Annotated in this window: 48 protein-coding genes (1 of these 48 running past the window's edge); 29 read left to right on the top strand and 19 right to left on the bottom strand. The window is 73.3% G+C overall.

Annotated elements, in window-relative coordinates; genetic code table 11:
• From M4J07_RS11390 to M4J07_RS11380, 3 genes are all read right to left on the bottom strand, one after another.
• Positions 1–294 carry the 5' portion of a LuxR family transcriptional regulator gene (locus M4J07_RS11390; protein ID WP_255970604.1) on the bottom strand. Its footprint begins 2508 nt before the window's first position, so 294 of the gene's 2802 nt are visible here — the first part of the coding sequence; it begins with the start codon at positions 292–294; its stop codon lies beyond the left edge, outside the window.
• Positions 295–412: 118 nt separating this feature from the next.
• A complete protein-coding gene (locus M4J07_RS11385) occupies positions 413–3148 on the bottom strand; it encodes an AAA family ATPase (protein ID WP_255970602.1) in 2736 nt (911 codons plus the stop codon).
• A 232-nt stretch (positions 3149–3380) separates the two neighbouring features.
• Complete coding sequence (locus M4J07_RS11380) at positions 3381–6152, bottom strand: helix-turn-helix transcriptional regulator (RefSeq protein WP_255970600.1); 2772 nt, start codon at positions 6150–6152, stop codon at positions 3381–3383.
• A gap of 181 nt (positions 6153–6333) precedes the next feature.
• Here M4J07_RS11380 and M4J07_RS11375 point away from each other — a divergent pair, with 181 nt between their 5' ends.
• Positions 6334–6795 carry an SsgA family sporulation/cell division regulator gene (locus M4J07_RS11375; RefSeq protein ID WP_255970598.1) on the top strand — a complete coding sequence of 154 codons (462 nt, stop codon included), beginning with the start codon at positions 6334–6336 and terminating at the stop codon, positions 6793–6795.
• On the opposite strand, the gene M4J07_RS11370 is transcribed toward M4J07_RS11375, so the two are convergent.
• The 4 genes from M4J07_RS11370 to M4J07_RS11355 form a co-directional block, all read right to left on the bottom strand.
• Positions 6767–9736, bottom strand: coding sequence for an ATP-binding protein (locus M4J07_RS11370; protein WP_255970596.1), 2970 nt, complete (start codon positions 9734–9736; stop codon positions 6767–6769). The two genes, M4J07_RS11375 and M4J07_RS11370, sit on opposite strands and share 29 nt — an antisense overlap.
• A 146-nt stretch (positions 9737–9882) precedes the next feature.
• Entirely contained in the window at positions 9883–10422 is a 540-nt protein-coding gene (locus M4J07_RS11365; RefSeq protein ID WP_255970595.1) for a helix-turn-helix domain-containing protein, read from the bottom strand.
• A 3-nt stretch (positions 10423–10425) separates the two neighbouring features.
• Positions 10426–11190, bottom strand: coding sequence for a response regulator transcription factor (locus M4J07_RS11360; RefSeq protein WP_255970594.1), 765 nt, complete (start codon positions 11188–11190; stop codon positions 10426–10428).
• Positions 11187–14036: a helix-turn-helix transcriptional regulator gene (locus M4J07_RS11355; RefSeq protein ID WP_255970593.1), complete on the bottom strand. Its 2850-nt coding sequence runs from the start codon at positions 14034–14036 to the stop codon at positions 11187–11189. Before M4J07_RS11355 ends, M4J07_RS11360 begins: the two co-directional genes overlap by 4 nt.
• A gap of 431 nt (positions 14037–14467) precedes the next feature.
• Here M4J07_RS11355 and M4J07_RS11350 point away from each other — a divergent pair, with 431 nt between their 5' ends.
• The 3 genes from M4J07_RS11350 (at position 14468) to M4J07_RS11340 (ending at position 18392) form a co-directional block, all read left to right on the top strand.
• The gene (locus tag M4J07_RS11350) at positions 14468–17296 is read left to right on the top strand and encodes an AAA family ATPase (RefSeq protein WP_255970592.1); all 2829 of its coding nucleotides are present in this window, start codon (positions 14468–14470) and stop codon (positions 17294–17296) included.
• Positions 17297–17444: 148 nt separating this feature from the next.
• Positions 17445–17993 (top strand): gamma carbonic anhydrase family protein, encoded by a 549-nt coding sequence (locus M4J07_RS11345; RefSeq protein ID WP_255970590.1) that lies wholly within the window; start codon positions 17445–17447, stop codon positions 17991–17993.
• Positions 17994–18119: 126 nt separating this feature from the next.
• On the top strand, positions 18120–18392 hold the full coding sequence (locus tag M4J07_RS11340; RefSeq protein WP_255970588.1) for a WhiB family transcriptional regulator: 273 nt from the start codon (positions 18120–18122) through the stop codon (positions 18390–18392).
• A gap of 70 nt (positions 18393–18462) precedes the next feature.
• On the opposite strand, the gene M4J07_RS11335 is transcribed toward M4J07_RS11340, so the two are convergent.
• The gene (locus M4J07_RS11335; protein WP_255970586.1) at positions 18463–21333 is read right to left on the bottom strand and encodes a helix-turn-helix transcriptional regulator; all 2871 of its coding nucleotides are present in this window, start codon (positions 21331–21333) and stop codon (positions 18463–18465) included.
• Between the two features lie 310 nt (positions 21334–21643).
• Here M4J07_RS11335 and M4J07_RS11330 point away from each other — a divergent pair, with 310 nt between their 5' ends.
• The 9 genes from M4J07_RS11330 (at position 21644) to M4J07_RS11290 (ending at position 31641) form a co-directional block, all read left to right on the top strand.
• On the top strand, positions 21644–23974 hold the full coding sequence (locus M4J07_RS11330; protein ID WP_255970584.1) for an AAA family ATPase: 2331 nt from the start codon (positions 21644–21646) through the stop codon (positions 23972–23974).
• A gap of 113 nt (positions 23975–24087) precedes the next feature.
• Positions 24088–24849: a sigma-70 family RNA polymerase sigma factor gene (locus M4J07_RS11325; protein WP_255970582.1), complete on the top strand. Its 762-nt coding sequence runs from the start codon at positions 24088–24090 to the stop codon at positions 24847–24849.
• Between the two features lie 67 nt (positions 24850–24916).
• Entirely contained in the window at positions 24917–25513 is a 597-nt protein-coding gene (locus tag M4J07_RS11320; RefSeq protein ID WP_255970580.1) for a YceI family protein, read from the top strand.
• An 88-nt stretch (positions 25514–25601) separates the two neighbouring features.
• Positions 25602–26075, top strand: a complete 474-nt coding sequence (locus M4J07_RS11315; RefSeq protein WP_255970610.1) for a carboxymuconolactone decarboxylase family protein — start codon at positions 25602–25604, stop codon at positions 26073–26075.
• A gap of 167 nt (positions 26076–26242) precedes the next feature.
• Entirely contained in the window at positions 26243–27775 is a 1533-nt protein-coding gene (locus tag M4J07_RS11310; protein ID WP_255970578.1) for an MFS transporter, read from the top strand.
• 23 nt (positions 27776–27798) lie between these two features.
• Entirely contained in the window at positions 27799–28572 is a 774-nt protein-coding gene (locus M4J07_RS11305; RefSeq protein WP_255970576.1) for a PIG-L deacetylase family protein, read from the top strand.
• Positions 28573–28622: 50 nt separating this feature from the next.
• Entirely contained in the window at positions 28623–29105 is a 483-nt protein-coding gene (locus M4J07_RS11300; protein ID WP_255970574.1) for a cupin domain-containing protein, read from the top strand.
• Positions 29106–29158: 53 nt separating this feature from the next.
• Complete coding sequence (locus M4J07_RS11295) at positions 29159–30259, top strand: long-chain fatty acid--CoA ligase (protein WP_255970572.1); 1101 nt, start codon at positions 29159–29161, stop codon at positions 30257–30259.
• Complete coding sequence (locus M4J07_RS11290) at positions 30259–31641, top strand: aldehyde dehydrogenase family protein (protein WP_255970570.1); 1383 nt, start codon at positions 30259–30261, stop codon at positions 31639–31641. The genes M4J07_RS11295 and M4J07_RS11290 overlap by 1 nt, the downstream gene beginning before the upstream one ends.
• A 78-nt stretch (positions 31642–31719) precedes the next feature.
• Here the strand turns inward: M4J07_RS11290 and M4J07_RS11285 are convergent, their stop codons facing one another.
• Together M4J07_RS11285 and M4J07_RS11280 are read right to left on the bottom strand one after the other, a co-directional pair.
• Positions 31720–32283 carry a DUF5134 domain-containing protein gene (locus M4J07_RS11285; protein WP_255970568.1) on the bottom strand — a complete coding sequence of 188 codons (564 nt, stop codon included), beginning with the start codon at positions 32281–32283 and terminating at the stop codon, positions 31720–31722.
• Positions 32284–32314: 31 nt separating this feature from the next.
• Entirely contained in the window at positions 32315–32740 is a 426-nt protein-coding gene (locus M4J07_RS11280; RefSeq protein ID WP_255970566.1) for a cupin domain-containing protein, read from the bottom strand.
• A 259-nt stretch (positions 32741–32999) separates the two neighbouring features.
• Between M4J07_RS11280 and M4J07_RS11275 the strand changes: the two genes are divergently transcribed.
• The 3 genes from M4J07_RS11275 to M4J07_RS11265 all read left to right on the top strand — a co-directional run bounded on the left by M4J07_RS11275 (position 33000) and on the right by M4J07_RS11265 (position 35411).
• Positions 33000–33740: an SDR family oxidoreductase gene (locus M4J07_RS11275; protein ID WP_255970564.1), complete on the top strand. Its 741-nt coding sequence runs from the start codon at positions 33000–33002 to the stop codon at positions 33738–33740.
• An 85-nt stretch (positions 33741–33825) separates the two neighbouring features.
• Positions 33826–34722 carry an RNA polymerase sigma-70 factor gene (locus M4J07_RS11270; protein WP_255970562.1) on the top strand — a complete coding sequence of 299 codons (897 nt, stop codon included), beginning with the start codon at positions 33826–33828 and terminating at the stop codon, positions 34720–34722.
• Between the two features lie 191 nt (positions 34723–34913).
• A complete protein-coding gene (locus M4J07_RS11265) occupies positions 34914–35411 on the top strand; it encodes an Ohr family peroxiredoxin (RefSeq protein ID WP_255970560.1) in 498 nt (165 codons plus the stop codon).
• A 58-nt stretch (positions 35412–35469) separates the two neighbouring features.
• On the opposite strand, the gene fdxA is transcribed toward M4J07_RS11265, so the two are convergent.
• Entirely contained in the window at positions 35470–35832 is a 363-nt protein-coding gene (fdxA, locus tag M4J07_RS11260; RefSeq protein ID WP_255970558.1) for a ferredoxin, read from the bottom strand.
• Between the two features lie 159 nt (positions 35833–35991).
• On the opposite strand from fdxA, the gene M4J07_RS11255 reads away from it, so the two are divergent.
• From M4J07_RS11255 to M4J07_RS11245, 3 genes are all read left to right on the top strand, one after another.
• Positions 35992–37224 carry an NAD(P)/FAD-dependent oxidoreductase gene (locus M4J07_RS11255; protein ID WP_255970556.1) on the top strand — a complete coding sequence of 411 codons (1233 nt, stop codon included), beginning with the start codon at positions 35992–35994 and terminating at the stop codon, positions 37222–37224.
• A 225-nt stretch (positions 37225–37449) separates the two neighbouring features.
• Complete coding sequence (locus tag M4J07_RS11250) at positions 37450–38199, top strand: SDR family oxidoreductase (RefSeq protein WP_255970554.1); 750 nt, start codon at positions 37450–37452, stop codon at positions 38197–38199.
• A gap of 137 nt (positions 38200–38336) precedes the next feature.
• Positions 38337–38933, top strand: a complete 597-nt coding sequence (locus M4J07_RS11245; protein WP_255970552.1) for a YceI family protein — start codon at positions 38337–38339, stop codon at positions 38931–38933.
• Between the two features lie 198 nt (positions 38934–39131).
• On the opposite strand, the gene M4J07_RS11240 is transcribed toward M4J07_RS11245, so the two are convergent.
• A complete protein-coding gene (locus tag M4J07_RS11240) occupies positions 39132–39401 on the bottom strand; it encodes a WhiB family transcriptional regulator (RefSeq protein WP_255970550.1) in 270 nt (89 codons plus the stop codon).
• 484 nt (positions 39402–39885) lie between these two features.
• On the opposite strand from M4J07_RS11240, the gene M4J07_RS11235 reads away from it, so the two are divergent.
• From M4J07_RS11235 to M4J07_RS11225, 3 genes are all read left to right on the top strand, one after another.
• Positions 39886–40782 carry an RNA polymerase subunit sigma gene (locus M4J07_RS11235; RefSeq protein WP_255970548.1) on the top strand — a complete coding sequence of 299 codons (897 nt, stop codon included), beginning with the start codon at positions 39886–39888 and terminating at the stop codon, positions 40780–40782.
• 119 nt (positions 40783–40901) lie between these two features.
• Positions 40902–41336, top strand: coding sequence for a cupin domain-containing protein (locus tag M4J07_RS11230; RefSeq protein WP_255970546.1), 435 nt, complete (start codon positions 40902–40904; stop codon positions 41334–41336).
• Between the two features lie 177 nt (positions 41337–41513).
• A complete protein-coding gene (locus M4J07_RS11225) occupies positions 41514–41924 on the top strand; it encodes a hypothetical protein (protein WP_255970544.1) in 411 nt (136 codons plus the stop codon).
• A 99-nt stretch (positions 41925–42023) separates the two neighbouring features.
• Here the strand turns inward: M4J07_RS11225 and M4J07_RS11220 are convergent, their stop codons facing one another.
• Positions 42024–43118 carry a helix-turn-helix transcriptional regulator gene (locus M4J07_RS11220; RefSeq protein ID WP_255970542.1) on the bottom strand — a complete coding sequence of 365 codons (1095 nt, stop codon included), beginning with the start codon at positions 43116–43118 and terminating at the stop codon, positions 42024–42026.
• Positions 43119–43251: 133 nt separating this feature from the next.
• On the opposite strand from M4J07_RS11220, the gene M4J07_RS48495 reads away from it, so the two are divergent.
• Positions 43252–43803: a cupin domain-containing protein gene (locus tag M4J07_RS48495; protein WP_374215023.1), complete on the top strand. Its 552-nt coding sequence runs from the start codon at positions 43252–43254 to the stop codon at positions 43801–43803.
• Here M4J07_RS48495 and M4J07_RS11215 read toward each other — a convergent pair.
• From M4J07_RS11215 to M4J07_RS11205, 3 genes are all read right to left on the bottom strand, one after another.
• A complete protein-coding gene (locus M4J07_RS11215; protein ID WP_255970540.1) occupies positions 43689–44240 on the bottom strand; it encodes a MarR family winged helix-turn-helix transcriptional regulator in 552 nt (183 codons plus the stop codon). The genes M4J07_RS48495 and M4J07_RS11215 overlap by 115 nt on opposite strands.
• The gene (locus M4J07_RS11210) at positions 44237–45586 is read right to left on the bottom strand and encodes an NAD(P)/FAD-dependent oxidoreductase (protein ID WP_255970538.1); all 1350 of its coding nucleotides are present in this window, start codon (positions 45584–45586) and stop codon (positions 44237–44239) included. The genes M4J07_RS11215 and M4J07_RS11210 overlap by 4 nt, the downstream gene beginning before the upstream one ends.
• Positions 45587–45651: 65 nt before the next feature.
• Positions 45652–46389, bottom strand: a complete 738-nt coding sequence (locus tag M4J07_RS11205; protein WP_255970536.1) for an SDR family NAD(P)-dependent oxidoreductase — start codon at positions 46387–46389, stop codon at positions 45652–45654.
• 176 nt (positions 46390–46565) lie between these two features.
• Here M4J07_RS11205 and M4J07_RS11200 point away from each other — a divergent pair, with 176 nt between their 5' ends.
• Positions 46566–47195, top strand: a complete 630-nt coding sequence (locus M4J07_RS11200; protein WP_255970533.1) for a TetR/AcrR family transcriptional regulator — start codon at positions 46566–46568, stop codon at positions 47193–47195.
• Positions 47196–47201: 6 nt separating this feature from the next.
• Here the strand turns inward: M4J07_RS11200 and M4J07_RS11195 are convergent, their stop codons facing one another.
• A complete protein-coding gene (locus tag M4J07_RS11195) occupies positions 47202–47972 on the bottom strand; it encodes a methyltransferase domain-containing protein (protein WP_255970531.1) in 771 nt (256 codons plus the stop codon).
• 28 nt (positions 47973–48000) lie between these two features.
• Here M4J07_RS11195 and M4J07_RS11190 point away from each other — a divergent pair, with 28 nt between their 5' ends.
• Positions 48001–48474 carry a MerR family transcriptional regulator gene (locus tag M4J07_RS11190; protein ID WP_255970529.1) on the top strand — a complete coding sequence of 158 codons (474 nt, stop codon included), beginning with the start codon at positions 48001–48003 and terminating at the stop codon, positions 48472–48474.
• 107 nt (positions 48475–48581) lie between these two features.
• Here the strand turns inward: M4J07_RS11190 and M4J07_RS11185 are convergent, their stop codons facing one another.
• Both M4J07_RS11185 and M4J07_RS11180 read right to left on the bottom strand, forming a co-directional pair.
• Positions 48582–49829 carry a hypothetical protein gene (locus M4J07_RS11185; RefSeq protein ID WP_255970527.1) on the bottom strand — a complete coding sequence of 416 codons (1248 nt, stop codon included), beginning with the start codon at positions 49827–49829 and terminating at the stop codon, positions 48582–48584.
• A gap of 171 nt (positions 49830–50000) precedes the next feature.
• A complete protein-coding gene (locus M4J07_RS11180) occupies positions 50001–50837 on the bottom strand; it encodes an alpha/beta fold hydrolase (protein ID WP_255970525.1) in 837 nt (278 codons plus the stop codon).
• A 200-nt stretch (positions 50838–51037) separates the two neighbouring features.
• Between M4J07_RS11180 and M4J07_RS11175 the strand changes: the two genes are divergently transcribed.
• The 4 genes from M4J07_RS11175 (at position 51038) to M4J07_RS11160 (ending at position 57060) form a co-directional block, all read left to right on the top strand.
• On the top strand, positions 51038–53764 hold the full coding sequence (locus M4J07_RS11175) for a helix-turn-helix transcriptional regulator (protein ID WP_255970523.1): 2727 nt from the start codon (positions 51038–51040) through the stop codon (positions 53762–53764).
• 118 nt (positions 53765–53882) lie between these two features.
• Positions 53883–54596 carry an alpha/beta fold hydrolase gene (locus M4J07_RS11170; protein ID WP_255970521.1) on the top strand — a complete coding sequence of 238 codons (714 nt, stop codon included), beginning with the start codon at positions 53883–53885 and terminating at the stop codon, positions 54594–54596.
• Positions 54597–54656: 60 nt separating this feature from the next.
• Positions 54657–55928 (top strand): ABC transporter substrate-binding protein, encoded by a 1272-nt coding sequence (locus tag M4J07_RS11165; RefSeq protein WP_255970519.1) that lies wholly within the window; start codon positions 54657–54659, stop codon positions 55926–55928.
• Positions 55929–56067: 139 nt separating this feature from the next.
• Positions 56068–57060, top strand: coding sequence for a helix-turn-helix domain-containing protein (locus M4J07_RS11160; RefSeq protein WP_255970517.1), 993 nt, complete (start codon positions 56068–56070; stop codon positions 57058–57060).
• Positions 57061–57215 lie beyond the last annotated feature (155 nt).

Here is a 57215-nt window from a genome sequence, read left to right as displayed (position 1 = left end):
GAGCCGGTCGAGGAACGGTGCGCACAACTGGTGCAGGCCGCCGAAGGCCAGCTCCATCTCGGACTCGATGCCCACCGCCCGGGCGGTCCGGCAGCCGTCCGCGCCGGCGCTCACGTGGTCGAGCAGTGCGGTCTTCCCGATGCCCACCTCGCCGCGCAGCACCAGGACCGCGCTGTGTCCGGCCTGGACCGTCGCCACGAGCCGGTCCAGCGTCTCGCACTCGGTCTGCCGCCCGCGCAGGTGCGCCCCGGTACGTCCGCTCGCCATGGGAACCGCCTCGTCGGTCGAGTCCATCATTCCGTCCATCGGGTGCCGGTGTGCGCACGACAAGCCTCGGCGGTGCCGCTTCGCGCGGCAACGGGCTTCCCGGCCTTGTCCGTTCACGGGTCCTCACGGGTCACAGGTCCTGCGGTCACAGGTCCTTGCGGGACGTGACGCCGAGCTTTCCGAAGATCTTCCGCAGGTGCCATTCGACGGTACGCGGGCTCAGGAAGAGTCGCGCGCCGATCTCGGGGTTGGTGAGCCCGTCACGGGCGAGCCCGACGATCTGGCGTTCTTTTGGGGTCAGGTCACTCCTCGTGCTGTCGGAGCTCTTCGCGACCGTGTCCCCGAGGTCCGCCAGTTCGCGTGCGGCACGCTGCGCGAAGCCCTGCATGTCCATGCTGTCGAACAGGTCGTGGGCGATGCGCAGTTGGCCGCGGGCGGCCTCCTGGCGCCCGGCGGCGCTCAGCCACTCGCCGTACACGAGGTGGGCGCGGGCCGACTCGCCGCGCAGCCGGGTGCGGCTGAGCGCGTCGAGCGCCTGCCGGTAGTGGCACTCGGCCTGCGGTCCCTCGCTGATCAGGGCTCGTGAGCGGGCTTCGATGCCCAGGGCCCAGTCGGAGCCGCTCGCCCGGGTCAGCTCGGTGAGCCGCGCCAGGGCGTCGGCCGCTTCCTCGGGGGCTCCCGTGCGGGCGGTGGCCTCGATGTACTCGGCGAGGGCCCACACCGGGATGCCCATCTCCAGCTGGCTGTACTCACGGGTGGCCAGATCGGCCGCCTGAGCGGCCTCCTTGTACCGTCCGAGACCGTTGTAGAGCAGGGCCCGGGCCCAGCGGCTGACCACCGGGCCGACCCCTTCGCCGCGGAGTTCCAGTCCTTCGTCGGCCCGCTCGCTCAGTTCGAGGCACTCCGGCTCCCGGCCCCGCCACGCGGCGACGAACAGCGCCCCGTAGATCGGGGCCGCCGTGCCGACGGCCTCGGCGACGGTCTGCACCTCCTCCGCCAGCGAGGCGGCCTCGGCGAGTTCGCCGTCGAGGACGTGCACGACGCAGCGCATCGTCAGCGCGAACGGCAGGGCGGTCGCCTGGCCCGCGTCGCGGGCGAGCCTGAGGTGGCGGGCGCCCAGCAGGGACATCGTCTCGTGATCCCACAGTCCCACGGCGGTGACGCAGATCAGCCACAGCCAGCGCAGCCCCTCCTCCGGGGAGAGGCCCGGTTCCGCGAAGGCGCGCAGGGCGCGTCGCAGGCTGGGCACAGCTGCCGCGTGACCGTCGATGATGCGTTCCGCGAGGCCGTCGAGCAGCAGGTCCGCGGGGCGCGGCGGGTGGGGTGCGGGGGTGGCGCGGGCGGCCCTGGCCGCTTCGTACTGGCCGTCGTCGTACGCCTGGGGCCCGGCGAAGATGGCCGCGTTGACGACCTCCAGGTAGGTGTCCCTGGCCAGGGCCACGTCGTGCGCGGCGAGGCGGGCGCCGGCCTTGAGCAGGAGTCCGGGTGCCTCGCTGCCCCGGTCGGAGGTGAAGGCGATCCGGGCGCGGGCCAGGTCCACTTCGCCGCGCCGCCGTTCGTCGAGGGAGCCGGCCTCCACGAGGGACAGCAGCCGCAGGGCGAGCTCGGGGTTGCCGGCCTCGTGGGTCGCGCGGGCGGCGGCCAGCGCCCGGTCCCGGCGGCGGTCGGCGTCGGGGGTCAGCTCCACCGCGCGGGCCAGCAGCGCGGCCGTCGCGGCGACGCCGCCGCGCGCCTCGGCCCGGTCCGCCGAGCGTTCGAGCTCCGCGGCCACGGACTCGTCGGGGCCGGCCGCGCCGTGGGCCGCGTGCCAGGCCCGGCGGTCGGGATCGGCGGCGTGGTCCGTCACGTCGGCCAACGCCCGGTGCGTGGCGCGCCGTTCCTCGGCCGACGCCGCCCAGTAGACGGCGGAGCGGACCATGGGATGGAAGAACCGCACCCGGTCCCCGATCTTGACGAGGCCCGCGGCCACCGCCTCCTTCGCGGCGTCGCCGTCGAGACCGAGGCGGTCCGCGGCGCGCCAGAGCAGGGCCGGGTCACCCGTGGGTTCCACGGCGGCGGCCAGCAGGAACTCCCTGGCCCTGCTGGGCAGTCCGCCGACCCTGCGGACGTAGGCCCGCTCGATGCTGTCCTCCAGGGGCTGGACGCTCGGCAGGCCGAAACCGCCCGCCAGGTCGACCGAGGCCGCCATCTTGGGGAGTTCGAGGAGGGCCAGGGGGTTGCCCCTGGCCTGCGTGAGGAACCGCTTGATCACTCGCTCGTCCCACAGCCCCGGCAGCACGGAGCGCAGCAGGGTCCGGGCGGCCGGCTCGGGCAGTCCCTTGACCAGCAGTTCGGGCAGGCCCAGGGGTTCGGTGCCGACCGGTGGGTCCTCCTCCGGCACGCGGACCGCGAAGACGAGGGCCACCGACTCGGCGTGCAGCCGCCGCGCGGTGAACGCCAGGCTCTGCATCGAGGCGCGGTCCAGCCACTGCGCGTCGTCCACGACGCACAGCAGGGGCTGGTCCCGGGCGGTCTCGGAGAGCAGGCCGAGGGCGCCGAGCGAGACCAGGAAGCCGTTGGGGGTGTGCGTCGAGCCCAGCCCGAGCGCGCCGCTGACGGCGTCGCGCTGCCCGGGCGGGAGCCTGTCGAGCCGGTCCGTCATGGGCGCGCACAGCTGGTGGAGTCCGGCGTACGGGAGCTCCATCTCCGACTGGACGCTCGTGACGCGGGCCACCCGGAACCCCCGGGCCCGGGCCGTCAGGTACTCCAGCAGCCGGGTCTTCCCCACGCCCGGCTCGCCGCGGAGCACCATCGAGCGGCTCTCGCCGCCGCGCACCGCGTCCAGCAGCCCGTCCAGCACCCCGCACTCATGGCTTCGCCCCAGCACCGGCTCCTGCGTCATGAGCTGGCCGACCTTCCCTTCGGTCCCACGGCCCGCCGCATCTGGTCCGACGGGCCGTCGCTCCCCGCGTGCACACGATCCGCGCCCCAGGGCGCTCCGTCCACGCACGGCACCGTCCGGTGCCGTGGTGCAGACACTGCCGTCCCGGCCCGCCGCACGGCGCCCGGGGAAGCCCCGGTGCACCCCCGGGAGTTCCCGGGGTGGTCCGGGGGCGTGGTCGGTGTGCCGGACGTCAGATGCCGGCGAGCGCGGAGCGGAGCTTGTTGCGCGACTTGACGTCGAGCTTGGTGAACACCTTGCCCAGGTGCCATTCGACGGTGCGCGGGCTGATGAACAGCTCGGCGCCGATCTCGGAGTTCGTCAGGCCGTCGGCGGCGAGCCGGGCGACCTGCCCCTCCTGGGCCGTGAGGGCCTCGCGCAGGTCGTCCACGGCGATCTGCCGGGGGCGCACCGTCTCGCCGGTGGCGAGGAGTTCGCGCCGGGCCCGCTCGGCGAAGGAGCTCGCCCCGAAGCCCTGCAGCATCTCGTGGGCGCGGCGCAGGTGTGCGCGGGCGTCGACGCGCCGGTTCTCGCGGCGCAGCCACTCGCCGTACACGAGGTGGGTGCGGGCGAGCTGGACGACGACCCGGCTGCGCCCGAGCCGCTCGACGGACTCGCGATACAGCAGGTCGGCGGCCGGTCCTTCGCTCAGCAGGGCCTTCGACCGGGCCAGCACACCGAGGGCCCAGTCGGTGCCGCTCGCGGCGGCCCGCTCCTCCAGTCCGCGCAGCGCCGCATCGGCCGCTTCGGGGACGCCGCTGCGGACGGCCGCCTCGACGACTTCGGCGTAGGCGAACCCGACGACCGAGACGTCCTCGAACTCCATGGCCTGCCGCCCGTGGTCCAGGGCCTCCTGATACCGGCCGAAGCCGTTGTGGAGGATCGTGAGCAGGTAGTGGCCGAGACCGATCGCGCGTCCCTCGCCCCACGAACTCGCTTCCCCGATGCCGCTGCTGATGACCGTCTCGGCCCGCGGGTCGCCGCTCCAGGACATGAGCAGCATGGCGGGGTACGACATCGGCGAGTGGCCGGTCACCTCCATGATGGAGTCGGCCTCGTCGATGAGCGTCGCGGCGAGGCCGAACTCACCGGCGTGCACGTACATCGCGGCGCGGTAGCCGAGCGCCAGGGGGAGGAAGTTGAGGGCTCCGGTGTCGCGGGCCGTGCGGACCGCGTGCGTGGTCAGCTCGTGCCACGCCTCGTCGTCCCAGAGGTCGCCGGCGACCAGCCACGTCAGCCACAGCCAGCGCATGGCGTCGTCCCCGCCGCCGCCGGAGGCCGCCCTGAAGACGCCGAGTGCGGCCCTCAGCAGCGGGGCCCCTTCGGCGTGGCCGTCGGCGAGCCAGGTCACCAGGCCGTCGAGCAGCAGATCCGTCGGCCGCGGGGGCTGAGTGCCGGGCGGTGCGGTGCGGGCGGCCTCGGCGACCTGCCGCACCCCGACGCGGTCGAGCAGGCGCCCGGCGAAGACCGCCGATCCGATGGCGTCGAGGTACGCCTCGCGGGCCTGCTCCTCCCGCACGCCCGCGAGCCGGCCGGCCGCGTCGAGCAGCAGCGGAAGCGCTTCGCCGCCCCGCCTGCGGGCGAACACGATCTGGGCGCGCAGCCAGGCCTGTCGGGCGTGCTGCACCTCGTCCAGCGGGCTGAGCCGGGCGGCGGCGAGCAGTTCGAGCGCGGCGTCCGGGGATCCCGCCTCGAACGCGGCCTGCGCGGCGGCCCCGGCCCGCGTCGCGCGCAGCCCCGGGTCCGGGGTCAGCTCGGTGGCGCGTCGCAGGAACGCGGCCGCCGCCGCTATCCCGCCGCGGGCCTGGGCGCGGCCTGCGGACCGCTCCAGCTCGCCGGCCAGGTCCTCGTCCGGTTCGACCGCGGCGTGGGCCCGGTGCCAGGCCTGCCGGTCGGAGTCGAAGACGGAATCGGTGGCCTCGGCCAGCGCACGGTGCACGTCCCGGCGCACGATGGGGTCCGCGGCGCGATAGGCCGCCGACCGCACCAGCGGATGGCGGAACCTGACCCTCGTACCGAACTCGACCAGGCCCGCCGCCTCCACCGCACCCGCGGCGTCCGCGTCGATGTCGAGCCGCTCGGCCACCCGTCTCAGCAGCGGCACGTCCCCCACCGGTTCCGCGGCCGCCGCCAGCAACAGCCGCTGCGCCGCCACCGGGAGCGAACCGATGCGCCGCAGGTAGCTCTCCTCGATCTGGCTCGCCAGCGGTCGCGCGTCCGGCCGCCCGAAGCCGCCGGCCAGCTCCGCCGCGCTCAGTCCCCGCGTCAGTTCGAGCAGCGCCAGCGGGTTGCCGCGGGTCTCGGCGACGATCCGGTCCCTGACCTTCTCGTCGAGGCGTCCGGGGACCACCGATTCGAGGAGTGCCCGCGCGTCGTCGTCGTGCAGTCCCCGGATCACGATCTCGCGCAGTCCCGCGAAGTGGTCACTCGCTCCGTCGGCCGTCGACGACGTACGGACCGCGAAGACCAGCGCCACCCGCTCGGCGAGCAGCCGGCGTGCGACGAAGGCCAGCGTCTGGGCGGAGATCTGATCGAGCCACTGGGCGTCGTCCACCACGCAGACGAGCGGCTGTTCCTCCGCCGCCTCCGCCAGCAGGCTGAGCACCGCGAGGCCGACGAGGAAACGGTCCGGCGCGCTCCCCGCGCTCAGCCCGAAGGCGACGGACAGGGCGTCGCGCTGCGGTTCGGGGATCCGGTCGAGCAGGGGCATCAGGGGCCCGCACAGCTGGTGCAGCCCGGCGAACGCCAGCTCCATCTCGGACTCGACGCCGACGGCCCGCAGGACCTGACAGCCCGTCGCGCTCCCCACCAGGTACTCCGCCAGGGCGGACTTGCCGACTCCGGGCTCGCCGCGCAGGACGAGCACCTGTCCCCGGCCCGCGCGGGCGTCGGCCGTCGCCTGGTCCAGCGCTCCGCACTCGCCGCGCCGGCCGCGCAGCCCACGCCGAGGAGCGCTGCTCGCCATCCACCACCACCATGCGGTTCAAGGTCCGGACCCTGATCAGCTCAGGCCGGGCCCATCATGCCTCAGCCCGCGTGGCCTGAACAAACGTCCACCGGCCGGTGACAGTCGTTCTACCGATGCCTGCCGGACGGGGGCCGTCACACGATGTCAGGCATCCGCCAGCCTGGAAGCGAGCAACGACATGGCCGACAGACAGCCGCACATCGAACGCGAGGACTCCGCCCGCGAAGAGGTCCCCGAACTGCTCACCGACATCCGACGATTGTTCACGCTCGGGGACCGCATGACCGTCGGATGCCGCTTCCGCTACCACCGCGACGATCCGTACGCGGTCGGGATCGACCTCATCCTCGCGACCGGCATGTGCATCACCTGGACGGTGTCCCGCGACCTGCTGCGGGCCGGCACCAGGACGCCGAGCGGCGAGGGCGACTTCAAGGTGTGGCCCTCGTGCCGGCGCCACCACCCGGCCTCCTACTTGTTCTTCAGCCTCCACCGCCCCGACGGTCAGGTCACGTTCGAGGCGGACCTGCCGGAGATCGAGCGGTGGCTGGAGCGCACCTACGCGCTGGTGCCCGCGGGCAGCGAGAGCACGCTCCTCGACTGGGACGCCCTCACCGGCCGTCTGCTGGGCCGTGACTGACGTCCGCCCGGCGCGGGTCCGCGCGGACGTCGCCCTCCAGCTCCGCGAAGACCCGGGCGAGCTCCACCCGGGAGGTGACCCCGAGCTTGGCGTACGCGTGGCGCAGGTGTGAACTCACCGTGTGGGGCGAGAGGAACAGCGCTTCGGCGACGGCCCGGTTCGTCGCGCCCTGCGTGATCAGCCGTACGACCCGCACCTCGGCGGCGGTGAGACCGAACCGTCCCGCGCCGTCCGCCGCCCCGCGCCGCACGCCCAGGTCCCGCAGGCGGCGCCGTACCCGGTCCACGTCCCGGTCGGCGCCCGCCCGGACGTACAGGTCGAGGGCCCGGTCGAGATGGCCGACGACGTCCTCTCCCGCGTCCTCCCCCGCGTCCTTGCCCGCGGCCGCCGATGCGACCGCGAGGTCCTCCAGGACCGAGGCGCGGGCGATCCGCTGCGATCCGTCCGCCAGCAGGAGTGCCGCGCGCCGCAGCAGGTCCACGTCGTCGGTGAGCAGGGCCCTGGCGTGCGCCGCCGCGGCGGCGAACACGGGGAACCCGGGGCCGGCGACCGCGCGTCGCTCCGCGGCCCTGACCGCCGCCTCCGCCCGGTCCCGCAGACCGGCCCGCAGGGTGATCCGCACGTACAGGACGTAGTCCGTCGCGTCCTCGGGCCCGGCCAGGGCGGGGCCCGGTCGTTCGAAGGCGTCCGCCGCGTACCGGGTGCAGCGGTCGACCTCCTCGCGGTCGCCGAGCGCGTCGGCCGACAGCGCGCCGAGCCAGGCCCCGGTGTTCCGGGTCAGCGCCGATTCGTCGGCCATCATCCGGCGCGCGTGCTCCGCCGCCGTGCGCGAGCCCACCAGGTCTCCCCGGTGCCGGGCGGTCCGGCCGAGGACGTAGTGGGCGGTGGCGTCCACGCAGTCGGCGGGCTCGTCGGCCTCATCGGTGTCGGACAGGGCCAGGACGGCCGCGGCCTCGGCCCTGGCGTCCGCCAGGCGGCCCGCGTCCAGGAGGAGCCGGCAGCGGGTCATGAGCACGGTCCGGGAGGCGTCCGGTCCGTCGAACAGGCCCTGCCGCAACTGCGCGTCGAGGAGTTCGAGGGCGCCGTCCGTGTCGCCCACCGCGCCGCGCAGCAGGCTCCGCCAGGCGCGCGGGCGCGGGTCCTGCTGCGCGGGCGGGGTCGGTCCTTCGGCACGCCCGCCGAGTGCGATGGACTCCTCGATCCTGCGCAGGGCCAGGTCCATGTCGTGGTGGTAGAACCACACCACGGACTCGCCGGACAGCACGGCCGCCTCGGCCGCGGGGTTCCCGGCCTCCCGCACGCTCCGCAGCGCGGCCGGGATCAGCCGCCCGGCCTCCTCGACGTCGCCGCCGCAGGCGAGCGCGACGCACAGCATGGCCAGCAGCTCGGCGCGCAGGCCCACGGGGAGCGCGGGCAGCGCCAGCCCGTCACGGCACTGGCGGGCCGCGTCCGTGAAGGAGCGGCGGGCGGCGACCCTGGCCAGGCCGAGGCGGACGCGGCCCTCGGCCTCCGGTTCCAGCATCTCCCCGAGCGCCCGGTCGCCCAGGGTCCGTGCCTCGGCGGCCCGTCCGCTCCGCCGGAGCAGGTCGACCGTCTCGGCGAACAGCGGTCCGCGCTCCTCAGTGCCCGGCCGGGTCAGGTCCAGGGCCCGCCGGCTGATCTCGGCCGCCATCGACGGTTCGTCCGAGGCGAGCTCGGCGGCCGCCCTGCGCAGGACGCCGATCGCCCAGCGGTCGCCCGGCTCCGCGCTCTCCGCGACGAGCGCGGCGACCTCCACCTCCGGTACGCCGTGGCGCAGTTGCAGCTCCGCGGCCCGGCGGCGCAGGAGCAGCAGGACCGTCGTGGGGATGCCCGCCTTGACGGCCTCCCTGATCAGGTCGTGGCGGAAGCGCAGGTGCACTCCGTCCCCGACCATCAGGTCCGTCGCGAGCGCCTCCCGCACGGCGGCGCGCAGTTCGCCCGGCTTGCGGTCCATCAGTTCGGAGAGCTGGCCGACCGGGGTCTCCCGTCCCAGCGCGGAGGCCACCCTGACGAGTTCCTGGGTGATCTCGGAGACCTGCCGGAGCCGCTGGTCGACGGAGTCCCGGAACCGCAGGGGTACACGTCCGCCGACCAGTCCGGCCTGGTCGCCCGCGCGGACGATCAGGCCCTCCTCCCGAAGTCCCCGGACGAGTTCGACGATCAGCAGGGGGCGGCCCTCGGCGCCCCGGGCGGCTTCGAGGACGTCGGGGCCGGGGGTGATCGCCAGCAGGTCGGCCACCACGTCCGCGACCGCGGCGCTGTCCAGCGGGGTCAGGGAGAGCGCGCTCGCGCCCGTCTCCTTCAACCGGTCCAGGGTCCGGCGGACGGCTTCCGGTGCCTCGCCGCGGGAGGCCACGATCCACAGGACGGCCCGGTCCGACAGCAGGTCCGGCAGGGTGCGCAGCGCGCGGAGGGTGGCCTCGTCGCACCACTGGACGTCGTCCACGGCGATGACCAACGGCTGCTTCGACGCCGCCTGTTCCAGCCGGCCCCCTACCTCGCGCAGCAGCCACGAGCGGTGGTCGGCGGCCCGTGCCCCGGCGCGCAGGGCCGCGCGGTCCAGGACGGGCGTGTCGGTGGCCAGCAGGGCGTCGAGGAGCGGGCCCATGGGCACCAGCTGCCCGTCGGGATCGCCGCCTCCTTTGTACGCGCGCAGTCCCGCGGCGCGGGCGAGCGCGCACGCCTCGTCCAGCAGGCGCGTCTTGCCCGAGCCGGGCACGCCTTCGATGACGATCACTTCCGGGCCCGACCGGAGGGAGGACCGGCCTTCCAGTCGTCGCAGCGCGGCCCGTACCAGGCCGAGCGCGTCGTCCCGGCCGCGGATCCTGGGCGGCTGCCAGGCGTCCGCGGCGTCCGGCAGCCCGTGCCCGCCGTCCGGTCCCCCGCCGGAATCCGCCTCGCCACCACCCGCACCGTGCACGTACGGCCGCCTCTCCCCGCCTCGAGTGAGGGCATCCTAAGCGAGGATGCGCCCACCGGAGCGGGCGGCTACCGCTGGTTCTCCGCCCGGAGCGGGCTCCTGGTCACAGGCGGGGCGGGGTCGTTCGTTCGATGCCGGGTGGGGTCTCAGGCCGGTGGGCTCGTGGCGATCACGAACTCCACCGTTTCCCGCGCCTCGTTGAGATAGCGGTGCGGGATTCCCGCGTCGAAGGTGATGGCCTCGCCCGCGCGCACCGTCCGGGTGCTGCCGTCGATGTCCGCCGTCAGCGTGCCGGTGACGACGTAGGCGCACTCGACGGAGGAGTGGCTCCAAGGTTCGTCGCTGCTGACGTCGCCGGGTTCGAGGACCGCGCGTAAGACCTCCAGCGTGCCGTTGCTCGGGGTGACGCGTTCGTAGAGGACGGTGCCACGCGGACTGCGCAGCACGGGGCGCTCGCCGGGCCGGCTCACCTCGGTGGGCAGCTTCTCGTCGGGTGAGAACAGGTCGGCGACGGACACCGCGTGGACGTCGGCCAGTCTGCGCAGGGTGGAGAGGCTGGGCTCGGTGACGCCGCGCTCGACCTGGCTCAGCAGGGTCGGCGACACCCCCACCGCCGCGGCCAGGGCGCGCAGGCTGAGTCCCTTGGCCCTGCGGAGCGTCCGCAGCCTGCTTCCGATCGTCGCCATCGGTCACACCACTCCCCGTCGGATCGCGTAGGCCACGGCGTGGGTGCGGTTCCGCAGTCCCAGACGGGAGATCAGTTCGTGCAGGACGTTCTTGATCGTGCGCTCCGAGTAGTTGAGCCGGACCGCCACGTCGGTGGTGCTCAGTCCCTCGGCGATCAGACGCAGCACGTCGACCTCGCGCACCGACAGTTCGATGCCGTGCCGTTCGGCGGCCGTGGCGAGCGCGCGCATGGCGTCGACCAGTGAACGCACCAGTCGCGCGGACATGGGGGCATCGCCGTCCAGCGCGTTGCGCGCGGCCTCGAGGACCCGGGCGTAGTCGGTCTCGCCGCGCAGCAGGACGCCGACGAGGCCGTGGCGGACCGCGCGGACGAGTTCGGCTTCGCCGATGGCGTCGGCCACCAGCAGGATGGGCAGCCCGCCGCGGGCCGCCGTCTCCTGTCCTACGCGGTCCATCCACGCGAGCGTCCTGTCGGTCACCTGGTGGTCGAGGACCAGGACGATGTCGACGTCGTCCCAGGCGCCCCACTCGACCACGCGCACCGCCTCCGTGGCCCGGAGGTACGCCTCGGCGCCCTCGGCGGTGAGGGCGTCGCCCGCGACCACGGTGACGGTGAGGAGGTTCTCCTCCTGCCGGGCCCCGACCGATGCCTGTCCGTCGGCACCGGTGCGGGACCGGGCCTGGTCCGGCACGGCGGTGAGCGGCGTGCGGCTCCCGGGCGCCGCGGGGACCCGCGCCGGCACCGCCAGCGTGGACCCGGCCGTCATGCGGATTCCCCCGACTTGCGCAGCGCGCCCAGGAGTTCCCGGCGCGAGCTGACCCCGAGCCGCGGATAGACCTTGTACAGATGGGATCCCACGGTCCGCGGGGAGATGAACAGCTGGTCGGCGATCTGCCGGTTGGAAAGGCCCTGGGCGGCGAGCTTCGCGATCCTGCGCTCCTGCGCGGACAGGAACGCCGCACCGGGAGTGGTGACGGCCTCCGGGTCCGCGTCCCGCGCGCTGACTCCGATGGCGCGCAGTTCGGCAAGTGCCATGTCGCGCCACGGCGCGGCTCCGAGCCGGGCGAACACGTCCTGGCCCGCCCGCAGTTGGGTGCGGGCCGCGGCCGTCTCCCGCTGTCTGCGCAGCCACCGCCCGTAGTCCAGGGCCAGCCGGGCCCGGTCGAAGGGGCGCGTCGACGCGGCGGCGGAGTCGAGTGCGTGCCGGAACCGCTCGTCGGTGTGCGGCGAGCCCTCGTGGGCGGCGAGCAGGGCGGCGCCGTGCCGGACCGCCGTCGCCGTCTCGGCCGAGACGTCCGCCGGCCGGACCGCGGACGCGCGCTGGTGCAGCTCGCGTGCGGCCCGGTCGTCTCCCCGGGTGAGCGCGGACCGGACCGTGTCGACGTAGGCGCGGCGCGCGACGGCGCTGGTGAGCAGGCCGGCGGAGACCGGCAGCGGTGACGTGTCGCCGCTGCCGAGCGCGAGCAGATGGCGCGCGTGGGCGGCGAGCCGGACGTGGTGGGCCGATCCGTGGTCGACGCCCCACCGGTGGACCTCGTCCAGCAGCGTCTCGGCCTCCTCGTACCGTCCCTGGCAGGCGTGGACCATGAGGAGACGCGCGGTGACGTCGATGTCGTGACGGCCCACGCCCTCCCGGCGCGCCCGCGCGCGGCGCGGCTCCGCGAACGCGCGCAGGTCCGTCCACCGGCCGCTGGTCAGCATCAGGTCCGCCTGGAGCGCCTCGCAGTGCCGGATGCGGCTGCGGTCGCCCGCGTCGAGCCGGCGGAGCGCGGAGGTCACCAGGAGTTCGGCAAGGCCCGCTTCGTCGATGCGCAGGGCGGCGTCCGCGAGCCAGACGAGCTCCCGGGGGTCGGACAGGTCGGCGGCCGTCCCGTGGAACGCGTCGGCCGCCGCCGCCAGGCGCTCCCGGATCTCCGCCGCTCCCGTCACCGGCGTCAGGTGGGCGGCGACGGCGATGCGCAGCGGTTCGCCTCCCACGTCGGGGTGGGTCCGCAGCCAGTTCGTCGCGATCCTCGCGGGTTCGGGCGAGAGCTGGAGCGAGCCGGACTCGGCCAGCCGCAGCGCCGCCGCGTCCCGGAGCTCGGCGCCGTCCCCCCGGTCGGCGAGCAGCGCGCTCGCCAACCGCACACTGCTGCGCCCGACCTGGCACACCGTGTCGAATTCGGCGCAGGCGCGCACGAGTTCCATCGTGCGGACGGCCTCGGCCGGGTTCTGGGCGGCGGGCAGGTCACGGATCAGCGCGAGCGCCTCGCCGGAGCGGCCGGCCCGCAGCGCCGCCGCCCCGGCCGCCACGTACCGGCTGCCGCGGTGCGCCGGGCTGGAACTCACGTCCCCGGAGTGCCGCAGCGCCCGGTACGCCGCGCCCCAGTTGCCGCCCCGCAGCGCGGCCCCTGCCAGGGCGTCGAGACGTCGGACGGTGGATTCCCGCGCCGCGTCCGGCTCCTGCGCGTCGTCCGGCCCGTACGCGTGACCGCCGAGGCGCGCGTACCCGTAATCGGCCCAGGCCGACCGGGCGAGGCTGTGGACCGGGGGCGGGGCCGTCGACGCGGCCAGACACCGGTGGACCGGTGTGCGGAAGCGGAGTACCTGGTCGCCGGTCACCAGACCGGCCCGTTCCGCGACGACGAGCGCGCCCGCTTCGATGCCGAGCGTCCCCGCCGCCGACAGCACGTCCTTCCGCATCGCCACGCCCTGGGCGGTGTCGAGGAGGGAGAGCATCACGCGGGTGTCCGTGGGGAGTTCGCGGAACGGGCCGCCGAGGGAGCGCGCCACCGCGGCGCCGACCGGGAGCGGGTCGGGCAGTTCCTCCTCCCCCCGGCGCTGCGCCGGCGTCAGCGCCGAGGGGAGGTCGACGAGCAGCAGCGGGTTGCCCTGGGCCGCCGCGGTGATCGCGGCACGGGTGCGCGGAGCGAGGTCGGGATGGCGGTCGTCGAGGACCAGGCCGGCGGCCCGGTCGTCGAGGCCGGTGAGGACCAGCTCGTGGGTGCCGTTGCCGTCGAGGGGGCCCGGCCGGTCGTCGCCGGTGGCGGCCAGCAGCACCAGCCTGCTCCCGGTGAGCCGGTGGGCCAGGTACGCCAGCGCCTTCGCGGATCCGGAGTCCAGCCACGGGAAGTCGTCGACGATCACCAGGGTGGGGCGGCGGCGGGCGACGACGAGCAGGAGCTGGCGCAGGCCGGAGTAGGCGAGCAGCGCGTCGTCGGCCCCGGCCGCGCCGGCCAGGGTGTCGAGCAGGGCGCTGCGCAGCGTCTCGGGCAGGTCGCGGCACGCGTTGAGCACCGGATAGGCCAGGGAACGCAGCGCGCCGAACGGCGGGGCGGCGTCGCCGGGGACGCCGCAGATCTGGAAGACCTGCCATCCCTCGGCCACCGCCGCGTCCGCCGCCCGGCGCAACAGTGTGCTCTTCCCGCTGCCCGGCTCGCCCCGGACGACGACCGCCGAACCGCGGCCGGTCGCGGCGTCGTCCAGTGCCGAGCCCAGCGCGTCCAGCACGTCGCGGTACCCGTGCACCGCGGACGCCCGTGTCAGCGCCTCGGCCAGGCCCGTCCGTGCCGCGGTGCCCGAAGCGTCGGCTCCGGACGGTCGCGCCGGTCCCGGAGAAGTCGTCGTCTGCATGGCTGCCGCCCTTCGTTCCGCCCCACCACCGGACGACGTTCGATTCCGGTGTCACACGTACCGTCGCAGGAGGACGAGGCGTCGCGCATCGCATGGTCGTGCGACAACGGCGGTTCCCGGTAGCTGCCGTGTCACCTTCGCCGTTCTCGCTGGTCGTAGTGGTGACGGCCGCGCCGGGCGGCACCGTCGCCGCGCAGCAGAGGTTTCGGTGCGCGATCCCCCGGATCACCGCACGGTGTCACCGCGATCGTGACCCGGACGCGGCGTTCGACACCTTGTGATGTGTAGTGTGACTGCACACCAGGACCCGATGACTGCTCACGGCTACCCGCATTCCCCCCGCCGGCACCGTCGATGCTCGCCAGAGAACTCCCCCACCTCGGGTCATTGCCTCAGCAACCGGCACTGCCCTATTCACAGGAGGCGGACGCGTGCACGCACCCCAGGTCGGCGACGGGCGGGATCGTCCTGCCCCGCCACCACCGGAGGCCGGGAACCCGCTCGGCGAAGGCGACTTGACAGGTCGCGACGCCGAACTGCTGGGCGTGGAGCGGTTCCTGTCCCGCGCGGCGGGCGCGGGAGAGGTCCTCGTGGTCACCGGGCCCCTCGGCATCGGCAAGAGCGCCGTGCTGCACGAGACCGTGGTCCGGGCCGGGCGAGCGGGGTTCCGTGTCGTGCGCGGCACCGGCCACCGCGCGGAGGCGGACGTGCCGGGCGCCGGACTGACCCAGCTCCTGCCCCACCTGCCCGCCCCCGGCCGGGCGGACCACCACCCGGACGGTGATGCCCTCGCCACCCGCATCGTCGCCGCCGCGGAGGATCACCTCGCGGCGGGAACGGCCCTCGTCCAGGCCCTGTTCGGGCGCACCGGCACTGCCGCGGACACCGACGCGGCTGCGGCCGCGGGCGGCGCCGCTCCCCTGCTGATCGCCCTCGACGACGCCCAGTGGTTCGACACGACGTCGCTCAAGGCCCTGACCTCCGCGGTACGGGGGACGCGCCGGCCCGTGGCGCTGGTGATCGCCACGCGGCACGGCGACCGCAGGGACTTCGCCCGTCGCTCCCCGCAGCTCAGGCTCGGCCCGCTGGCCCCCGCGGACGCCGAACGGCTGCTGGACGCCCAGGTCCGTTTCCTGCCGGCCCGGCTGCGCTCGCGCGTCCTCGCGGAGGCAGGCGGCAATCCGGCCGGCATCATCGGCATCGCCGGCGCACTGCGGGACGCGGGCGCTCCGGCGGCCTCCCTGCTGGCGCCGCGGCTGCCCCTCGGCGAGCGGCTCCAGCGCACGGTGTGCTCGCTGCTCGACCGGGCGCCGGCGGCGGCGCGGGACTTCCTCCTGCTGGCCGCCGTCTCGCACACCGACCGCGTCGACGTCCTGCTGGCGGCCGCGCGGGCCGGTGGCCACGGCACGGGCGGCATGCCCGCCGCGCGGCGCGCCGGTCTGGTGGCGGTCGCCGACGGGCGGCTGCGCTTCACCCATCCGCTGCTCCCGGCCGCCCTCCACTGGAGCGCGTCCCCCGGCCAACGGCTCCCCGCCCACCTGGCGTTGGCCGAGGTCCACACCGGCAGGCCGTACCTGCGCGCCCTGCACGCCGCCGCCGCGGCCACCGGACCCGACGAAGCCACCGCCGCGGCCCTCGAAGCGGGCGCTCCGGCCGACCTGCCGCAGGCCGTGGCCGCCCTTGAGCGGGCCGCCGACCTCAGCCCCACCGGGCAGGGCCGGGCCGCCCGGCTCGTCAAGGCCGCGCACGCCGCCGACCTGTGCGGGCAGGTCTCGGTGCTGCGCCACCTCGTCGGCCGGCTGATGGCCGGCCCGTTGCCCGCGTCGCTGACCGCGGAGGCCTGCGCGCTGGAGGCCCGGGTCGCCTACCTCACCGACGGTGTGCCGGAACACGCCCTGTCCGTGCTGTCCCGTTCGGCCGCCGCGCCCAGCACCCGCCGGCCCGCCCCGTTCGTCGCCGTCGCCCACGCGCTCGCCCCCGCGCTGTTCCGTCCCACGGTCGAGCAGGTCCTGCGCCCCGCCTTGGAGGCCGAGCTCGCGGAGCCCGGGCGGGCGGACGATCCCGAGATCCTGTCGGCGCTGTGCTGGACGGACCGCGGGGCCTATGGCGCCCGGGCACGCCCCCTGCTCGCCGCGGCGGCGGCGCGGCACGGGTCGGGAGCGGCCCCGGAGAACCTGCCGCACGACGCCGCCCGCGACGTCGCGCACGTCGTCATGGCGACCGCGCTCGACGACCCGGTCGCCGCCGACCTGATCAGTGGTCATCTCCTGGACGCGCAGGCCGAGTCGGGGCACTTCGGACCGGCTCTCACCGTGCTCGTGCACCGGCAGATCGCCCACCTCCACCTGGGACTCGGGCCCGCCGTGCGGCGGGACGCCGAGCTGGGCCGCCGCTGGGCCGGAGCGGCACAGGACACCCCTGCGCAGGTGGCGCTGCGGGCCGGGCTGGCGCAGGCGCAAGCCTGGACGGGCGAGGAGGAGGGCCACCAGACCGTCACCGACGAGGTACTGGCGTACGCACTGCCGCGCCGGCTGCAGATCCTGGCGGCCCGGGCCCGCTGGGCGCGGGGGCTGATGGCACTCGTCCACGGCCGGCCGGAGGACGCCGTGGAGGAACTGCGGATGCTCGCCACGGACAGCGGGGACGCCTGGCACCCGGTCGTCGCGCACTGGGCGCTGGGCGACTACGTCGCCGCCGCCGTCGCCACCGGCCGGGCAGACGAGGTCCACGAGCCGGTGCGGCGCGCGGCGGAGGTCGACCGGCGGCTGGACTCACCGCTGCTGGGCCTCCTCGTGGCCCGCTCCCGCGCCCTGCTGAGCGAGGGTGAGGAGGCCGAACGGCACTTCAGGGCGGCGCTGACGGCCCGTGGCGAACCCCTGCGCTACGAACGGGCCCGTACCGAGCTCGCCTTCGGGCAGTGGCTGCGCAGGCAGCGCCGGGTGCTGGAGGCCCGTACCCATCTCCAGGAGGCCCACGACGCCTTCACCGCGCTGGGCGCGGACGCCTGGGCCCATGGCGCCGCCTCGGAGCTGATCGCGGCCGGCGAGGCGACGACGGCGCCCCCGGTCTGGGCGGCCCGCTTCCACCTCACCCCCAGGGAGGCGGAGGTGGCGGCGCTGGCCGCGGACGGGCTGACCAACCAGCGGATCGCCTGGCAGCTGGGGCTGACGCACCGGACCGTCGCCAGCCATCTCTCCCGCGTCTTCATGAAGGTGGGCGTCTCCTCGCGCGGGCAACTCCCGTCGGTGCTCGGTCCGTAGGGCGGCGTCCGACCGACCCATGGGGCAGACCTCCGGGGTCGCCCGGGCAGTGTGCGGGCCGCGAGCCGTACCGCGCCCCCGGGACGTCCTACGATCCGGAGTCCGACCTCCGGCGCCCCGGCCGGCGGCGATCTTCTCGGGAGCATCCTTGGGCCGGCTCTATTCGTACCGCGGTGCGTCCCCTCGGCTGGCGTCCTCGGCGCTGCTGGCCGACAGCGCGGAACTCGTGGGCGACGTGGTCGTCGGCGAGGACGCGCTCATCGCCGGCGGGGTGCGCATCACCGGTGACTCGTCCGGCGCCGTACGGATCGGGGCGCGCGTCACGATCCTGGAGAACACCGTGCTGCGCCCGCTGCCCGACTGCGACCTGGTCGTCGAGGACGACGTGGTGATCGGCCCGGGCGCGGTCCTCCAGGGCTGTCACGTGGGCAGCGGATCGGTGGTCGAGGCGGGCGCCCTCCTCGACGGGCGCAGCCGCATCGGAGCCGAGTCCCTCGTCGGCTCCGGCGCGTGCGTCAAGCAGCGCAGCGTGTTCCCCGCGCGGTCCGTGATCGACGGCTCCCCGGCCGAGGTCATGGGCAGGCTGCGCGGTCCGCTGCGCCGCCCCGACTGGGCACCGCGCAGCGGCGACCTGGCCGCCCGCGGGCTCCCGGACGGCCACGGCACGGATGCGGGCACACCTCCCGGCCACTCCTGATCCCGGACCGGCATCGGCGCTCGTCGGCCGCCGACGACACGTCAGTCATGCGACGGATGTCTCCGTCGTCCCGCTCCGACAGGCTCTGCGGCACAGCGACGCCGAACGAGCCCGAGGAGGGGACTCATGCGACGACCCGGCCGATCCATCCTGCTCAGACCCCTGGGAGAGCTGTGGGACTGGCAGCGCAGCGCGGCCTGCCGCGGCATGGACAGCTCCGTCTTCTACTCGCCTCCGGGCGAGCGTGGCCGCCTGCGCCACGAACGGGAGGAGCGCGCCCGCCGCATCTGCCGAGGCTGCCCGGTCCTCCAGGAATGCGCCGGCATGGCGCTGGGGACCAAGGAGGCCTACGGCGTCTGGGGAGGCCTCTCCGAGGCGGAGCGGAGCGACCGGCGTTAGCCGCCGGACGCGGTCCGGAGCGGGCCGGGCCCGCCCCCGGAAGGGCCGTGCCGGGGGTGCATCGCGGCGGTCAGCGGGCCACCCCGCCGTCCCGGTCCTGCTCCATCGCCATCCGCACCAGCTCCACCCGGGAGGTGATGCCCAGCTTCTTGAAGGAGCGGCGCACGTACGTGTTCACGGTGTGCGGGGAGACGAAGAGCTGTTCCGCCACCTCACGGTTGGTGGCTCCCCCGGCGACCAGCCGCGCCACTTGCAGCTCCCCCCGGGACAGGCTCGACCAGCCGGTCGCCCGGTCCTGGGTCCGCGCGGCGGGCTTCGTCCTGTCGGACCTCGTCCGGTTCCCGGCCGGTGCGAGGCGGCGCGCGACCCGCTCGGCGTGCCACTGCGCACCGCACTCCTCGTACAGGCGCAGGGCCTCCTTCAGGTACCGGGTGCCCCGCGCCGCGGACGTCTTGAGGAGGACGCGGCCCGCGTCCTCGCAGGCCGAGGCGACGGCGATCGGCCGTTGGCTGCCCCGGTGCAACTGCACGGCCCCGGCGAGGAGTTCCGCGTCGTCCGTCAGCAGCCCGCGGGCGTGCGCGTGGGCCGCCGCCAGGCCGGCGAACCGCGGGTTGGCCGCGGCCCGCAGCCGGGCCACCTCGACCGCCTCGGCCGCGCGCTCCCGGTCGCCGGCCCGCAGCGCGATGCGGACGAACGCCGGCTGGTCCATGGGGTCGAGCGGCACCGGGAAGCGGGGGTGCACCGCGTCGAAGAACTCGGTCTCCCGCGGCATGAGTTCCAGCGCCCGCTCGCTGTCCCCCTGCCAGTCGGCGACCTGGGCGGCGAGCCAGGTGCCGAAGCGACGCACGAACACCGACTCGTCGCGCATCATCTCGGCCGCGTCCCGCACCGCCCTGCGCACGCCCTGCCGGTCGCCGGTGTGCAGGGCGACGATGCCGAGGGGGTAGCGGACGGAGGTGTCGGTGAAGTCGGCCGAGCCGAGGTCCTCGGCCATGGCCACCACGCCCTCGGCCTCGGCGCGCGACTCCTCCAGGCGTCCCGCGTCGAGCAGGAAGCGGGCCCGGCTCATGGCCCAGAAGTGCATGGTGGCCGCCTGGCCGTGCCGGCGGGCGAACAGGATGCCCTCGTCGGCCTCGTCCACCGCCCGCTGCGCGTTCCCCGCGCTGCTGTGCAGGTAGATCCGCCACATGCCCGGCTTGTACGGGAGCTCCGCCGGGTCCACGTCCTGGGCCAGCCGGACCGCGCGCTCCACGGCGTCGTGGGCCTGCTGCCAGTCGGCCCGCATGAAGGAGACGATCGACTCGGCGGTGAGCGCGGTGACTTCAGCGGCCGTCCGGTCCGAGTCCTGGGCCAGCGCCCGTGCGTCGGCGGCCGTCCGCCCGGCCTCGTCCAGCGTGCCGCCCCTGGTCAGGTTGAGCGCCAGCAGGGCCAGCGAGTGCGCCGTGAGTCCGGCGGACGCTCCCTCGACGGCGGCTCCCAGCCGTCCCTGCCGTACCGCTTCGGTGAAGGACTGCTGGCTGGCGAGACCGGCGAGGTTCAGGCGCAGCCGGGCCTCGCTCTCGGGGTCGAGCGTCCCCGGTGCGCGGAACGCGGACTCGGCCAGTTCCAGCGCCCGGGCGTGCGCGCCGCCGCGCCACAGCAGGGCGACGGTCTCGGCGATCATGCGGGGGCGGTCCGTGTCGTCGTCGGCCAGCAATCGCAGGGCCCTGGTGCTGAGTTCGGCGGCGGCCGCGGGAGCGCGCCCGGACAGTTCTGCCACCGCACGCGCCAGCAGTCTCACGGACGCGTCGTCGCCGGGGCCCGCGCTCTCGGCGAGCAGCACCGCGACGTCCGTCACCGGTACTCCCCTGGCCAGCTGCAGGTCGACGGCGCGCCGGCGCAACCAGCGCCGGCGGGCGGCCGGCGCCAGGGCCACGATCGCCTCGCGCACGAGGTCGTGGCGGAAGGTCATCCGGCCGTCGGTCTCCACCATGAGCTCGGCCGCGAGCACTTCCCGCAGCGGCTCCACCAGGGACCCGGGCGGCACGCCGAGCAGCTCGACCATCAGGTCGACCGAGCAGGAGCGGCCCAGCACGGACGCGACCTCGGCGAAGTCCCGTGCCAGGGGCGAGAGGTGGGACAGCCGGTGCCGGACGGACTCCTCGAAGCGTTGCGGGATGCGGGGGCCGGTGAGCCGTGCCCGGCCGGAGCGCACCGCCACTCCGCCTTCGTCCCGCAGTCCTTCGAACAGTTCCCGCAGCAGCAGCGGCTTGCCTTCGGCCTGGGCGGCGAGTTCGAGCACGGCGTCGTCGGGTTCGGCCCCGAGCGTGTCCCGGGCGAGCTCCCGGATCGCGGCTCCGTCCAGGGGGCCGAGGCGCAGGCTCCGACCGCCGTCGCGCACCAGGCGGGCCACGGTGGCGCGGGCCGGCCGGGACAGCCCCGCGGTGCGCGTCGCGAGCAACCAGACGACCGGGTGGCCCGCCAGCGCCTCGGGCAGGCTCCGCAGCGCGCGGAGGGTGGACTCGTCGCACCACTGCACGTCGTCGACGAGGACGGCCACGGGGCCGGCCGTCGTCGCCCGCTCCAGTTGTTCGCGGATCTCCTGGAGGATCCAGAAGTCCTGGTTCGGCAGGTGCGCGAACTCGCCGAACTGCCGCTCGTCGAGCAGCGGATCGCTGCCGGACGCGAAGGCGCGCAGCAGGGGGCCGAGCAGGACGGTGTGCCCCTCGGGATCGGCGCCGCCCCGGAACACGCGTACCGCGCGGCGCTCGGCCGCCCGCCGCGCCTCCTCGATCAGCCGTGTCTTCCCCGAGCCCGGGGGTCCCTCGATGACGAGCAACCCCCCGGCTCCCCGCGCCGCGCGCTCCAGCAGGCCGGTCAGCGCGGCCAGTTCCCGCTCCCTGCCGCGCAGCGCCGGTCCGACCCGCACGGGTCGGACCGGCCGGGTGAGCGTCTGCTCCATGACCACGGTTGACTCCTCGGCACGCGGGAACGGGCTGGGCCCTCTCGGGAGGATCCTGTGCGGTGGCGGCCGGTTTCGGCCCCGCCGCACGCTGTGCCACGAGCCTCCCGCGCACCGTTCGACGGCTCCAGGAAGTTCCGCAGGAAGTTTGGGCAGGCACACCGTTCCGGCAACCACGGTATCCGGCCGCTCGCGGCGGGTCCTTCGAGGGGTTCCGTCTGGTGAGATCCCTTCGTGGGCCGGCCGTCGTTCTGGCAAAATCAGGGTGCCCGTGGAGCTGGGGAGGCCAAGTGGGGCTGGGGAGGCGGAGATGACCGGAAGCGCATCGTCGTCCTTCGCCGCCGCCCTCCGGGAGACGCGCGTGGCGTGCGGCCTGACACTCGAGGAACTCTCCGAGAAGTCCGGTGTCAGCGACCGGTCCATCGGAAACATGGAGCGCGGTCACACGCTGGCACCCAGACGCCGGACAGTGGCAGCCCTGGTCGATGCGATGGGCCTGACCACCGACCAGCGGCGCACCCTGACCCAACTTGCCCAGGCCTCACGCTCCCCCGTCCCCGCCTCCGCTCCTGCCGCCGTCTCGGGCGCGGCGATCGCCTCCGGCCGTCTGGCGCCGCCACCCCGCCGCCCTCCGGTGTTCGTGGGACGGGAGGACGAGGTCCGGTCGCTGGCCGCCGTGCTCCGCGACGACCGCGACGGACCCCCGGCGGTGACCCTGTACGGTCCACCGGGCGCCGGCAAGACCACGCTCGCCCTGCACATGGCCGAGCAGGTGCGGGACGCGTTCCCCGACGGAACGCTCTTCGCCGACCTCGGCGGCACGGACGAGAACCCGCCGAACCCGAGCAGCGTGCTGCTCGCGCTGCTGAGCGGCATGGGAGTGCCCGACGGCGAACTGCTGCGCGAGGACACCGGTGCCCGGATGCGCCGCTACCACGACCTGACCCGGCAGCGCCGGCACCTGATCGTCCTGGACAACGCGTCGGACGAGGCCCAGGTCCGCCCGCTCCTCCCGTACGCGGGCCGGACCGGCGTCCTCGTCACCGCACGCCACCCGCTCAGCGGTCTGGAGACCTCCCGCACCGCGCTCGGGCCGCTGCACCGCTCGGACTCGCTCGCCCTGCTCACGTCCCTGATCGGCGAGCAGCGCACGAAGGACGCCGCGAGCACGGAGGCGGTCGCCGGACTCTGCGCGGACCTGCCCCTGGCGCTGCGGATCGCCGCGAACTGGCTGATCACCCGCGAGAGTTGGGGCATCGACCAGCTCGTCGCACGGCTGCGTGACGAGGACCGGCGGATCGCTGCGCTGAGCGCCGGCGACCTGGCCCTCGGCCCCGCCTTCTCCCTGTCCTACCGCCGGCTGACCCCCGAAGCCGCCGCCGCGCTCCGCGCCCTGGGCACCACCGCCCCGTACGACGTGGGTTCCGCGCTCCTCGCCGCCACGCTCGGCGTCCCCGACGACGAAGCGGCCGACCTGCTCGACGAGCTCGTCGAGACGGGCTGGCTGCGCACGTCGCAGCCCGGCCGGTACCGCATCTACGACCTGCTGCGCCTGTACGCGCGCCGGCGCCTGCTCGACGAGGAGGGCCCGGAGGCGGAGACGGTCCTGCACGAGCGCGCCCACGGCTGGCTCCTCTCCCAAGTACGGGCCACCGGCCGCTGCTTCGAGCCCGGCTACGGCCCCGACCAGGACGCTCCGGCCCACCACCCGACCGCCAGCCTGGAGAACGCCGCCGACTGGCTGCGCGCGGAGGCGGGCCACTGGTGGGAGGCGTACCGGTGGGCGGCCGCCACGGGGCGGCACCAGGAGGTCGTGGACACGGCGGAGTCGCTGCACTGGTTCTCCGACAACTGGATGCTGTGGGACCACTGGACGGAGCTCTTCGCCACCGCTGCCACAGCCGCCCACGCGCAGGGCGACCGCCGTATGGAGGCGACGCATCGCAACTACCACGCCTGGGCCCTCACGGCTCTCGAAGTCGACCCGGAGAGCGGGCTTCAGCAGGCGCGGACCGCGCTCGCCATCGCCGAGGACTGCGGCGACATCGTCCAGCAGGCGTGGGCCCACTTCTATTGCAGCTGGACCCTTCGGCACCTGGGCTCCGAGGAGGCGATCAGCGCGGCGGCCGCCGCCACCGCGCTGTTCACGGAGGCGGACGAACCCAATGGCCTCCTGTCCGCCTACAACACGGAAGTCAGATGCATGCTGCACTTCGACAAGGTCGAGGCGGCGGTCCCCCTGATCGAGCGGACGATGCGGCTGATCTCCGGCCCCACGGCCGACGCGCGCATCCCCGAGCACATCCGTGGCTTCGCCTGGAAGGGGGGCATGGAGGTGCAGGGGAACGTCGCGATCAGGCTCAGGCAGTGGGAGAAGGCCGAGCGTTGCGTACGGGAGTCCCTCAAAAGCTCCCCCTCGGACGTCGTACCGGTACGTGCGGCCCATGGCCACAATCGACTCGCCTACGTCCTGGACCAGTTGGGACGTCACGAGGAAGCCGCGCAGGAACGGGACCGGGCACGCGTCTACGACGGGCACACCACTCCCGACGCCCTCCTCGACCACCTTGAGGCGGCCGGCCACGCGACAGGTGAGGACGACCGGCGCTCCGGAGACGACGGCCAGTCGAATGACGGATGACCTGAGTTCGGCGCGCGGGCCAGCCTGTCCCTGAATCCGCCCCTGCCGCTGCCCGCAGCCGTCCGGGAGCGCGGATGACTCCCGCCGCGACCGGCTGCGAACAGGGGATGCATATGAACTCCACACCGACGTCTGCCACCGAGAGGTCTTCCACCGAGCGGATGGAGGAGGCCGTTTCCGCGTTCATGGCCTTCCGTCCACGGCTCTTCCGCATCGCGCACCACATCCTGAGGCGCCCGGCCGATGTCGAGGACATCGTCCAGGAGGCGTGGCTGCGCTGGCAGAACACCGACCGGGCCGAAGTCCTCGACCCTCCGGCCTACTTGGCCCAGATCACGATCCGCCTGTCCCTCAACGCCGCCGGTTCCGCCCGGTCGCGTTACGAGAGCAGTGCCGGTCCGTGGCTGGCCGACACGTGCGACAGCGGCCCCGACCCGTTCGCCAGGGCGGAGGAGGCGGAAGCGCTCGACCAGGCCCTTGGCCTCCTCGTCGACCGGCTCAACCCCACCGAACGGGCCGTCTACATCCTGCGCGTGGCGTTCGACTTCCCGTACAGCGAGATCGCCGCGAGGCTGCAGCTCAGCACGATCAACACCCGGCAGATCGCCAGCCGGGCCGGCAAGCGCCTGCTGTCCGACGACCCCGACCCGGCCCGCCACGGTGACCACCAGCGCCTCATGGACGCGTTCCTCACCGCCGCGCGGGGCGGGGACCTCGGCGACCTGGAGACCCTCCTGACCCGCGACACCGTCCTCGCCCGTGCCAAGGCCCGCGGCCCACGCCCCTGCACCCGTCCCACCCGTCCGCAGACCCGCCGCGACGGGAAGCGGCCCGGGGCCCGGACCTCCGCGGCGGTCCGCACCGCCACAGCGTGAACCCCACCTCGTCCGTGCCCCGCCCCCACCCCGTCCGACCTCTCCAGCACAAGGAATGCGGATCGTCATGCTGCAGAACCGCACCACCTCCGCCCTGACGGGCTTCTACGTCATCGATCAGGTCCACAGCAGAGTGGGCTTCTCCGTCCGGCACGTCATGGGCTCCCAACTGCACGGTGCGTTCGGCAGTTTCGAGGGCCTGCTGGTGCTCGACGCCCACCGCCCGGCCCTCTCCGAGGCGTTCCTGACGGTGCAGACCGAGAGCCTGGACACGGGCCTCGGGGAGCGGGACGCGCACCTCACCGGCCCGGCCGTGCTCGGCTACCCGGCGTTCCCCACGATGACGTTCCACTCCACCGGAGTCACTCTCCTGGACGGCGGCGGCTGCTGTCTGGCCGGACGCCTGAAGATCAAGAACGTCGAGCGTCCCCTCGCGATGGACGTGACGCCCGGCGGTGCCCGTACGGACTCGCTCGGGCTGACCTGGGTCGGCTTCGAGGCCACCGCCACCCTCGGCCTCGCCGACTGGGGGCTCACGGTGGACGGTTCACGGACGGGCGGCCCCGGCGTCTGCGCCGACGTGTCACTGCACCTGAGCGTGTCCGCGGTGCAGGTCTTCCACCGGCCCCCGGCATCGGCACCCCCGACACCCTCGTCTGTGTGACCCAGGACACATGACCCAAGGTGTCACAGTTCGTGGGGGCAGTCCGGTCAATGGTGTGAATCAGCACTACGGCGAGGAGAACACCACCATGGATGCGCGTCTCGACTACTTCGGCAATGCGCTCGGGGCCAGGGTTCTGAAGCACATCAACTCCGCGAACAAGGTCTTGACGGACTCGACTCTGCCGCAGACCACGCAGGAACTGGTGAAGATCCGCGCGAGCCAGATCAACGGCTGCGGCTTCTGCACGGACATGCACACCAAGGACGCCGCCCACGCGGGCGAGACCCCCCAGCGGCTCCAGCTGGTCGCCACCTGGCGCGAGGCCACCGTCTTCACCGACGCCGAGCGCGCCGCGCTCGAACTCGCGGAGCAGGGCACGCGCATCGCGGACGCCGCGGGCGGGGTGAGCGACGAGGCCTGGGAGGACGCGGCCAAGCACTACGACGAGGACCAACTCGCCGCGCTGCTCTCCCTGATCGCCGTCATCAACGCCTACAACCGCGTCAACGTCATCAACCAGACGCCGGCGGGCGGCTACCAGCCCGGCCAGTTCGGCTGAGCCGCCCGCGCGGACGCCCGCGCCGTCCCGCCTCTCCGTCCTCCCCGACCTGCGACGGAGAGGCGGGCGCTCACCCCTGTGTCACCACGTCTCCGTACCCGTCACGTCTCCGTACCCGTCACGTCTCCGTACCCGTCACGTCTCCGTACCCGTCAGGACCACCGGACATGGACACCCCCCTGCACGAGCAGCCCTTGATCCGTGTCGCGAGCACCCGCGGCAGAGGGATCCTGCTGACCACCGTCCTGGGCTCCGCCATGGTGCTCCTGGGCTCGACCGTCACCAACGTCGCGCTGCCCCGCATGGGCGCCGACTTCGACGCCGACGTGGCCACGCTCCAGTGGACCGTCAACGCGTACATGCTGACCCTGGCGGGTCTCATCCTGCTGGGCGGATCCCTGGGCGACCGCTTCGGGCGGCGCCGGGTCTTCCTGGTCGGCGTCGTCTGGTTCGCCGCGGCCTCGCTGCTGTGCGGGCTGGCTCCCGACGCCGGGACGCTCATCGCGGCCCGCGCGCTGCAGGGCGTCGGCGGGGCGCTGCTCACGCCCGGCTCGCTGGCGCTCATCGAGGCCTCGTTCCATCCCGACGACCGGCCGCGCGCGGTCGGGCTCTGGTCGGGGTTCGGCGGGATCGGTGCGGCGCTCGGCCCGTTCCTGGGCGGCTGGCTGGTCGACGGCCCCGGCTGGCGCTGGACGTTTCTGCTGAACGTGCCGCTCGCTCTCGCCTGTGTGCCGATCGCGCTCCGCCACGTCCCGGAGTCCGTGGGCGCCATCGCTCAGGAGACCGGGACGGAGGTGTCCGCCGGTGCGCACCGGCGGCCGGCGTTCGACGTTCCCGGGGCCGTGCTCGGCGCGCTGGCGCTCGGTCTGGCGACCTACGCGCTGACCGAGGCCCGCGAGGGCGGCGCCGTCGTCGCCGTCACGGCCGTGGCGGCGGTGCTCGCGGGCGCGGCGTTCGTGGTCGCGGAACGGCGCAGCCAGGACCCGATGATGCCGCTGTCCCTGTTCTCCTCCGGCCAGTTCACCTCGGTCAACCTGGTCACGCTGTGCGTGTACGCGGGACTGGGCGGCTTCTTCTTCCTGACCGCTCTCCAGTTGCAGATCGTCGTCGGCTACTCGGCGCTGGCGGCCGGCGCGGCCATGCTTCCGAACACCGCGATCATGGTGGTCTTCTCGGCCCGCGCGGGTGAACTCGCCCGGCGCACAGGACCCCGCCTCCCGCTCACCGTCGGCCCGCTCGTCTGCGCCGTCGGCATGCTGCTGATGCTGCGGGTCGGCCCGGGCACCTCGTACGCGACCGGCGTGCTGCCCGCGCTGCTGTTCATCGGGGCCGGGATGGTCACGATGGTCGCTCCGCTGACCGTGACCCTGCTGTCGTCCGTGGACGGGCGCAACGCCGGGGTGGCCAGCGGGGTCAACAACGCGGCGGCGCGGGCCTCCGGTCTCGTGGCCGTGGCGGCACTGCCGCTGGTGGTGGGCATGGGCCCGGACGCGTACCGCTCGGCCGCCGCCTTCGACGTGTCCTTCGGCCGGGCGATGCCGCTGTGCGCGGCGCTGCTGTGCGGCGGGGCCCTCGTGGCCCTCCTGCGCCTCGGCCCCGTCGGCACGGTCGGGCACCGGGTGCACTGGCACACCCACGGATGGCTCACGGAGCCGCCGCTCGCACCGCGGTCCGCGCATCCCCGCGCCGCGGACAACTGACGAGAACTGACGAAAGAGGCCCCATGTCTCCCGCGTCCCGACCCCCGACCGACCCGGCTCCGCCGCCCCTGCTCCCCCTGCTCCCCCTGCCCGACGACTGGCAGCGGGCCCTGGCCGTGGTGGCCCACCCCGACGACCTGGAGTACGGCTGCTCGGCCGCCGTCGCCGCCTGGACGGCGGCCGGCCGCGACGTCACGTACGTCCTCGCCACCCGCGGCGAAGCCGGCATCGACACGCTGGCACCGCGGGACGCCGGTCCGCTGCGGGAGAAGGAACAGCTCGCCAGTGCCGCGGCGGTGGGGGTCTCCACGGTGGAGTTCCTCGACCACCGCGACGGTGTGGTCGAGTATGGCCTCGGGCTGCGCCGTGACATCGCCGCGGCCGTCCGCCGCCACCGCCCCGAACTGCTGATCACCCTCAACCACCACGCGACCTGGGGCCAGGGAGCGTGGAACACGCCGGACCACGTCGCCGTGGGCCGCGCCGTCCTGGACGCCGCCGCGGACGCCGGCAACCGCTGGATCTTCCCGGAACTCGGCGAGCAGGGCCTCGAACCCTGGAACGGGGTGCGCTGGGTGGCCGTCGCCAACTCCCCCGCCCCCACCCACGCCGTGCCGGCGGCCCCCGGCTTCGAGCGGGCGGTCGACGCCCTGCTGGCCCATCGCACGTACCTGGAGGCACTGACGGACGAGGAGCCCGAGGCGTACGTCCGCCGGTTCCTGACCACCACCACGCGGGCGCACAGCACACGGTTCGGCGGCGAACCGGCCGCCGCCTTCGAGCTGTTCGCCCGCTGAACGCCGAACCGAAGAGCAGTTGAGACACGATGAGACAGGGATGGTGAACCATGTCGTATCCGGAGCAGGTGTACCGGGGCGAGAACGGCGAGATCAGCGCGAGCTACCGAGCGGAGAGCACCCCGCCCGAGCTGGGCGAGCGCGGCCGGGACGCCATTCACTACCTGGCGACCACGACCACCACCAGGGGCGAGTTCGGCCTGTACCGCGTCGAGATGAGGGCCAAGGCGGGCGGGCCCAGGACCCACTTCCACAAGACGATCTCGGAGTCCTTCTACATCCTCGACGGGACGGTGCGGCTCTTCGACGGCGCCGACTGGATCGACGCGCACAAAGGCGACTTCCTGCACGTGCCGCAGGGCGGTCTGCACGCCTTCCGCAACGACTCCGACGCACCCGCCGAGATGCTGCTGCTCTTCACGCCGGGCGCTCCGCGCGAGGAGTACTTCGAGCAGGTGTCGCAGCTGGCGGACGCCACGGACGAGGAGCGCGCGAAGTTCTTCGACAAGCACGACTCGTACTTCGTGGACTGACCCCGCCGCCACCCGCTCCCGGACTCCCCTCGGCACCGTGAAAGGAACTGTTCATGCCGTACGATCCCGGCACCGTCCTGGACGCCGGCCCCTCGGCCGGGGCGGACCCCGACGCATTCGTCCGGGCCGCCGTGGCCTGGCACTTCGACCCGGCGACCGGGTCCCGGTTCTGGCTCGACCGTGCCGCACGGCTCGGTTTCGACCCCCGCCAGGACGTCAAGGGAGTGGCGGACCTCGCGCTGTTCCCCGACCTCACGCACGAGCTGCGGACCGTACCCGCGGCCGACCTCGTGCCCCGGGGCTACGGTGACCGGGCCGGGCTCCTGAACGTCTTCGACAGCGGCGGCACGACGGGCGATCCCAAGCGGGTCGTCCAGCTCGCCGACTGGATGCGGCACAGCACGGAGCAGGTGGCGCGCGGGCTGCGCGCCCACGGTCTGCCCGCCGGCGCACCGTGGCTGTCCGTCGCGCCCACCGGCCCGCACCTCGTGGGCGACGTGCTGACCCGGGCGGCGGCCTCGCTCGGCGGTCCCGCGCTCGGCGTCGACATGGATCCGCGCTGGGTCAGGAAGCTGGCCGCCGCGGGGCGGACCGACGAGGTCGCGGCCTACACGGACCACCTCGTCGACCAGTGCCGGCGCGTCCTGGTGAGTCAGGACGTCCGCGTGCTGGCGGCCACCACCCCGCTGCTCGAACGCCTCGCCCGCGAGGACGACCTGCTGGACGTCATCAACAGCAAGGTCGAGGCGATCGTCTGGGGCGGCACGCACATGGATCCGGACACCCGGTTCCTGCTGAGCACCGAGGTGTTCCCCGACGTGCCGCTCATCGGCATGTACGGCAACACCATGATGCTCACCGGCCTCATCGAACGCGTCGGGTCGAGTGCGTCGGACCCCTGCGTCTTCGACCCGGTCTCCCCGTCCGTGTTCCTCTCCGTCGTGGATCCCGGCACCGGCGCGCCCGTGCCGTCGGGCGCCCGCGGTCAGGTCGTCGTCAGCCACGTCAGCAGGTCCATGTTCATCCCCAACAACGCGGAGCGGGACACGGCGCTGCGCGTCGCCCCGGCCGCCGGACAGGTGGGCGACGCCGTCGCGGACGTCGCGCCGATGGCGACCGTGGCGGGCACGACGGTGATCGAGGGCGTGTACTGATGGCTGCCCCTCACACGGCGGCCGTCCCGCACCTGGACGCGCTCGGCCCCCGCGGCCCGTACCGCACCCTCGCCCCGGAGCCCGTGACGGACGTGACCGGCACCGAGGTGGCACGGCTCAGCCTGGTTCCTCCGGTGTACGTCGACCGGGCGATGGCGGCGCTGCGCCGTGCCGCGCCGCCCTCGCCGGACCGCATCGACGGCCGACTCGCGGCGGCCGCCGAGTCGTTCGCGTCCGGCACGGTCGGCGGACTCGGGGTGGGCGCGTACGAAGATCTGGTGAGCCGTACGTCCGGGACTCCGCTGCGCGTGGTGCGCGCCGCCACCCGGGACACGGCACGGTTCGTCGCCCGGGCCCGCACCTCGGCCGACCAGGGCCGGCCACGCGGTACCGCCGCTGGACTGTGGGGCGCGGCGCCGAGGGCGGTGTGGGCGCGGCGCGGCGAGGTGTTCGCCGTCAACGCCTCGGGCAACCACCCGGGCGTGCACCGGTTGTGGCTGGAGGCGCTGGCGCTGGGCTACCGCGTCGCCGTCCGCCCGTCGCGCCGTGAGCCGTTCACGCCGCACCGGCTGGTCGGCGCGCTGCGGCAGGCGGGGGTGGGCGAGGACCAGGTGGTGCTGCTGCCCACCGACCACCGGGCCGCCGACACCCTCGTGCACGGCGCGGACCGGTCCGTCGTCTATGGCGGCGACGACGTCGTCGCCCGCTACGCCCACGACCCCCGGGTGCTGCCCCAGGGCCCGGGCCGCTCGAAGATCCTCGTCACCGCGGACACCGACTGGCGCGCGCACCTGGACACGCTCGTCGCCTCCGTCGCCGACGAAGGCGGCACCGCGTGCGTCAACGCCACCGCGATCCTCGTCGAAGGGGATCCCGCGCCGCTCGCCGCCGCGGTCGCGGACCGTCTGGCGGCCCTGCCGTCCCTGCCGCCGCGGGACGAGCGGGCCGTGCTGCCGGTGGCTCCGCTGGAGCGGGCCCGCGCGCTCGGCTCCCATCTGACGAAGGTGGCGGCGGGCACGCGGGCCTGGCTCGGCGGGGACGGCGTCGTCGACGACCTGGGCGACGGCAGCGCCGTGCTGCGCCCCGCCGTGCACCAGGTCGACTCGGCCCGGGCCGGTCAGCTGCGCGCCGAACTCCCCTTCCCCTGCGTGTGGGTGGCGCCCTGGAGCCGGTCGGACGGCATCGCCCCGCTGCGCGACTCGCTGGTCCTGTCGGCGCTGACGCGCGACGGGGCCCTGCTGGACGCGCTGCTGGCGGAACCCACCGTCGCCAACCTGTACATCGGCGACCACCCGACGTACTGGATGGCTCCTGGGGTGCCCCACGACAGTTATCTGTCGGACTTCCTGATGCGCAGCAAGGCGGTCATCGGGGCGCGGTGACGTGCGGCGGGCCGGTCGTGCTCGGCGCACTCGGTGTACTCGTCGCACTCGTCGTGATGTGCGTGCTCGGCATGCCGGTCAGTGGTGCGGCATGACGAGCATGACCGCCGTGCCGAGGGCCATCGAGCCGTCCCAGAAGTGGCCGTACGGCAGCGGGAGGACGGCGGCCGGGCGCGCCGTGGCGCGCAGCGACGGCATGTCGCGGGTCAGCGCGCGCAGGGCGCAGACGAGCAGGCACAGGGCCAGCACCGGGGTGACCAGCGCCGCGGGCCGTGGCGCCGCCAGGGCCGCGGCGTGCTGCGTGCCGTGCGGGGCGTGGAGCATCCAGACCATGGCCGCCATGCCGAGCGCGGACGGCAGTCGCCGGGCCGCGGCGGTCGCACGGGACTCTCCCGGACGGCGCGCGGGGGTGAGCGTGAACCACACGGCGCCCGCGGCGAACAGGACGGTCTGTGGCGTCCGTGACAGGGGCGGTCCCCACGGCATCGCCGCCATGGCCAGCGCCATGGCGGCGTGCAGGAGGTGGTCGACGTGATCGCGCGGGGCCGGCCGGCCCCGCGCGATCACGTGGCGCACCGCGTAGAGGGCCGCCCCCGTGAACAGTGCGGTGAGCAGGGCGTGCACGACGTCGGTGGAGCTCATGGCGCCGCACGCCCTCTCTGTTCCTGCGGTCTCACTCGGCGGGGCGCGGGGCGCGGAGGTGGGCGCGCTCTTCGAGCTCCTCCTTGGAGACCAGTTCGAGCATGGGCTTGCCGGGGGCGCACAGCATGGTCACCACGAACCGGGTGCGCGCGTCGGCGAGTGCGTTGCCGTCCTGGTAGTGGATCGCGTCGCCGCCCGGCTCCCAGAACGTCCCGCCGGCCTCCACCACCCGCTCGGGTTCGCCCTCCAACTCGAAGCGGACGGCGCCCTCGACGACGTATCCGAAGGCGGGCCCGGAGTGGCGGTGCGGCGGGGTGCCCGGGTCGCCCGGCTCCCACTCCACCTTGATGGTCATCGCCGAGGCGCCCTCGGGGACCGTCAGGGGCGCGGCGTCCTGCAGCAGCTGCGCCGCCGTCATCCAGCTCTCGGTCGCCTCCGGGTCGCCTGCCGTGTGCATGTGGTCTGCGTGATCGTCCGACACTGTTGTGCACCTTTCGTAGTCGCCACGGGGAGCGGCGGGACTCATCTGTCCGCCCTCTCGGCAGAGTTGACCGGACGCCCGGTGGATCTGTGACACTGACGGGCCTTTCCCGGACACCTCCGTGGGGCGGTGTCACAACATTGGCTCAAACACTGTCCTAGTGATGTGAGTGGCCGATGGCGCCGTCACATACGCATCAGCGGGGTCGTCGACCCCCCGACGGGAAGAGACGCAGATGAGAGTCGTTGTCGCAGGAGCCACCGGCCGGATCGGAACCAGGACCGTCGCCCGGCTGCGGGACCACGGTGTCGAGGTCACGCCCGTCTCGCGGAGCACGGGCGTCGACGTCGTCACCGGGCGCGGCCTGGCCGAAGCCTTGCGGGGCGCCGACGTGATCGTGGACGTCACCGAGGCGCCGTCCCGGGCGGAGGCACCCAGCGTCGAGTTCTTCGGCACGGCGACGGGCAACCTGCTGGAGGCGGCCGCCACCGCGGGCGTCGAGCACTACGTCGCGCTGTCCCTCGTGGGGGCCGACCGCGTCCAGCGGGGGTACTTCCGTGCGAAGGCCGTCCAGGAGGAGCGGGCCCGGCGCTCGCCCGTGCCCCACTCCGTCGTACGCGCCACACCGTTCTTCGAGTCCGTGGACGCCCTGGCCCGCTCGACCGCCCACACGGACGGCGTGCACGTCGCGCCCGTACCGACCCGGCCGGTGTCGACCGACGACGTCGCGACCGAACTCGCCCACGTCGCGGTGGGGCTGCCGCTGTTCGGCGTCCTGGAGACCGCCGGGCCCGAGGAGTACCGGCTCGACGAGCTCACCGCCAAACTGCTGGCCGCCCGGGGCGATCTGCGCGGCGTGGTCACCGATCCGCGCGCCCCGTTCTTCGGTGCCCTGCTCGCGGAGCGGTCCCTGCTGCCGGGCCCGTCGCCCCGTTCCGGTCACGAGACGGTCGACCGGTGGCTCGCCCGCCGCTGACCGTCGGCCGGGCGCCGCGTCGACGCGGCGTCGTCCCCGCTCCACCGGTTTGTAGCATGGGGTGATCAAGCCGGAAGGGGCGACCATGCACGGCGGGGACGACACCGAATCTCTCGACCAGGCGGCGAAGGACTTCCTCGCCGTGCGTCCACAGTTGTTCGGCATCGTGTACCGCGTGCTCGGCAGTGCGGCGGAGGCCGAGGACATCGTCCAGGACGTCTGGGTGCGCTGGCAGAAGACCGAGCGCGCGGACGTCGTCGAACCGTCCGCGTTCCTGACGACGATCACCACCCGGCTCGCGATCAACTTCGCCCAGTCCGCCCGGGTGCGCCGCGAGACGTACGTCGGACCGTGGCTGCCCGAGCCGGTCAGCACCGGCGCGGATCCGCACCTGGGGGCGGAGCGGGCCGAGGCCATGGAGATGGCCGTCCTGCTGCTGCTCGAGAAACTCAACCCCGTGGAGCGCGCCGCCTACGTCCTGCGCGAGGCCTTCGAGTACCCCTACCGCAGGATCGCGGAGATCCTGGAGACCACCGAGGCCAACACGCGCCAGCTGGTGAGCCGCGCCCGCAAGCACCTCACCGCCCGGCGCAAGGAGCCGGTCAGCCCCGCCGACCACCGGCGGCTGCTCGAAGTCTTCCTGGACGCCGCGCGCAACGGGAACCTGAAGGTGCTCGAACAGCTTCTCGCCAAGGACGTCGTCAGCTACTCCGACGGCGGCGGAGTGCGCGGCGCCTCGAAGATCCCGGTCGTCGGACGCACGCACGTGTCCCGCTACCTCGTGGCGTTCGCGCCGCTGTTCTGGCCGGGCACCGAGGTGCGCTGGACCGAGGCCAACGGCCGGCCGGCGGTGCTCGTCTCCACCGCGGACGGCGCCGTGGCCCTGCTGTCGCTGGACGTCTCCGCGGACGGCGTCGAGCGCATCATGTGGGTCATGAATCCGGCCAAGTTGCTGCCCTATACGGCTTCTTTGGAGGGCTGAGTCCCCGCGGATGTCACAAGAGCGGGTACTCGTCGGTCAACCAGTCGTCCGAATTCCGGATCCCCACTGGCCGAAGGGCAGAACAACGTGACACATGCGGTGAGCGGTGCTCCGGCGCCCGCCTGGCGAACGGGTTCCGGCCCGGCCCGCCGAGACCGGAGCACGTGCCACGACGACGCCGGAGCCGTCCTGTGACCGAGCGGATCCCGCTGCCCCACCTGTCCACGCTGAAGGACTACACGGGCACGGACTTCTCCCCCATCTACACGACCACCGTGACCGTGAGCGGCGGTGTCGCCTCCCACGGGCGGGCCTCCGGCCGGGCCCGGTCGTCCGACGGGGCCCTGGACCTCGACCTGCGCATGCCCGGCGAGCTCGGCGGGGACGGCCGGGCGACCAATCCCGAGCAGCTGTTCGCCGCGGGCTTCGCCGCCTGCTTCCACGGGGCCCTGAGCCTGGTGGCGCGTCAGGAGGAGCTCGACCCCGCCGGGATATCCGTGGACGCGACGGTCGCCTTCGGCCGCGATCCGGACGACGGCGGCTATCTGCTGCGCGTCGATCTGGTCGTCAACTGGCCGGAGGTGGACCCGGAGATCGCGGCGCCGCTGCTGGAGCAGGCGGACGCGCTCTGTCCGTACGCCAGGATGGCCTGGCGGGGCACACCGACGACCATCACGCTGGCTCCCTAGCCGTACGGGACCGCCGACGAGCCGGCCCAGGGCCAGGAGGTCAGGACGGTGCGGACGGTCAGTTCGGGAACCAGCGGTCGGCGTCGGCCGCCTCCTCCTTGCGGACGGCGAACACGGCGATGTCCTTCTTCTCCGACGTCTGGTGCGGCAACCCGGCGACCAGCGGGTGGTCCGCCGCCGGCGCGGGCCGCGCGAAGTACTCCGCGTTGATCGCCGCGTACCCGGCCCAGTGCGCCGGCAGCTCCTCCTCGCAGAAGATCGCTTCCACGGGGCAGACCGGCTCGCAGGCATGGCAGTCGACGCACTCGGCGGGGTTGATGTAGAGGGTCCGCTCCCCCTCGTAGATGCAGTCGACCGGGCACTCCGTCACGCAGGCCCGGTCCTTGACGTCGACACAGGGCTGCGCGATGACGTAGGTCATCCTCTTCTCCTTCGGCGTCGGCTAGCTGTATGACCGCGCAAGGAGTGAAGGTGTGACACCAACCGGCAATCAGTGTCACAAGTTGGGCGTTCCATCGGTCTGTCGAGTGAGTCACGCACCCCTGGCTCGTACTACGTGACACCGGAAACGAGGATCGCCATGTCTCGTGTGAATCCCTTTGTGATCGTCGGCGGCGGCCTGGCCGCGGGCACGGCCGTGGAGAGCCTGCGCGAGCGCGGCTACGACGGCCCGCTGGTCGTCGTCGGCGACGAGCCGGAGCGGCCGTACATCAGGCCCCCGCTGTCCAAGGGCTATCTGCTCGGCAAGGAGGACCGCGAATCGATCTACGTCCACCCCGAGAACTGGTACGCCGAGCACGACGTGGACCTGCTGCTCGGCACGACCGTGCGGGCCCTCGACCCGAAGGCGGCCGAGGTCGAGGTGGACGGCGGGCGGCGGATCGCGTACGCCGGGCTGCTGCTGGCCACCGGTTCGTCCCCGCGCCGCCTGTCGGTGCCCGGGGCCGACTTCGACAACGTGCTGTACCTGCGCCGGGTCGGCGACAGCGAACGGCTGAAGGCCGCCTTCACCGAAGGGGCGCGGATCGTGGTGATCGGCGGCGGCTGGATCGGTCTGGAGACCGCGGCCGCCGCCCGCACGGCCGGGGCCGACGTGACCGTCCTCGAACACTCCGAGCTGCCGCTGCTGAAGGTCCTGGGACGGGAGGCCGCCCAGGTCTTCGCCGGGCTCCACCAGGAGCACGGTGTGCGCCTGCACCCGCACGCGGAGATCGAGCGCATCACCGGGAGCGGCGGACGCGCGGACGGGGTGCTCCTCGCCGACGGCACGCGGCTGCCCGCGGACGCCGTGGTCGTGGGCGTCGGCATCACGCCGAACGTACGGCTGGCGCAGGACGCGGGTCTGGAGGTGCGCAACGGCATCGTCACCGACGAACGGCTGCGGACCTCGCTGCCCGGCATCCACGCGGCGGGCGACGTCGCCAACGCGTTCCACCCGCGCCTCGGCAGGCACCTGCGCGTCGAGCACTGGGCCAACGCCCTGCACCAGCCCCGTACGGCGGCGGCGAGCATGCTGGGCCAGGACGAGGTGTACGACCGGCTGCCGTACTTCTACACGGACCAGTACGACCTCGGCATGGAGTACACCGGCCACACCGAACCGGGCGGCTACGACCGCGTGGTCGTCCGGGGCTCCACCGACGAGCGCCGCTTCCTCGCCTTCTGGATGTCGGGCGGCCGCGTCCTGGCCGGCATGAGCGTCAACGTGTGGGACGTCATCGACTCGATCCGTGCGCTGGTCGAGTCGGGTGCCGAGCTCGACGACGCCGCCCTCGCCGACCCCGACGTGCCGCTGGCCGACCTGCTGCCGTGACGCCCCTGCCCCTTTCCCTTCCCGCCACATTCCGTCTGTTTCGCGCGGCGCTCACCCATGCCCGTTTCCTGACCGGATTCGGCGGACGGATCCGAGAATCTTCCGAGATTCTTCCGGGGCACCTGTCACAAACCCTCTGACAATCCGGTCTCTACCTAGTGCAGAACGACATCACTAACCGACATCACTAACCGACATCACGAATCTTCCGAGAGGATTTACATCATGAAGGTCGTCGTCATCGGCGGTACCGGGCTCATCGGCTCGAAGCTGGTCGGCAAGCTCAACGAGCACGGCCACGAGGCCGTGCCGGCGGCGCCGAACACCGGCGTCAACACACTGACGGGCGAGGGCCTCGCCGAGGTGCTCCAGGGCGCCCAGGTCGTCGTCGACGTCTCCAACTCCCCCTCGTTCGCGGACGACGACGTGATGGAGTTCTTCCGCACCTCGACGACCAACCTGCTCAAGGCGGAGGCCGACGCCGGCGTCACGCACCACGTCGCCCTGTCCGTCGTGGGCACGGAGCGCCTTCAGGGGTCCGGTTACTTCCGTGCCAAGCAGGCGCAGGAGGAGCTGATCAAGGCGTCGGGGATCCCCTACTCCATCGTGCACGCCACGCAGTTCTTCGAGTTCATGAAGGGCATCGCCGCCGAGGCCACCGACGGCGACACCGTGCGTCTCGCCCCGGTCAAGATCCGCCCCGTGTACTCGGACGACGTGGCCGCCACCGTGGGCAGGACGGCCGTCGGCACGCCCGTCAAGGGCGTGGTCGAGGTGACCGGTCCCGAGACCTTCCAGCTGGACGAACTGATCCGCAAGGGCCTCGCCGCGAAGAACGACCCGCGCACCGTGGTGACCGACCCGCACGCCACCTACTTCGGTGTCGAGCTCGAGGAGACCACGCTGCTCCCCGGTCCGGACGCGCACGTCGGCGACACCCGGTTCGCCGACTGGATCGCCCAGCAGCAGGCGTGAGCATTCCGGGGCGGCCCCGTGCACGGGGCCGCCCCGGCGCCTTTTCCCTTTCTGTATAGCGGCATCGCTGCATCGCTGCATTTCCACCGATCCACATATCCGTACGTCCGTACGTCCGCACGAGGAAGAGGCTCGCCATGCCCGAAACCAGCCACAAGACCTCGGCTCCCGGAATCAGTCCGTACGAGCAGCTGACCGGCTCGTACACCATTGACCCGGTCCACAGCACACTCGGTTTCTCCGTCCGGCACGCCATGATTTCCAATGTGCGCGGAAAATTCGACGCCTTCGAGGGACTCCTCAAGATCGACGGTTCCCGGCCCGCTCTGTCGGAGGCGCACGTGAGTGTGCAGACCGAGAGCCTCGACACGGGCATCAAGGACCGCGACGCCCATCTCAAGGGTCCCGACTTCTTCGACTCGTCGAACTTCCCCGTGATGGCCTTCCGTTCCACCCGCATCGCCCAGGCGGGCGACGACCGGTTCCGGCTGCTCGGGAACCTGCGGATCAAGGACATCGAGCTGCCGCTCACCCTCGACATCGAGTACGGCGGCGCCGCCCTCGACGCCTCGGGCCGGCACCGGATCGGCTTCGAGGGGCGGGCCACGCTCCGGCGCTCCGACTGGGGGCTGAGCTGGAACGCGGCGCTGGAGACGGGCGGGGTCCTCGTCAGCGACAAGGTGACGCTGATCCTCGACATCTCCGCGGTCCAGGTCGACCGGACCGAGGCCTGACCCCACGAGCGCCGGCGCCGGCGTCGGGGTCGGCGCCGAGTCCGGCCCCCTGCCTGGCTTCTGAGTGCCCGTCAGGGGCCGCCGCCCGCCAGACGTATCCCCCAGGTCCCGCCCGATCGGCTCGATCGGGCGGGACCTGGGCGTTCTCGGGAGGCCCGGCAGGCAGGCGGCGTCGCTGCCGGGGCCGCGCGGCGACGGTCAGGCGGCCGTGCCGCCCGACCGTCGCTGGTCACGTGCCATCCGCCGGCGCATGGAGCGGCGTTCGGCCTCCGTCGTTCCACCCCAGACCCCCTCCACGGAACCGGCGTTCAGCGCCCACGTCAGGCACTGCTGCGACACGGGGCATCTGCCGCACACGGCCTTCGCCTCGTCGATCTGCACGAGTGTCGCGAAGGTGCTGCTGTTGCCGATGGGAAAGAAGAGGTCGGGGTCCATACCTCGGCACGTGGCCGAATCACGCCAGTCCATGAGCTTCCTCCTACGCGGAAAAGGGGCGAAAGGTGGGTGGGATCTGCGGGCTGCGACGCGCAGGACGTGCCCGGGGCCGCTGCGGACACGTGGCCCCGGATCGCCCGGGGCCGCATCACACGGTGTGTTCCGCCGGTGCGGTGCATGCACTTGTCAGCCACGTCACGGTCTCTGGTAAGGGAGACCGAACGGTCGGCCGTGGTGTGACAGCGCGGGCGGCCGCCGGGAACGGCTCCGGGCCCCGAACTCCCGCGCCTGCCCGGCCGGATGTCACAGGACCCGGGCCTGTCCGGTCTCGTCTGTCGAGCAGTCGAAGTAGTCGAGCGATCGGACAGGGAGAAGACGTGGTGCGCGGGACCGCAGCCCGGCCTGCCGCATCGCCTTCCTCCGTCGCGAAGAACGGAGCGCCTGCCCACGCGCCTGCCGAGCGCCGGGGCCACTCAGCAGGTGGCGGTGGCGTGCCGCGGGAGAAGGAGGTAGGGGCATGGAGTTCGCCGACGAGGCGCTGCCGATCGGGGAGTTGGTCGACGAGCGTCGGCATCTGTTCGACGTGGCCTTCTGGATGCTGGGCAGCGCCGGCGAGGCCGGCACCGTGGCGGACGAGGCGTACCAGCAGTGGTACGCGCTCGACCGGTCGGAGCGGGAGGGCATCGACGAGCCTCGTGCGTGGCTGTCCCGGGCGGTGGGCGGGATCTGTCTGGAGCGTCTTGCGCGGCCCGGGCGGCGCCGTCGCGGCGGCCCGGACGCCGCTCCGGCCGACGACGGCGGGGAGCGGCGGCGGATGCTGGAGCGGGAGGTGAGCGAGGTGCTGCTGGGCGCGCTGGACACGCTCTCCCCGGCCGAGCGGGCCGCGTTCGTCCTCAACGACGTGTTCGGCATGGCGCCGCGCACGGTCGCCGACATCGTCGGTCAGTCCGAGCCGGAGTGTTCGGAACTGGCGGAACGGGCCCGGAGGAGCCTGCGCGCCCGGCGGGGCCGGCCCACTTCACCGCAGGAACAGGACGCCGCGGCGCACGCGGTGCGCGAGGCGTGCGCGACGCAGGACGCGGACCGGCTGCTGGGGCTGCTCGCGTCGGACGTGACGGCGTTCTTCGACGGCGGGGGCAAGGTACGGGCCCAGGTCCGGCCCGTGCACGGCGCGGACCCGGTGGCCAGGAGCCTGCTGACGCTGCTGGTCCCGCGGGCGCGCACGACGGTCGACTCGCACTCGGTCAACGGCCGGACCGGTCTCGTCGTGCGGTACGACCGGCGGGTCGCCGCGGTCATCAGTCTCGACATCGCCGACCGCCGCGTCGTCCAGGTCTGGGTCGTCGTCAATCCCGACAAGCTCCTCCCCTGGAACCGGGGGGCGCCCGGCCGACCGCGCGGGGTCACCCCATGACAGAACATCACACCTTTTGTCGAACCATGCAACACTGTTCCACCATGTTTGTTCGCGGTGCCCGAACTCCGGCTCACCGCAGCCCACTTGTTCCCTCTTTCCTCCCTGAAGGGATCGTCATGCGCACACTGTCACGTCTGGGCGCGACCGGCGCCGCGCTCGCCACTCTCGCCCTCCCCGCCACCGCGGCCCACGCGACCCCGGGCGGCCCCGGCGTCACCGCGAAGATCATCGCCCGCACCACCGTCGGCGACCAGGACTACATCCTGCGCGAGATCACCATTCCCCCTGGCCAGGGCACCGGTTGGCACTACCACGACGGCACCCTGTACGGCTTCGTCAAGCAGGGCACGCTGAGCCACTTCGGCTCCGACTGCGCCTCGGACGGCGTGTACCCGAAGGGCAGTTCCCTCACGGAGCCGTCGGGCGCCGACCACGTGCACATCGGCGTGAACCGCGGCACCACCGACATCGTTCTGGACGTTCTCTACGTCCTGCCGCACGGCGCACCGTTCGCACAGGACGCCCCCAACCCCGGTTGCGACTTCGAGTGATGCTTCGAGTGACATTTCGAGTGATGTGAGACCGATCCGATCACACCACTGTCCAAAGGGGCTCCCCCAGATGATGTGAAGTGGTATGTGTGAGGAGCCGGACGACAGCCGGACGACCCTGCGGGGCGAGCCGAGCGCGGACGCGACCACATGGGTTGAGGACGAGAGGAACACAGAGTGTCTGTCACCCACGCGGCACATCACATCGAGGTCACCGCAGAGAGCCTCCAGGAGGACCTGGCCCGCCTGGAGGTCCAGAAGCACGCCCTGGAGAGGGAGCTCGCCGCGGTCGTCGCCCACCTCGGCTCCGTCCAGCGGGCCCTCGGCGCCCTTCAGGTGGTGGTCGAGACGGTGGCGCCGGAGTCCGACGAGGAGAGCGGCCACAAGAAGTACGGCAAGCTCACCGAGCAGATCCTGGACTACTTCACCGAGGTGGGCGGCGGCGACGTGCGCGCACGCGACGTCGCCGCCGCGCTCGGCCGGGCCACGGACAACGGCAGCATCAACGCCGTGCGCAGCACGCTCGACCGGCTGGTCGCCACGTCCCGCGTCCGCCGGGCCGGCCGCGGCCTCTACCGCGCCGCGTAACCGCCCTCACAGCGGGTGTTCCCCCTGCGGTCCCGGACCGCAGGGGGAACCTGCGTCAGCAAGGAGTGCGAGTCCGGTGGGGCAGCCGAGCCGGCGACGTCAGTACGGTTCGGAGAGGAGGATCCCCACCAGGTCCCGCCGGCTGCGCACCCCGGTCTTCGCGAACACACTCTTGAGGTGCTGCTGCACCGTGTGGGGCGTCACGGAGAGGCCGGTGGCGATCTGGGCGGTGGACCTGCCGCGCAGGATGAGACGGACCACGTCCCGTTCCCTGTCCGTCAGTTCGTAGGCCGAGAGCAGCAGCGGCAGCATCCGTCCCGGTGACGCCTGCTCGATGATGACGGCGATTCCGTCCCCGCTGCCCGGCCCCGGCACGTGCGTCCCGTACAGGGCGAGCCTGCCGCCGTCCGCGGCGACGACGCGGGCGAAGGGGGCCCGTGCCGCGTATCCGCCCCGGTCCACGGCACGCAGCGTCGCCGCCGCCACCGCGACGACTGCCACCGGCAGCCCGGCCGCGCCGTGGTCGTGGCCGGGAAGCCGCCGCAGCCGGCGCTCGGTGCCGGGCGACGCCGAGCGCACCGTGAAGTCCCGGTCGAGGAGCACAAGGCCCGGACCGCCCTCATCCGGACCGTGGTTCACGGCCCGCGCCGCCCCCGACCCCGCCCCTGGTGCGCTCGGCAGGAGCATGCGCCGGACGGCGTGCGCCACGACCGGTGCGATGCGGCGGAGCACGGCGTGCGCGTCGGCGTCGAACGGTGGCCGGCCCGCCTCGCGGTAGAGCGACAGCGCACCCCACGTCTCGTCGGGCCCCGTGCGCAGGCTCACCCTCAGTTCCTGGTCGCTGCCGACCTCCAGGCTCCGCCGCCAGCGGGTGCTGGCCCGTACGTCTCCGCCGGTCGCCTCGTGGATGCCGCCCATTCCGGTCGCGGTGCGGCAGAGGTCGGCGATGCGGTTCACGTCGTCGCCGTAGTGCTCGTGGATCATCAACTCCTCGAGCAACTCCTCGGGCACGTCGGCCCTGCCCCGCCGGAAGTGGCTGGTGACCAGCAGGGAGGCGGGGTCGACCGTGTACCAGCAGGTGTCCCACACGTCGGGAACGACGGCGCACAGGGCGTCGGTCACCTCGCTCCACAAAGAGACGAGGTCCTTGCTGCGTTCGGCTGCGTCGCCGACCTGCCGGGCGACCCATCTCATCGCCGAGTCTTTCACGGCCCCACCCTATGGCCGGCAGGAAATCGGGTACCAGATTTCTGGAATACCCGCACCGCGGACCGATGTCTAAGTTGTTCTTCGCCCGTTGTTCGACGGTGGACGCCGAGGGGAATTCATGTTTGAGCTGACTCCGCAGACCCTGGCCCGTGCGCTGGGTCGCAAGGACGCTCCCGCGCTGCGGGTCCTGCCCGGTGTGGAGAGCCGCCTCCTCATGCACGGCAGCGCCACCGCGGGCCGGTTCTCCCTGGTACAACACCTGCTGGCGCCGGGGGCGTTGGGGATGCCGGTGCACCGCAGGTCGCGCGAGGACGTGTACGCGTACGTGGTGAGCGGCGAGGTCGCGGCACTGTCGGACGAGGAATCGCCCGACGCCCCGGCGGAACGGCAGTTCTGCCACGAGCGCGGACAATGGCATGCGTTCTGGAACGGCGGGACCCGTCCCGCCTCCGTACTGGAAGTCATCGCCCCCGCCGGATTCGAGAAATTCTACGAGGACTGTGCGGAGATATCCGGGCCGGTCGATGAGATCGCTTTGTCCGCAGTGGCTTCCGCTTACGGTGCGGAGTTCGACTGGTCGGCCACCTCCGCGGTCGCCCGGACCAACGCCCTGTCGTTCCCCGTCCCACCGTCCGCCCCTTCCTCCGGATCCTGCGGATCCTGCAGATAGGAGAGCAGTCTCCGGTCCGCGCCCTCCGCGGCGAGGATCCTGACAGTGTGCCGGACGGCCTCCTCGGCGAGCGGGGTCCCGCGGCGCAGCGCCTCGCGGGCCACGGGAGTGAGGTGCACGTCGACACTGCGCCGGTCGTGGGCCGCGGTGGCGGTGGTGAGGAGACCGCGGCCCTGCAGACGGGTCACCAGCCGGCTCGTGGCCGACTGGCTCAGCCCGATCCCGGCGGCCAGGTCGTGGAGATAGAGCCATCCCGCCGCGGTGGCCGCGCCCTCCTGCAGCACCGTCAGCGCCTGGAACTCCCGCAGGCTCAGCCCCAGGTCCGCGTGGAGCCGCCGGTCCACCGAGCCCTCGATCCTGCGGTGGAGACGGTCCAGGGCGCGCCACCGTGCGCTCAGTGCCGAGCCCTCGCCGGTCGTCGCTCCCGGCGGCTTCACGGGGTCGGTACGTCCTCGGCCCGCTCGCGCGGGCGCGGGTTCCCGTGGGACACGAAGGCCTCACGCGGCCGCTGCACCGAGGCCAGCGAGACGACGTCCCGGCCGAAGAGGGCGGCGGTGGTCCAGACGGCGAGCACCCGGACCTTACGTTCCCACGTCGGGACCGCGAGCACGTGGTAGCCGCGGTGCATCAGCCAGGCGGGGAACCCCTTGATGACCAGACGCCGGTACTGGAAGATGCCGCGCCCCAGGCCCAGTGTCGCCACCACGCCCAGGCTGTGGTGCACGTAGTCCTTGGGGGCCCGCCCGCGCAGGGTCGCCAGGATGTTCTTCGCCAGCCGCTTGCCCTGCCGCACCGCGTGCTGGGCGTTCGGCACCGTGTGCGCTCCGGGCCGGTGCACCGCCAGGTCGGGTACGGAGGCGTCGTCGCCCGCCGCCCATACGTCGGCGACCACCTCGGTCTCCGTGCCGACGCGGAGGTCGGCGCGCACGGTCAGCAGACCGCGTTCGTCGACGGGCAGGTCCGTGTGGTTGTGCACGACGGGGTTCGACGCGTTGCCCGCGCTCCACACGAGCAGTCCCGTCTCGAACTCCTCGCCACTCGACAGCACGATGTGCCCCTGGAGCGCGGACACGAGCTGGGTGTTCAGGTGCACCCGTGCACCCCGCTTCTCCAGCGCGCCGACCACCCACGCGCCGGGCCGGTCGCCGACCTCCGGCAGGATCCGGCCGCGCGCCTCGACCAGGTGGAACCGGAGCTCATTTGGAGCGAGTTCGGGATAGTGGCCGAGGAGTGCGGTGGCCAGGGAGAGCAGTTCACCGAACCCCTCCACCCCGGAGAAGCCCCCGCCTACGAAGGTGACGGTGAGGAGCTTGCGGCGTTCGGGTCCCGGCGGCAGCGATGCCGCCCGGTCGAAGGAGGTGAGCAGCCGGTCGCGGATGGCGACGGCCTCCTCCACGTGCTTGATTCCGATCGCCTCCTCACCGACCCCGGGTATCGGGAAGGTGCGGGTGACGGCTCCCGCCGTCACCACCAGGATGTCGTAGGTGAGGTGGTGGTCGGGGCCGCTGAGCGGGCGGACGGTGACGGTGCGTTCGGCGTGGCGGATGTCCGTCACCGTGCCGGAGACCAGCCGGGTGCGGTGCAGGTGCCGGCGCAGTGACACCGCCGCGTGCCGCGCCTCGATCGATCCGGCCACCACCTCCGGCAGGAACGGCTGGTACGTCATGTAGGGCCGCGGGTCGACGACGGCGACCCGCGCCTCCCCGCGCCGCAGCTTCTTCTCCAGGCCCCACGCGGTGTAGAACCCCGCGTAACCGCCGCCCACGATCAGGATCTCCCGCACGCTGTCCTCAGTTCTCTCGGCTTCACCCCTCAAGACAGCGTCGGAACAGCAGTTGTGACACCGGCTCAGCGGGACTGGTCGGTCGGCCGGATCAGGATCTCGTTGACGGCCACGTGCTCGGGCTGGGTGACCGCGTAGACGACCGCGGCCGCGATGTCCTCGGGCTGCAGCGTGCGCATCGACTCGGCCATGCTCTTGGCCGCGGCCTGGATGGCCGGGTCCGTGATGTGGCTGGCGAGCTCGGTCGAGACGAACCCGGGCTCGATGAGGACGACGCGCACGCCCAGTTCGGTGACCTCCTGGCGCAGCGCCTCGGCGAAGGCGTTGATGCCGAACTTGGTGGCCGCGTAGACGGCGCTCGTGGCGGAGGCCGTGCGCCCCGAGGTCGAGGAGACCTGCACCACCGCACCCTTGGACGCGAGCAGATGCGGCAGCGCCGCGTGGACCATGTACATCGAGCCGAGCAGGTTGGTCTCGACCATCCGCGTCCACTCGGTGGTGTCCGCTCCGAGGATCGGGCTGCTGAGCATGACGCCCGCGTTGTTCACGAGGATGTCGAGGGTGCCGAAGCGCTCGACGGTCGCCGCCACCGCGGCGTTCACCGCGTCGCGGTCGGTGACGTCCAGTTCGAGCGCGAGCATCTCGCCCGGCGCGTCCTGTGTCAGGGCGTCCAGGCGGTCGGCCCGGCGGGCCGCCACCGCGACCCGCGCGCCGGCCTTCGACAAGGCGAGCGCGGTGGCCAGTCCGATGCCCGACGAAGCGCCGGTGACGAGGACGGCCTTTCCTTCAAGGGTGCTGCTCACGTCTTCCCTCCCGGGGAGTTCATGGTGCGGGTCGCCGACCGTCCGCCCCACTGACGCAGGGGTACGGCCGGCGACTCCAGCGAAGATGACCGCTGGGTCACATTGAGCGTAACACCTAACCTGACCGGTGGGTCACGTTGTGCTACGGTGCACATCAGCAAGGAGGCGAGGCACGCATGGCGACAACGACAGGCACCACCGGCCCGAGGGCGGACATGGTGCGCAATCGACGCCTCCTGCTCGACGCCGCGACCGCGGCCTTCGCCGAGCAGGGCCTCGACGCGTCGATGGGTGACATCGCCCAGCGCGCGGGCCTCGCCAAGGGCACCGTGTTCCGGCACTTCCCCACCAAGGAAGACCTGCTGTCCGCGATCATGCTGCGGCTCCTCGACCGGCTCGCCGGATCAGCGGTGCGACTCCTCGAAGCCGACGACGCGGCGGCGGCGCTGCGGGAGTTCATGGCCGACGGCGTCGAGACGCTCGCCGCCGACCGCGCCTTCTGCGAGGTGATCGGCCGCCCTTCGCTGCAGCAGGCCGAGGTACGGGACGCGATCGCGGACCTCTGCGTCGCGGTCGAGGCGCTCACCGCGCGGGCCCGCGACCTGAAGGTGATCCGCGGCGACGTCACGGGGACGGACATCGTGCTGCTGCTGGGCGGCATCCACCAGACGGCGGCCCCCCTCCTCGCCACCCAGCCGCAGGCCTGGCGCCGCTACCTCGAACTGGCCCTGGACGCGCTGCGCACGCCCCACCCCACCCCGCTCCCGGAGGAGCCGCCGGGGCGGCCGGAGGTGTCGGCGGGCTGAGGCCCGTCAGGCGGTGGCGGCGGCCACGAAGAACGGGACGGCGATGAGGAGGCGGCCGGTCTCGGCGCGCCGGCGCTGCTCGGCGAGCCACGCGTCGGCCCGCTCCCGCTCGACGGCACCGCTCCTACAGGCGGGCTCGGCGAGCCGGGTGAGCAGCGACACCATCGCAGGATCGGTGAACACGCTGGTGTGCGCCTCGACGGTGACGTCGTGGAAGCCGCCGTCCAGGAGCAGGTTGCGGTACTGACGGCCGGCCCGGGGTGCGCCCAGGAGGTCGGCGCGGGCGTGCACGATCGCGCGGGTGAGCGCCGCGTCGTCCGAGTCGACCATGAGGGCGTCCCAGTCCTGCCCGACCAGGACGATCCTGCCGCCCGGGCACAGGACGCGCCGGGCTTCCGCCACCGCCCGCCCCGGCTCCCGCAGTACGTGGAGCACCTTGTCGGCGCGGTAGCCCTCCACGCTCACGTCGGCGAACGGCAGTTGCTCCGCCCCCGCCTCCCGGAACTCGGACGCCTGCCACCGCTCCCGGGCCGCGGCCAGCATCCACGCGTCGGGGTCCACGCCCACCGCGTGGACCCCGCGTTCGGTGAGCTCGGCGACGGCGCGTCCGGCACCGCAGCCGACGTCCACGACCGTCGAACCGGGGACGGGAGACAGCAGTTCGTAGGACCGTGCCCGCAGCAGACGGGCGTCCGGCAGCTGGTCCGCCGCGTCGAGGACGGCCAGCAGGGCTGCGGTGTCGCGGTGCGTTTCCGTATCTTCCTGTTCCTTGGACATGCACCTCAGCCTGCGACTTAATGTCGACATGAAGTCAAGCGGCGACAACGGAGACCACAGGGACGACGACGGCGCCACCACGATGAGCATCGGCGCCCTCGCATCCCGGTTCGGCCTCGCCACCCACGTCCTGCGGCACTGGGAGTCGATGGGCCTGCTGCACCCCGGACGGGACACGGCCGGACGCCGCCGCTACACCGGGACCGACCTCACCCGCGTGGCGACGATCCTCGTGTTCAAGGAGGCCGGCCTCGGCCTGGACACCATCAGGGCCCTCTCCACCACCGCGGCGGACCGCACCACCCGCCACGGGATCCTGCGCACCGAGGCCGACGAGCTCCGCTCGAGAATCGCCGCGGCCCAGACGTCGTTGGCACTCATCGAAGGCGGCCTGACCTGCACGCACGAGGACGTCACCGAGTGCCCCAACTACCGGCGCCTCATCGCCGAGCGGATCGGCGCACCCACGTCTCCGTCGGAGGAACCATCGGAGGAACCGTAGGATGCGCCGGTGAATCGGTTCGACGAGCTTCACGATGTTCGCCGAGGGCCTCACCTCGGCCGCGACCGTCGGGGCCGATCGACCCGACTGACCCCACTGCCGGGCCCCTAGGGAAGCCGGCTCACCACGGGATTCCCCCGGAGATTCGCATCACCGCACGGCCACGGCCCCTCGGCAAGAGGCCCCGACGGACCGCGAAACACGAGGACTTCACCGCCCACGGACACGACGACGCGGCCGCCCTCCAGCAGCAGGGTGCGGCCGAGGACGTTCCGGCCTTCGTCGTCCTCCCTCGCGAACAGCTCGTGTGCGTCCAGGTTCGCGTCGACGGCGATGAGCTTGCCGTCGCGCCAGAACACGGCGGTGCCCTCACGGTCCATCGCGGGACAGGACGTGGAGTAGCCCGTCAGTGCGGGCCCGTCCACGAGCGAGCCGTCCGGCGCCAGCCGCCGGAACCGTGACCGCGACGGCAGACGGTTCTCCAGCTCGGGGCCGCAGACGGTACCCCCGTCGTCGACGAGCAGGGCACCGTGGCTGGCCCACCTGACAGTGACGTCGCCCTCGCGGTCGTAGCGGCCCGTGGTGAACTCCCCGTATCCCTGGGACCCGATCAGGAACTCACCAGGTCCTGCTATCGCCTTCCGGCCCGAGGGCGCCGGGGAGGTGACGGAGACGACCGCTCCATCGGCGAGGTCGAGGAAGAAGGTCCGCCCGATCCCGCCCCGAGCGTCGACGTAACCGGCCGCCACCCTGTCGCCCGAGACGAGCAGCGGCTCCCAGTGGTCGACGTCCACCTCTTCCGGCACCCAGGGCTGCAGAGGACGCACCTCCCAGCCGGTCCGTGCGCTCATCCCCTGCACTCCCGGATGGGAAAGGGCTCCCATCACGATCGGCGTGGACCACAGGCAGGCCCCTTCCCACGTGTAGCGAGCAACACGCGGACGGGAAGCGGCAGTTCGCCCATCCTCCGAGGTCCGCAGGATGCCGGAGGCGCCGGCCCAGGCGACGAGGAACCCGTCGTCGAGCAGGACGAACGCGCCGATCTCCTCGCCGGGCTCGCATTCGGGCACGACGGTCCGGTGCGCGGTCCCGTCGGCCCCGATGCCCTCCAGGGCCCGGCCGCTCCCCTGCAGGACAGCGAGCCACAAGGTGCCGTCCTCGGACAGCCGGGACCGCGGCCGCCCGGTCCCGGCGAAGGTCCGCTCCCACGCCACCTCGCCCGCCCCGTCCACCAACGTCACGACCGTCTCCAGCGGGCTCGCCCCATAGCTGGTGACATACAGCGGCCCGGCCGCGTCCTGCGCGGCCACCGACCAGACCTGGCCCGGCATGGTGATACGAGACGAGAGAGTCATGGGTCGGGATCCTTCCACCACTGGCCAGGGCTTGGCCGACGGCCCGCCCTTCGGAGCGGCTTCCACCGGAAGCGCGGCGGATCGCCGCGTCGAGGCGGGTGAGGGCGGGGGCGGTGCGGTCCTCTCCGGGTCCTTTCCGTGCCGCCCAACCGGGCGGCACGGAAAGGTCGTTCACTTCGCCAGGAAGGCGAGCAGCGCCGCGTTGACCTCCTCCGCGTGCGTCCACAGCAGACCGTGCGGGGCGTTCTCGATCTCCACGTAGTCGGCGGCCGGGAGCGCCTTGTGGAAGGCGCGGGCCGTGCCCTCGACCGGCAGGATGCGGTCCGCGGTGCCGTGCACGATCAGGGCCGGCACGTCGATCGCCGGGATGTCGCCCCGGAAGTCGGTGTACCAGGTGGACGGCGCGGCCGCCGCCGCGAACCAGCCGCCGCCTGCCGCGACGTCCCAGCTGTGACGCACGGCCTCCTCGCTGATGCGCGAGCCGAGGTTCTCGTCGAGGTTGTAGAAGTCCTGGTAGAAGGCGGTGTAGTAGGCGTAGCGGTCGGCCTTGACCGCGGCGACGACACCGTCGAAGAACTCCTTCGGGGCGACGCCGTCGGGGTTGTCGTCGGACTTGAGCAGGCAGGGTTCGAGGGACGCCAGGAAGGCGACCTTGGCGACCCTGTCCGTGCCGTACGTCGACACGTAGCGGGCGACCTCGCCGCTGCCCATCGAGAAGCCGACCAGGACGGCGTCCCGCACGTCGAGTGTCTCCAGGACCACGTTCAGGTCGGCGGCGAAGGTGTCGTAGTCGTAGCCGGTCGTCGGCTGGCTCGACCGCCCGAAGCCACGGCGGTCGTACGTGATCACGCGGTAGCCGGCGTCGAGGAGTGCCGCGCTCTGCCGCTCCCAGGAGTGGCCGTCGAGCGGGAATCCGTGGATGAGCACCACGGCCTGGCCGGTCCCGTGGTCCTCGTAGTAGAGGTCGATCGGGGTGGAGTTCTCCTGGCCCACAGTGAGGTACGACATGGTCTGTTTCCTGCTCCTTCGTCGCGATCGGCGGTGCAAGGAGGAGGCTAGGAACCGGGCGGGTGCACGGATTGCCCACGCGTGCCTCTCTAGTTGTCCATGAGCGCCCTGACCGGGGCAGATCACGATTCATGCGCACGCATGGACCAGTTACAGTGCACTGAGGGTCAAATCGGCGGCGAGCGCAAACGGGAACAAGCATGGGAGAAGCGGACGGATCCCTGTCCCGTAGCGGTCTGCGCGGCCGTGAGGCCGAGCTCGCTCTGCTCGACGATCTGATCCGCTCCGTGGCCCGCGACGGCAGCGGCCGTCTGGCCCTGCTGCGGGGCGAGCCGGGCATCGGCAAGACCACCCTGCTCACGGAGACCGTCGCCCGGGCGGAGGCGGCCGGATTCTCCGTCGGCGTCGGCCGGGCCGACGAACTGCACCGCATGGTGCCGCTCTCCTCGCTGGCCGCCTGCGTTCTGCACGGCGACCGGCCCCTGCTGTCCCGCGAAGCCTTCGCGGATCTGGCCCACCGACCCGACCAGGGCATCTGGCTGGTGGAACGGCTGGCCGAAGCGATCGAGAACCGGGCCGTCCGGATGCCCGTACTGATCAGCCTGGACGACGCGCAGTGGGCCGACCCGCTCAGCCGGTTCGCGCTGCAGCAGCTGCCGGCCCGGCTCCGGACCTCGCCCGTGCTGTGGCTGCTGACCGCACGCCCTGACGCCTCGGGACCGGCCGAGGGCGTCGCCGCGGCCGCGGAGGCCCAACTGCCCACCGTCACCGTCCCTTTGGGCCCGCTCTCCGCTTCGGCCGTCACCCAGCTCGCCGGGGACACCCTCGGGTCGTCCATCGGCCGACGCGTGCGGGACCTGCTCGACGGCGCGGGCGGCAACCCGTTCCTGGCCGTCGAGATGCTCGCCGGGCTGCCTGCCGTCGGAGACGGCGACGTACCGTCCGGTCTCGTCGTCGGTGTGCGCGGCAGGCTTGGCTCGCTGCACCCGGACACCCTGCGCTTCCTGCAGATGGGCTCGGTCCTCGGGCGCACGTTCGCCTTCCGCGACGCCGCCACGCTGTGCGGCCGGCCGGTCGCGTCCCTGCTCACGGCCCTCGACGAAGCCGTCCGCACCGGGCTCCTGGACGACGACGGCGAGCAACTCGTCTTCCGCCACGACCTGCTGCGGCAGGCCGTCTACGCCGACATCCCCCGGTCGGCCCGGACGGCGCTGCACCGCGAGGCCGCGCGCATCATGGTGGCCGCCGAGCGCCGGCCGATCGACGCGGTGCCGCACATCCTCAAGGGAGCCACGACCGGCGACGAGGAGGCCGTGGCGCTGCTGCGGCGCGCCGCCGACGACATCGTGCCCGTCACGCCCGGTCCTGCCGCCGACCTGATGACACACGCCCTGGATCTGGTGCCGGTGGCCCGTCCGCTCCGCTTCACCGTGGGCGAGTCGGCCATCCGGTACCTGACACAGGCGGGCCGGAACCGGGAAGCGCTGGCGACGGGCGACCGGCTCCTCGCGGAGCGGCCCCCGCTGGAGGAGTTCGGCCGGCTCCAGGCGGCGCTGGGCGGGACGTTGTGGGCCATGGACCTCGCCAGTGAGCTGCGCCGCAGGACTGAGGCGGCACTCACCGTGCTCGGCGCCTCCTCCGAGATCTCGGCACGGCTCGCCGCACACCATGCGCTGTCCCTCTCCCGCGAACAGGACCTGGACGCGGCCCGCGAGGCCGGCGAGGCCGCGCTGCGGGCCGCCACCGCCGCCGGCGACCGTGAGGCGCATCTCCTCGCCCTGTCCTCGCTGGGCGAGATCGCCCAGAACGCCGGGGACAGCGCTGCCGCCCTCGACCGTTTCACGGCGCTGAGCACACTCGATCCCGCCTTCCTGCCCGAGGCGATCGTCGCGCACCTGCACCGCGACGACTTCGGATCCGGCGAGCGCCTGCTCCTGCGGGCGTCCGACGCCACGGTGATCCGCCAGGCGATGCTGGAGTGGGCCCGCAGCCAGCACGATCTGGGGCTCGGGCGGCTCGACGACGCGGAGGCAGCCCTCGTGACCATGGAGCGTCTGGAGAACGAGGTGCGGGTCTCCGTCCAGCAGGTGAACGGGCGTGTGCTGCGCTCCCGGATCGCCCTGATGCGCGGGGAGAACGAGACGGCCCGGCAGCACTTGGCCGCGGCGCAGGCGGGCCTCGCGGCCAAGCCGAATCCCGGCAACACCGCCGCCGTGCGGTTCCTGGAGGCCCTGCACGCCGAGGCCGACGGCGACATCGACCGGGCCGTCGACCGCATCCGGGACGTCCAGCGGGCGAACCCGTTCCTGCGCTGGCGGCTGCTGCGCAACGGGGTCGCGGCAGCGGTGCGCACCGCACTGCGCGGCGGAGCGCACGAGCTGGCGGAGGACCTGGCGGCGCAGGCCGAGGCGCACGCGGACCGCAACCCGGCCGTGCCCACCGCGGCCGGCCTCGCCGTCCAGGCCCGCGCCCTCGTGACCGGTGACCCGGTCCTGCTCGAACACGCCGCGAAGCTCCTCGACAGCGGCCCCCGCCCCCTGCTCCGGGCGGCCGCGCACGCCGATCTGGGCCATGCGCTGCTGGCAGCCGGCGAGAAGGACCGGGCGTCGGCCGCACTGACCCTGGCCCGCGACCTGTTCTCCGCGTGCGGCGCCCACGGCGAGGCGGCGCACGCCAGACGCGCCCTGGGCAGCCGCCGCGCGGTAGCCGCCCCGCGCCCCGTCCAGGGCTGGGCGGCGCTGACCGCCTCCGAGAAGAAGATCGCCCGCCTGGTCGCCCAGGGACACACCAACCGGTCGGCCGCCGACCTGCTCGTCCTCTCCCCGCACACGGTCAACACCCATCTGACCGCTGTGTTCCGCAAGCTGTCGGTCAATTCCCGGGTCCAGCTCGCCAATCTGGTCACGGCCCTGCCGGACGCCGACTGAACGCGGCCGACCGGGCAGACAGGTTGGTACGTTCACGCGATGTACCGCCGTGCCCGAGGCATTTGGCTGGTCGTTCCCACCACGCTCGTCACCGTCGACGTCCGGAGGTCACCCGGGCATGTATCCCCACCGTTCCACGCCGCCGACCGCCGTCCTGGTGCACGGCGCGTTCGCGGACACCTCGATCTGGGCCGGGGTCGGCCACCTGCTGCACTCCGCCGGAGTGACCGTGCGCACCCCGGCCGTCCCCCTGCGCGGACTGGCGCAGGACGCCGCTCACGTCCGTGCGGTGGTCCGGGACATCGACGGCCCGGTCGTCCTCGTCGGCCACGACTACAGCGGCGCGGTCATCAGCCAGGCCTCGGTCGGCACCGATCACGTCGTCGCCCTCTGCTACGTCGCCGGGTTCGGCCTCGACGACGGCGAGTGCGTCCTGGACGTCATGGACCGGTTCGCGCCGGCCCCCGTGGCCGCGGCCGGCTTCACCGCCGCCGCCCCGGCCTTCGGCGAACTCCGGCTGAACGACGAGGAGTTCGCCCGGCTCTACGCCGCGGGCCTGCCGCCCGAACAGGTGGCGGCGCTGTCCGCGGCGCAGCGCCCGATCGCCCGCGCCGCACTGGCCGACCGGTCGGGCCCGCCGGCCTGGGCGGCGCAGCCCTGCTGGTACGCCGTCACGAGCGCCGACCGCATCGTCCATCCCACGGCCCAGCGCTTCATGGCCCAGCGCATGGCGGCCACCGAGCACCTCGTGGACGCCTCGCACGCCGTCGCCCGGTCACACCCCTCGGCCGTGGCCACGATGATCCAGGAAGCTGCAGGTCAGAGGGAATGACACGGCATAATCTGCAGCGCAGAACCCCCTTGCCGCACCTCTGAACGGAAGCCTCCGGACGTGGCCACCAACAGTCCTCCAGTACGCCGCGCAGGCCGTCGTCGGACCCGACGCCCGGGCCCACTCGCCGCACGGCTGGCCGCCGCCACGACAGCGCTGGTCCTGGCCGCCGTCGGATGCTCCGGCGAGCCGGCCGGCAAGGCCACCTCCCTCACCGTGCTCGACTACTACACGGACGCGTCCGAGCACCGGCAGTGGGGCGACCTGCTGGCCGCCTGCGGCCGGGATGCGGACGTCGAGGTCGAGCAGACGAGCGTCCCGCCGGCCGATCTCGTCCCCCGCATCCTGCGGCAGGCGTCGGCGCGCACCCTGCCGGACCTGCTGATGATCGACAACGCCGACCTCCAACAGATCGCGCAGAGCGGGGCCCTGACGCCGCTGGAGCAGTACGACGTCGACACCCGTGGCTTCGCCGACGGCATCCTGTCGGCGGGCACGTACGACGGGAAGGTGTACGGGCTCGCCCCCTACGTCAGCACGCTCGCGCTCTTCTACAACAAGAAGATGCTCGCCGAGGCCGGCGTCCCCGTCCCGCGGACCTGGGACGAGGTGCGGACGGCCGCCGCCCGCCTGACCGACGGCGACCGCTACGGCATGGCCGTCGACGCGAATCCCACGTTCGAGAGCGCCTGGCAGTTCCTGCCCTTCCTGTGGTCCAACGGCGGCGACGAACGGCAGCTGGACAGCCCGCAGGCCGCCCAGGCCCTGCGGCTCTGGACCGATCTGGTGCGCAGCGGGTCCATGTCGAAGTCGGTCCTGAACTGGACGCAGGCCGACGTCCACGATCAGTTCGCCGCCGGCCGCACGGCCATGATGATCAATGGACCGTGGCGCATCCCCGCGCTCGACGAGGACCCGGACCTGGAGTGGGGTGTCGCACCCGTCCCCGTGCCGCGGGCCGGACAGACTCCCGTCACCCCGCTCGGCGGCGAGGTCTGGACCGTGCCGCGCAGCGGCTCCGCGGAACGGCAGAAGAAGGCCGCCCAGGTCCTCACCTGCATCAACAGCCCCTCGAACCAGCTCAAGCTGGCCGGACAGCACCACACCGTGCCCTCGCGCACCGCGGTCGCCGCCCAGTACGCCGAGCAGAATCCGGCCATGTCCGTGTTCGTGCGGAACGTCGGCGGCGCACGCGTCCGCACCGCCGAACTCGGCGTCCGCTGGCCCCGGGCCGCGACCGGCATCTACACCGCGATCCAGTCCGCGCTGACCGGGCGGCAGACCCCGGAGCAGGCCCTCCGGCAGGCGCAGCGCACCGCGACCACCGACTGATCTGACGGGGCCCGGGGCGGTGACGCGCCGATCTAGCGGGTTCACGCGATGCGCCGCGCCCGGCCCGCTGACACCGTGGTGCCCCAGGCTCACGAGTCGAAAGGCAGTCACCATGGCGCCGGATCCTCAGGAAGGGAACGTGGACAGTGTCGCCCTCGGCAGTTACGACACCGTCGCTTCCCTGCCTGCCTCGCACAGGCGCGCGTACTGGCGCGACGCGCTGTCCCGCACCTTCGGGGCCGTGCACATCTCCGTTCCCGAGGAAGTGCGGCACGGCACGATCCGTGCGACGCCGCTCAACCGGTTGCGGGCCGTGACCGTGACCGGCGACTGCCAGGACGCCTTGCGCACCCTCCGTCAGGCCCGCCAGGACGGCCAGGACGAGTACGTGGTCGTGAAGCTGCTGGACCAGGGCGTCGCCCGTCTCGAACAGGATGGCCGCGAGGCGGTTCTGCGGCCGGGAGACATAGCCGTCTACGACCTCGCGCGCCCGGTCAGACTGCACCTGCCCCAGTCCTTCCGCACCAAGTCGCTGGCGCTTCCGCGGCACGCCCTGGGCCTGAGCGATTCCGACATCGCGCAGATCACCGCCCGGCCGCTGGCCGCCGACTCCCCGCTCGCGGGCCTGATCTCGCCGTTCCTGTCCGGCTTCGTGGACGGCGCCGGCACCTATCCGTCGCGCGTCGGCGAGCTGATGGCCCGTAACGTCGTCGACCTGCTCGGTGTCCTGACCGACGAGGTGCTCGGCAACACGGCCACGGAATCGGCCGGCGGGAACAGGGCCCTGCTCCTGCGCATCAAGGCCTACATCGACGAGCGCCTCGCGGACCCCGATCTGAGCCCGCAGTCCATCGCCGCGGACCATCACATCTCCCTGCGCTACCTGCACAAACTGTTCGAGAGCGAGGACGCGACGGTCGGCCGCTGGATCCAGCGCCGCCGGCTGGAGGAGTGCCGGCGCGCCCTCACCGTCCACCGGCACGCCACGATCGCGGCGATCGCGAGCCGCTGGGGATTCACCAGTGCCGCCCATTTCAGCCGGGTGTTCCGGGCCGCGTACGGGATCTCGCCCCGCGAGTGGCGCGGGGCCCAGGAGTTGACGATCCCGCCGGCCCGTCTGGTCGACGCCTGACGCTCGGGCACCGTGATGCACCCCCAGGTCAGAACCGGTGCGCGCACAGACAATGTCACCCTTTCCCGCCCACCTACGGTACTTCCGACAGTTCCGCGGCACGCCGCGCCGTAGGCCCCCGGGGTCCTGCTGAACAGCACTGAACCGAACGGCAC

The sequence above is a fragment of the Streptomyces longispororuber genome (genome assembly GCF_024448165.1).
Classification (GTDB): domain Bacteria; phylum Actinomycetota; class Actinomycetes; order Streptomycetales; family Streptomycetaceae; genus Streptomyces; species Streptomyces longispororuber_A.
Note: the sequence above shows the minus strand (reverse complement) of the source record. Positions and strands in the feature narration are given on the sequence as shown.

Coding starts and splice junctions, on each gene's coding strand:
- M4J07_RS11380 (WP_255970600.1), bottom strand. CDS start 6,152: ATGGCGAGCAGCGCTCCTCGGCGTGGGCTGCGCGGCCGGCGCGGCGAG.
- M4J07_RS11375 (WP_255970598.1), top strand. CDS start 6,334: ATGGCCGACAGACAGCCGCACATCGAACGCGAGGACTCCGCCCGCGAA.
- M4J07_RS11185 (WP_255970527.1), bottom strand. CDS start 49,829: ATGACTCTCTCGTCTCGTATCACCATGCCGGGCCAGGTCTGGTCGGTG.
- M4J07_RS48495 (WP_374215023.1), top strand. CDS start 43,252: ATGTTTGAGCTGACTCCGCAGACCCTGGCCCGTGCGCTGGGTCGCAAG.
- M4J07_RS11330 (WP_255970584.1), top strand. CDS start 21,644: ATGACCGGAAGCGCATCGTCGTCCTTCGCCGCCGCCCTCCGGGAGACG.
- M4J07_RS11250 (WP_255970554.1), top strand. CDS start 37,450: ATGAAGGTCGTCGTCATCGGCGGTACCGGGCTCATCGGCTCGAAGCTG.
- M4J07_RS11280 (WP_255970566.1), bottom strand. CDS start 32,740: ATGCACACGGCAGGCGACCCGGAGGCGACCGAGAGCTGGATGACGGCG.
- M4J07_RS11240 (WP_255970550.1), bottom strand. CDS start 39,401: ATGGACTGGCGTGATTCGGCCACGTGCCGAGGTATGGACCCCGACCTC.
- M4J07_RS11305 (WP_255970576.1), top strand. CDS start 27,799: ATGTCTCCCGCGTCCCGACCCCCGACCGACCCGGCTCCGCCGCCCCTG.
- M4J07_RS11195 (WP_255970531.1), bottom strand. CDS start 47,972: ATGTCCAAGGAACAGGAAGATACGGAAACGCACCGCGACACCGCAGCC.
- M4J07_RS11235 (WP_255970548.1), top strand. CDS start 39,886: ATGGAGTTCGCCGACGAGGCGCTGCCGATCGGGGAGTTGGTCGACGAG.
- M4J07_RS11340 (WP_255970588.1), top strand. CDS start 18,120: ATGCGACGACCCGGCCGATCCATCCTGCTCAGACCCCTGGGAGAGCTG.
- M4J07_RS11275 (WP_255970564.1), top strand. CDS start 33,000: ATGAGAGTCGTTGTCGCAGGAGCCACCGGCCGGATCGGAACCAGGACC.
- M4J07_RS11320 (WP_255970580.1), top strand. CDS start 24,917: ATGCTGCAGAACCGCACCACCTCCGCCCTGACGGGCTTCTACGTCATC.
- M4J07_RS11355 (WP_255970593.1), bottom strand. CDS start 14,036: ATGCAGACGACGACTTCTCCGGGACCGGCGCGACCGTCCGGAGCCGAC.
- M4J07_RS11385 (WP_255970602.1), bottom strand. CDS start 3,148: ATGACGCAGGAGCCGGTGCTGGGGCGAAGCCATGAGTGCGGGGTGCTG.
- M4J07_RS11190 (WP_255970529.1), top strand. CDS start 48,001: ATGAAGTCAAGCGGCGACAACGGAGACCACAGGGACGACGACGGCGCC.
- M4J07_RS11295 (WP_255970572.1), top strand. CDS start 29,159: ATGCCGTACGATCCCGGCACCGTCCTGGACGCCGGCCCCTCGGCCGGG.
- M4J07_RS11310 (WP_255970578.1), top strand. CDS start 26,243: ATGGACACCCCCCTGCACGAGCAGCCCTTGATCCGTGTCGCGAGCACC.
- M4J07_RS11290 (WP_255970570.1), top strand. CDS start 30,259: ATGGCTGCCCCTCACACGGCGGCCGTCCCGCACCTGGACGCGCTCGGC.
- M4J07_RS11270 (WP_255970562.1), top strand. CDS start 33,826: ATGCACGGCGGGGACGACACCGAATCTCTCGACCAGGCGGCGAAGGAC.
- M4J07_RS11365 (WP_255970595.1), bottom strand. CDS start 10,422: ATGGCGACGATCGGAAGCAGGCTGCGGACGCTCCGCAGGGCCAAGGGA.
- fdxA (WP_255970558.1), bottom strand. CDS start 35,832: ATGACCTACGTCATCGCGCAGCCCTGTGTCGACGTCAAGGACCGGGCC.
- M4J07_RS11230 (WP_255970546.1), top strand. CDS start 40,902: ATGCGCACACTGTCACGTCTGGGCGCGACCGGCGCCGCGCTCGCCACT.
- M4J07_RS11285 (WP_255970568.1), bottom strand. CDS start 32,283: ATGAGCTCCACCGACGTCGTGCACGCCCTGCTCACCGCACTGTTCACG.
- M4J07_RS11175 (WP_255970523.1), top strand. CDS start 51,038: ATGGGAGAAGCGGACGGATCCCTGTCCCGTAGCGGTCTGCGCGGCCGT.
- M4J07_RS11360 (WP_255970594.1), bottom strand. CDS start 11,190: ATGACGGCCGGGTCCACGCTGGCGGTGCCGGCGCGGGTCCCCGCGGCG.
- M4J07_RS11335 (WP_255970586.1), bottom strand. CDS start 21,333: ATGGAGCAGACGCTCACCCGGCCGGTCCGACCCGTGCGGGTCGGACCG.
- M4J07_RS11315 (WP_255970610.1), top strand. CDS start 25,602: ATGGATGCGCGTCTCGACTACTTCGGCAATGCGCTCGGGGCCAGGGTT.
- M4J07_RS11180 (WP_255970525.1), bottom strand. CDS start 50,837: ATGTCGTACCTCACTGTGGGCCAGGAGAACTCCACCCCGATCGACCTC.
- M4J07_RS11245 (WP_255970552.1), top strand. CDS start 38,337: ATGCCCGAAACCAGCCACAAGACCTCGGCTCCCGGAATCAGTCCGTAC.
- M4J07_RS11300 (WP_255970574.1), top strand. CDS start 28,623: ATGTCGTATCCGGAGCAGGTGTACCGGGGCGAGAACGGCGAGATCAGC.
- M4J07_RS11200 (WP_255970533.1), top strand. CDS start 46,566: ATGGCGACAACGACAGGCACCACCGGCCCGAGGGCGGACATGGTGCGC.
- M4J07_RS11325 (WP_255970582.1), top strand. CDS start 24,088: ATGAACTCCACACCGACGTCTGCCACCGAGAGGTCTTCCACCGAGCGG.
- M4J07_RS11170 (WP_255970521.1), top strand. CDS start 53,883: ATGTATCCCCACCGTTCCACGCCGCCGACCGCCGTCCTGGTGCACGGC.
- M4J07_RS11220 (WP_255970542.1), bottom strand. CDS start 43,118: ATGAGATGGGTCGCCCGGCAGGTCGGCGACGCAGCCGAACGCAGCAAG.
- M4J07_RS11255 (WP_255970556.1), top strand. CDS start 35,992: ATGTCTCGTGTGAATCCCTTTGTGATCGTCGGCGGCGGCCTGGCCGCG.